The sequence below is a fragment of the Seohaeicola nanhaiensis genome, from assembly GCF_042654245.1.
Lineage (GTDB): Bacteria > Pseudomonadota > Alphaproteobacteria > Rhodobacterales > Rhodobacteraceae > Seohaeicola_A > Seohaeicola_A nanhaiensis.
On record NZ_JBHSGI010000033.1, the window covers coordinates 498249 to 554387 of the forward strand.

The 56139-nt window shown below is 65.9% G+C and carries 52 protein-coding genes and 1 riboswitch (1 of these 53 cut by a window edge); of the genes, 26 read left to right on the top strand and 26 right to left on the bottom strand.

The features are described 5' to 3' along the window. Positions 1-173: 173 nt before the first annotated feature. Genes ACFO5X_RS23625 through ACFO5X_RS23640 form a run of 4 tightly spaced genes read right to left on the bottom strand, consistent with a single transcriptional unit; the run spans position 174 to position 5934 of the window. The gene (locus ACFO5X_RS23625) at positions 174-1559 is read right to left on the bottom strand and encodes an FAD/NAD(P)-dependent oxidoreductase (protein WP_380722210.1); all 1386 of its coding nucleotides are present in this window, start codon (positions 1557-1559) and stop codon (positions 174-176) included. Continuing rightward, positions 1556-1864, bottom strand: a complete 309-nt coding sequence (locus ACFO5X_RS23630; RefSeq protein ID WP_380722212.1) for a (2Fe-2S)-binding protein — start codon at positions 1862-1864, stop codon at positions 1556-1558. Before ACFO5X_RS23630 ends, ACFO5X_RS23625 begins: the two co-directional genes overlap by 4 nt. Next, positions 1861-3849 carry a hydantoinase B/oxoprolinase family protein gene (locus tag ACFO5X_RS23635; RefSeq protein WP_380722214.1) on the bottom strand — a complete coding sequence of 663 codons (1989 nt, stop codon included), beginning with the start codon at positions 3847-3849 and terminating at the stop codon, positions 1861-1863. Before ACFO5X_RS23635 ends, ACFO5X_RS23630 begins: the two co-directional genes overlap by 4 nt. A gap of 3 nt (positions 3850-3852) precedes the next feature. Continuing rightward, a complete protein-coding gene (locus tag ACFO5X_RS23640) occupies positions 3853-5934 on the bottom strand; it encodes a hydantoinase/oxoprolinase family protein (RefSeq protein WP_380722216.1) in 2082 nt (693 codons plus the stop codon). A gap of 176 nt (positions 5935-6110) precedes the next feature. Between ACFO5X_RS23640 and ACFO5X_RS23645 the strand changes: the two genes are divergently transcribed. Next, positions 6111-7226: an NAD(P)/FAD-dependent oxidoreductase gene (locus tag ACFO5X_RS23645; protein ID WP_380722218.1), complete on the top strand. Its 1116-nt coding sequence runs from the start codon at positions 6111-6113 to the stop codon at positions 7224-7226. 24 nt (positions 7227-7250) lie between these two features. Here ACFO5X_RS23645 and ACFO5X_RS23650 read toward each other — a convergent pair whose 3' ends face one another. Genes ACFO5X_RS23650 through ACFO5X_RS23660 form a run of 3 tightly spaced genes read right to left on the bottom strand, consistent with a single transcriptional unit; the run spans position 7251 to position 9948 of the window. After that, positions 7251-8270, bottom strand: a complete 1020-nt coding sequence (locus ACFO5X_RS23650) for a ketopantoate reductase family protein (protein WP_380722220.1) — start codon at positions 8268-8270, stop codon at positions 7251-7253. Then, a complete protein-coding gene (locus ACFO5X_RS23655; RefSeq protein WP_380722222.1) occupies positions 8267-8968 on the bottom strand; it encodes a creatininase family protein in 702 nt (233 codons plus the stop codon). The genes ACFO5X_RS23650 and ACFO5X_RS23655 overlap by 4 nt, the downstream gene beginning before the upstream one ends. Further along, positions 8965-9948, bottom strand: coding sequence for a GntR family transcriptional regulator (locus ACFO5X_RS23660; RefSeq protein WP_380722224.1), 984 nt, complete (start codon positions 9946-9948; stop codon positions 8965-8967). Before ACFO5X_RS23660 ends, ACFO5X_RS23655 begins: the two co-directional genes overlap by 4 nt. Before the next feature lie 498 nt (positions 9949-10446). Between ACFO5X_RS23660 and ACFO5X_RS23665 the strand changes: the two genes are divergently transcribed. The 8 genes from ACFO5X_RS23665 to ACFO5X_RS23700 all read left to right on the top strand — a co-directional run bounded on the left by ACFO5X_RS23665 (position 10447) and on the right by ACFO5X_RS23700 (position 19293). Beyond that, on the top strand, positions 10447-11370 hold the full coding sequence (locus ACFO5X_RS23665; protein ID WP_380722225.1) for an ABC transporter permease: 924 nt from the start codon (positions 10447-10449) through the stop codon (positions 11368-11370). A gap of 13 nt (positions 11371-11383) precedes the next feature. Beyond that, positions 11384-12268 carry an ABC transporter permease gene (locus ACFO5X_RS23670; RefSeq protein WP_380722227.1) on the top strand — a complete coding sequence of 295 codons (885 nt, stop codon included), beginning with the start codon at positions 11384-11386 and terminating at the stop codon, positions 12266-12268. Positions 12269-12291: 23 nt separating this feature from the next. Beyond that, the gene (locus ACFO5X_RS23675) at positions 12292-13848 is read left to right on the top strand and encodes an ABC transporter substrate-binding protein (RefSeq protein ID WP_380722229.1); all 1557 of its coding nucleotides are present in this window, start codon (positions 12292-12294) and stop codon (positions 13846-13848) included. A gap of 73 nt (positions 13849-13921) precedes the next feature. Next, on the top strand, positions 13922-15172 hold the full coding sequence (locus ACFO5X_RS23680) for an amidohydrolase family protein (protein ID WP_380722231.1): 1251 nt from the start codon (positions 13922-13924) through the stop codon (positions 15170-15172). Between the two features lie 7 nt (positions 15173-15179). Then, entirely contained in the window at positions 15180-16163 is a 984-nt protein-coding gene (locus tag ACFO5X_RS23685; RefSeq protein WP_380722233.1) for an ABC transporter ATP-binding protein, read from the top strand. Then, positions 16160-17143 (top strand): ABC transporter ATP-binding protein, encoded by a 984-nt coding sequence (locus tag ACFO5X_RS23690; protein WP_380722235.1) that lies wholly within the window; start codon positions 16160-16162, stop codon positions 17141-17143. The genes ACFO5X_RS23685 and ACFO5X_RS23690 overlap by 4 nt, the downstream gene beginning before the upstream one ends. A gap of 21 nt (positions 17144-17164) precedes the next feature. After that, a complete protein-coding gene (locus ACFO5X_RS23695) occupies positions 17165-17914 on the top strand; it encodes an SDR family NAD(P)-dependent oxidoreductase (RefSeq protein ID WP_380722237.1) in 750 nt (249 codons plus the stop codon). Continuing rightward, positions 17911-19293 (top strand): dipeptidase, encoded by a 1383-nt coding sequence (locus tag ACFO5X_RS23700; RefSeq protein ID WP_380722239.1) that lies wholly within the window; start codon positions 17911-17913, stop codon positions 19291-19293. The genes ACFO5X_RS23695 and ACFO5X_RS23700 overlap by 4 nt, the downstream gene beginning before the upstream one ends. 1 nt (position 19294) lies before the next feature. On the opposite strand, the gene ACFO5X_RS23705 is transcribed toward ACFO5X_RS23700, so the two are convergent. The 6 genes from ACFO5X_RS23705 to ACFO5X_RS23730 form a co-directional block, all read right to left on the bottom strand. Then, positions 19295-20302 carry a Gfo/Idh/MocA family protein gene (locus tag ACFO5X_RS23705; RefSeq protein WP_380722241.1) on the bottom strand — a complete coding sequence of 336 codons (1008 nt, stop codon included), beginning with the start codon at positions 20300-20302 and terminating at the stop codon, positions 19295-19297. Further along, positions 20302-21339, bottom strand: a complete 1038-nt coding sequence (locus tag ACFO5X_RS23710; protein ID WP_380722243.1) for a Gfo/Idh/MocA family protein — start codon at positions 21337-21339, stop codon at positions 20302-20304. The genes ACFO5X_RS23705 and ACFO5X_RS23710 overlap by 1 nt, the downstream gene beginning before the upstream one ends. Positions 21340-21349: 10 nt before the next feature. Beyond that, the gene (locus tag ACFO5X_RS23715) at positions 21350-23212 is read right to left on the bottom strand and encodes a TRAP transporter large permease (RefSeq protein ID WP_380722245.1); all 1863 of its coding nucleotides are present in this window, start codon (positions 23210-23212) and stop codon (positions 21350-21352) included. A 33-nt stretch (positions 23213-23245) separates the two neighbouring features. Then, complete coding sequence (locus ACFO5X_RS23720; RefSeq protein WP_380722247.1) at positions 23246-24268, bottom strand: TRAP transporter substrate-binding protein; 1023 nt, start codon at positions 24266-24268, stop codon at positions 23246-23248. A 514-nt stretch (positions 24269-24782) separates the two neighbouring features. Next, positions 24783-26087, bottom strand: coding sequence for a mechanosensitive ion channel domain-containing protein (locus ACFO5X_RS23725; RefSeq protein ID WP_380722249.1), 1305 nt, complete (start codon positions 26085-26087; stop codon positions 24783-24785). Between the two features lie 123 nt (positions 26088-26210). Next, positions 26211-26675 (bottom strand): SH3 domain-containing protein, encoded by a 465-nt coding sequence (locus ACFO5X_RS23730; protein ID WP_380722251.1) that lies wholly within the window; start codon positions 26673-26675, stop codon positions 26211-26213. 182 nt (positions 26676-26857) lie between these two features. Here ACFO5X_RS23730 and ACFO5X_RS23735 point away from each other — a divergent pair, with 182 nt between their 5' ends. The 6 genes from ACFO5X_RS23735 (at position 26858) to ACFO5X_RS23760 (ending at position 32460) form a co-directional block, all read left to right on the top strand. Further along, complete coding sequence (locus tag ACFO5X_RS23735; protein WP_380722253.1) at positions 26858-27844, top strand: 2-hydroxyacid dehydrogenase; 987 nt, start codon at positions 26858-26860, stop codon at positions 27842-27844. Positions 27845-27885: 41 nt separating this feature from the next. After that, positions 27886-29658: a gamma-glutamyltransferase gene (gene ggt / locus ACFO5X_RS23740; protein WP_380722255.1), complete on the top strand. Its 1773-nt coding sequence runs from the start codon at positions 27886-27888 to the stop codon at positions 29656-29658. Between the two features lie 4 nt (positions 29659-29662). Then, positions 29663-31066: an FAD-binding oxidoreductase gene (locus tag ACFO5X_RS23745; RefSeq protein WP_380722257.1), complete on the top strand. Its 1404-nt coding sequence runs from the start codon at positions 29663-29665 to the stop codon at positions 31064-31066. Positions 31067-31212: 146 nt separating this feature from the next. Next, positions 31213-31380 carry a 50S ribosomal protein L33 gene (rpmG, locus tag ACFO5X_RS23750; protein ID WP_073326311.1) on the top strand — a complete coding sequence of 56 codons (168 nt, stop codon included), beginning with the start codon at positions 31213-31215 and terminating at the stop codon, positions 31378-31380. A 67-nt stretch (positions 31381-31447) separates the two neighbouring features. Continuing rightward, positions 31448-31972, top strand: coding sequence for a P-loop NTPase family protein (locus tag ACFO5X_RS23755; protein WP_380722259.1), 525 nt, complete (start codon positions 31448-31450; stop codon positions 31970-31972). Beyond that, the gene (locus tag ACFO5X_RS23760; RefSeq protein ID WP_380722360.1) at positions 31972-32460 is read left to right on the top strand and encodes a GNAT family N-acetyltransferase; all 489 of its coding nucleotides are present in this window, start codon (positions 31972-31974) and stop codon (positions 32458-32460) included. The genes ACFO5X_RS23755 and ACFO5X_RS23760 overlap by 1 nt, the downstream gene beginning before the upstream one ends. Here the strand turns inward: ACFO5X_RS23760 and ACFO5X_RS23765 are convergent, their stop codons facing one another. The 3 genes from ACFO5X_RS23765 to ACFO5X_RS23775 form a co-directional block, all read right to left on the bottom strand. Further along, positions 32461-32766, bottom strand: a complete 306-nt coding sequence (locus ACFO5X_RS23765) for a DUF1272 domain-containing protein (RefSeq protein WP_380722261.1) — start codon at positions 32764-32766, stop codon at positions 32461-32463. Between the two features lie 76 nt (positions 32767-32842). Then, positions 32843-33625: a Bax inhibitor-1/YccA family protein gene (locus ACFO5X_RS23770; protein WP_380722263.1), complete on the bottom strand. Its 783-nt coding sequence runs from the start codon at positions 33623-33625 to the stop codon at positions 32843-32845. A 162-nt stretch (positions 33626-33787) separates the two neighbouring features. Then, positions 33788-34000 carry a DUF1127 domain-containing protein gene (locus tag ACFO5X_RS23775; RefSeq protein WP_380722265.1) on the bottom strand — a complete coding sequence of 71 codons (213 nt, stop codon included), beginning with the start codon at positions 33998-34000 and terminating at the stop codon, positions 33788-33790. A 124-nt stretch (positions 34001-34124) separates the two neighbouring features. On the opposite strand from ACFO5X_RS23775, the gene ACFO5X_RS23780 reads away from it, so the two are divergent. Then, positions 34125-35000 carry a LysR family transcriptional regulator gene (locus ACFO5X_RS23780; RefSeq protein ID WP_380722267.1) on the top strand — a complete coding sequence of 292 codons (876 nt, stop codon included), beginning with the start codon at positions 34125-34127 and terminating at the stop codon, positions 34998-35000. Here ACFO5X_RS23780 and ACFO5X_RS23785 read toward each other — a convergent pair. Next, a complete protein-coding gene (locus ACFO5X_RS23785) occupies positions 34997-35965 on the bottom strand; it encodes an NADPH:quinone oxidoreductase family protein (RefSeq protein WP_380722362.1) in 969 nt (322 codons plus the stop codon). The genes ACFO5X_RS23780 and ACFO5X_RS23785 overlap by 4 nt on opposite strands. Positions 35966-36311: 346 nt before the next feature. Here ACFO5X_RS23785 and ACFO5X_RS23790 point away from each other — a divergent pair, with 346 nt between their 5' ends. The 3 genes from ACFO5X_RS23790 (at position 36312) to ACFO5X_RS23800 (ending at position 38985) form a co-directional block, all read left to right on the top strand. After that, entirely contained in the window at positions 36312-36683 is a 372-nt protein-coding gene (locus tag ACFO5X_RS23790) for a helix-turn-helix domain-containing protein (protein WP_380722269.1), read from the top strand. Between the two features lie 63 nt (positions 36684-36746). Beyond that, complete coding sequence (gene hisN / locus ACFO5X_RS23795) at positions 36747-37544, top strand: histidinol-phosphatase (RefSeq protein ID WP_380722271.1); 798 nt, start codon at positions 36747-36749, stop codon at positions 37542-37544. 106 nt (positions 37545-37650) lie between these two features. Then, entirely contained in the window at positions 37651-38985 is a 1335-nt protein-coding gene (locus ACFO5X_RS23800) for an 8-oxoguanine deaminase (protein ID WP_380722273.1), read from the top strand. 59 nt (positions 38986-39044) lie between these two features. Here the strand turns inward: ACFO5X_RS23800 and ACFO5X_RS23805 are convergent, their stop codons facing one another. The 4 genes from ACFO5X_RS23805 to mgtE all read right to left on the bottom strand — a co-directional run bounded on the left by ACFO5X_RS23805 (position 39045) and on the right by mgtE (position 43919). Next, a complete protein-coding gene (locus ACFO5X_RS23805; protein WP_380722275.1) occupies positions 39045-40829 on the bottom strand; it encodes an SLC13 family permease in 1785 nt (594 codons plus the stop codon). Positions 40830-40990: 161 nt separating this feature from the next. Continuing rightward, entirely contained in the window at positions 40991-41803 is an 813-nt protein-coding gene (locus ACFO5X_RS23810; RefSeq protein WP_380722277.1) for a TIGR00282 family metallophosphoesterase, read from the bottom strand. Positions 41804-41970: 167 nt separating this feature from the next. Further along, a complete protein-coding gene (locus ACFO5X_RS23815; protein ID WP_380722279.1) occupies positions 41971-42531 on the bottom strand; it encodes a 5-formyltetrahydrofolate cyclo-ligase in 561 nt (186 codons plus the stop codon). Next, positions 42528-43919: a magnesium transporter gene (mgtE, locus tag ACFO5X_RS23820; protein ID WP_380722281.1), complete on the bottom strand. Its 1392-nt coding sequence runs from the start codon at positions 43917-43919 to the stop codon at positions 42528-42530. The genes ACFO5X_RS23815 and mgtE overlap by 4 nt, the downstream gene beginning before the upstream one ends. A gap of 136 nt (positions 43920-44055) precedes the next feature. Between mgtE and guaD the strand changes: the two genes are divergently transcribed. Both guaD and metZ read left to right on the top strand, forming a co-directional pair. After that, complete coding sequence (guaD, locus tag ACFO5X_RS23825; protein ID WP_380722283.1) at positions 44056-45357, top strand: guanine deaminase; 1302 nt, start codon at positions 44056-44058, stop codon at positions 45355-45357. Between the two features lie 130 nt (positions 45358-45487). Further along, positions 45488-45564: riboswitch (SAM riboswitch) on the top strand. A 62-nt stretch (positions 45565-45626) separates the two neighbouring features. Next, complete coding sequence (gene metZ / locus ACFO5X_RS23830) at positions 45627-46799, top strand: O-succinylhomoserine sulfhydrylase (protein ID WP_380722284.1); 1173 nt, start codon at positions 45627-45629, stop codon at positions 46797-46799. Between the two features lie 122 nt (positions 46800-46921). Here metZ and dgcA read toward each other — a convergent pair whose 3' ends face one another. Then, the gene (gene dgcA / locus ACFO5X_RS23835; protein WP_380722286.1) at positions 46922-47887 is read right to left on the bottom strand and encodes an N-acetyl-D-Glu racemase DgcA; all 966 of its coding nucleotides are present in this window, start codon (positions 47885-47887) and stop codon (positions 46922-46924) included. Positions 47888-47934: 47 nt separating this feature from the next. After that, entirely contained in the window at positions 47935-48936 is a 1002-nt protein-coding gene (dgcN, locus tag ACFO5X_RS23840) for an N-acetyltransferase DgcN (RefSeq protein ID WP_380722288.1), read from the bottom strand. Positions 48937-49221: 285 nt separating this feature from the next. Between dgcN and ACFO5X_RS23845 the strand changes: the two genes are divergently transcribed. Both ACFO5X_RS23845 and ACFO5X_RS23850 read left to right on the top strand, forming a co-directional pair. Continuing rightward, the gene (locus ACFO5X_RS23845; protein WP_380722290.1) at positions 49222-50181 is read left to right on the top strand and encodes an L-malyl-CoA/beta-methylmalyl-CoA lyase; all 960 of its coding nucleotides are present in this window, start codon (positions 49222-49224) and stop codon (positions 50179-50181) included. A gap of 228 nt (positions 50182-50409) precedes the next feature. Beyond that, positions 50410-51372 carry an acetyl-CoA carboxylase carboxyltransferase subunit alpha gene (locus ACFO5X_RS23850; RefSeq protein WP_380722292.1) on the top strand — a complete coding sequence of 321 codons (963 nt, stop codon included), beginning with the start codon at positions 50410-50412 and terminating at the stop codon, positions 51370-51372. 57 nt (positions 51373-51429) lie between these two features. Here ACFO5X_RS23850 and ACFO5X_RS23855 read toward each other — a convergent pair whose 3' ends face one another. After that, the gene (locus ACFO5X_RS23855; RefSeq protein ID WP_380722294.1) at positions 51430-51816 is read right to left on the bottom strand and encodes a GFA family protein; all 387 of its coding nucleotides are present in this window, start codon (positions 51814-51816) and stop codon (positions 51430-51432) included. 114 nt (positions 51817-51930) lie between these two features. Then, entirely contained in the window at positions 51931-52785 is an 855-nt protein-coding gene (locus tag ACFO5X_RS23860; protein WP_380722296.1) for an SDR family oxidoreductase, read from the bottom strand. 111 nt (positions 52786-52896) lie between these two features. Here ACFO5X_RS23860 and ACFO5X_RS23865 point away from each other — a divergent pair, with 111 nt between their 5' ends. The 3 genes from ACFO5X_RS23865 to ACFO5X_RS23875 all read left to right on the top strand — a co-directional run bounded on the left by ACFO5X_RS23865 (position 52897) and on the right by ACFO5X_RS23875 (position 54635). After that, positions 52897-53304: a winged helix-turn-helix transcriptional regulator gene (locus ACFO5X_RS23865; RefSeq protein ID WP_380722298.1), complete on the top strand. Its 408-nt coding sequence runs from the start codon at positions 52897-52899 to the stop codon at positions 53302-53304. Positions 53305-53393: 89 nt separating this feature from the next. Continuing rightward, the gene (gene era, locus ACFO5X_RS23870) at positions 53394-54299 is read left to right on the top strand and encodes a GTPase Era (protein ID WP_380722300.1); all 906 of its coding nucleotides are present in this window, start codon (positions 53394-53396) and stop codon (positions 54297-54299) included. A 3-nt stretch (positions 54300-54302) separates the two neighbouring features. After that, the gene (locus tag ACFO5X_RS23875) at positions 54303-54635 is read left to right on the top strand and encodes a DUF1491 family protein (RefSeq protein ID WP_380722302.1); all 333 of its coding nucleotides are present in this window, start codon (positions 54303-54305) and stop codon (positions 54633-54635) included. A 59-nt stretch (positions 54636-54694) separates the two neighbouring features. Here ACFO5X_RS23875 and ACFO5X_RS23880 read toward each other — a convergent pair whose 3' ends face one another. Then, positions 54695-56139, bottom strand: partial view of a phosphoenolpyruvate carboxykinase gene (locus tag ACFO5X_RS23880; RefSeq protein WP_380722304.1) — the 3' portion only. 154 nt of this gene lie beyond the right edge of the window; only the last 1445 of its 1599 coding nucleotides appear in the window; its start codon lies beyond the right edge, outside the window; its stop codon occupies positions 54695-54697.

Here is a 56139-nt window from a genome sequence, read left to right on the forward strand (position 1 = left end):
GCTGATCTGTCTCGGCCGTTTTGTCGGAAAACCGCATGTCCAGAAACACCGGGGGTGATGTCGAAAATTTGGGCAGATCGCGGTGGCAGCGGAAGCGGGCGACCCGCAAAAAAAGGGCAGGCGGGCGTTCGTGCGCCACACCTGCCCAGGGGGAGAAATCGGTTCGCTCGGTTTCAATCGGATCCGGCGGTATCGGGTGGACCCTTGACCCAGGCGCCGACGGGCGCAGGGCGTATCGGGGCCTGTTCGCGCAGGCGACCGACGGCGGCGGTGGTGATCTGGGCGTGGGAGGCGATCAGATCTGCGCCGGCCAGCTGGCAATAGCGGCCCTGACAGCGGCCCATCCCGACGCGGCCCAGCGATTTGACGCGGTTGGCCTCGGGCCCGCCATAGTCGGCGGTGGCGCGCAACTCGCCCGCGGTCACGCCTTCGCAGCGGCAGACGACGGTCGCATCGGGCAGTGTGCGCAGATGGTCTGCGGGCCAGGGAAAGGCACGGGCCAGGCCAAGGGCAAAGCGTTCGAGCGTGGCCAGCCGCTTGAGATCCGCCACCGGATCGGGCGCGGGCATGTCCAGATCCTGCAGGCAGGCGGTGGCCGCAAGACGGCCGCTGACCTCGGCGCCGTCCGCTCCCAGAATGCGCAATCCGTCTCCGGCGAGATAGAGTCCTTCCCGGGCGCGGCCCAGACGGTCCGCGCGGGGCAACCATTGCGCCCAGGTCTCGTTGTAATCGAAGGCGCATCCGGCAAGGCCGGCCAGCTGGGTTTCAGCGCGCAGATGCCAGCCGAGGCCAACCATGTCGCATTCGGTGCGCCTCTCCGCCCCCGAGGCGGCGGTCCACAGGATGGCGGTCACGCCCCGCGCGTCGGCTTCGATCTTCTTCAGCGTCACGCCGGAGTGGTAGAGTCGGCCAAGTCTAGCCCGCATGGCAAGCCCGCGCAGGGCAAAGGCCGGGCGGGCCATCAGCCCCGTCAGGCCCGCCGCCTGCGCCGACATCGGCGCGGTGTCCAGAACCGCCGCGACATCGGCACCGGCCTTGACCAGTTGCAGCGCGACCAGTGTCAGCAGCGGCCCCGAGCCGGCGAGCACAAGGCGTTGACCCAATGCGATGCCCTGCGCCTTGAGCGCGATCTGGGCCGCTCCCAGGCTGTAGACGCCGGGCGACTGCCACCCGGGCACCGGGACCAGGCGGTCGGTCGCACCGGTCGCCAGGATCAGGCGGTCGCAGGGAACCACCCTGCGGCCGGTGGGCGTGAGAACGTGCAGACCCTCGGCCCGGTCGATGGCCAGAACCGAGCTTTCCGCCAGATGCTCGACCGCGCCGGTCGTCGCCAGCCGGTCGAACAGCGAGTGCAGCGCCTGAGCCTTGGGCGCTTCGGATCCATAGAGCGTTTCCGCCGGACGGGTGAAGCCGGGCGGCGGGCGGCGATAGATCTGCCCGCCCGCCCGCGCGCCTTCGTCGACGACAATGGGCCGCAGCCCGGCGGCCACCAAGGTTTCGGCGGCGCGGATCCCCGCGGGGCCTGCGCCCACGATGACAATGCGCGGCGTGTCGGTCATGGCCAGCTTTCCGGAGTCTGGGTCAGAATGTGAATGCCTTCGGATACGAGGGTCGAGCAGGCGCGCAGGCGCGGCCCGTCCTTCTGCCAGACCCAGCAGTCCTGACAGGCCCCCATCAGGCAGAAACCGGCGCGGGATTCAGGGCCGAACTCGGCCGCGCGTAACGTTGACGTATTCGCAAGGATCGCCGTCAGCAGCGTGTCGCCGGCCAGCGCCTCGGCGGGCTCACCGTCGATCACGAAGCGGACCGGCGGGCGGCCGGTTTCAGCCAGCCGCCGAATGCGACCTGGCGTGGCGGCTGTCATTCCGCGGCCTCCTGAACCGGCGGAACGGGGTCGGGCATTTCCGGGAACCGGGCGCGAACCTCGGCCAGGGCCTCGGTCACGCCTTCAGGGCCGCTGCGACCCTCCATGCGGCGGAAGATCTCGGTCTTGGCGAAGAAGCGCCAGTGAATCGGCAGGCCAGACAGGATCTCGGTCAGCAGATCATAGGTTGGCCGCGACCACTGGCTTTCATAGGCTTCGCGCTCGGGTCCGTAATGGAACGGAACGGTGGGCGCGGGAAAGTTGGATCGCAGCCGTACCGTGGCGACCTCGTCGACCGCGCCGCCCGAGATGACGACGCCGTATTCACGCGCCGCGGCCTCGATGGAGACGTAGCCGCGCTCCACGTCCTGCGCCACGCGCCAGGGTTCCCGCTCCAACGGGTTTCCGCGCCCGCCGCCGCCGGCAGAGACGATTTCGAGAACGTCGCCCGGTTGCAGAACGGCGGTGTCGATATTGCCCAGGCGTTTGGCGTCAGGGGTGCCGGGGTTCAGCCACATGTCGGACAGTCCCGCCGCGCGGCCGCCCAGCATCCCCCACGGGCGGAAGCGCGAGCGGTCGCGGTTACGCGCGGTGATCCGGCTGTCGGGCGAGAAGACGCGGAAGGCCATCCGCGTCGCCAGCCCGCCGCGCCAGCGGCCGGGGCCGCCCGTGTCCCGCGCAAGGCCGTAGCGGACGAACTCCACCGGCGTTTCCGTCTCGGTGATCTCGATCGGGGTGTTCTTGAGATAGGCCGCGTCCGCGCCGGAGCCATTTGTGCCGTCGCGATGCGGCATTCCGCCGCCGCCGCCGCAGACCGGGTTCACCGCCGTGATCATGCGCTGGCCGCTGCGTTCGTCGGTCGTCATGACGTTGACAATGCAGTTGTTGCCGGCCGGTGCAGCCGGCAGTCGGTCGGGCACGGCCTGGGCGAAGCCGCCGAAGACCAGCGAGCGCAGCCGCGCGCAGGTCAGCGAGCGCATGCCCACCGCCGCGGGGCTGATCGGGTTCAGCACCGATCCGCGCGGCGCGATGCAGGTGAAGGGCCGGGTCAGGCCGGTATTCAGCAGGATCTTGGGATTGAGGGTGTAGAGAATGTAGTAGATCGCGACCAGAAGGATCGAATGCCGGGGATCGCCGCCCGAGGGTACGTTGAGTGACGAACCGAGTTGCGGGTCGGACCCGGTGAAATCGAGAATGGCCTCGTCGCCCTTGATCGTCAGGGTCAGTTTCAGGCGGCAGGGATTGGCCTCGACCGAGTCCTCGTCGGCATAGTCGATGAACTCCCATGTGCCGTCGGGCATCGAGCGCAGGATGTCGCGCGCCTGTGCCTCGGAGTGGTCCATCAACTGTTCGACGCCTTCCAGAAAGGCCTCCTTGCCGAATTTCTCGACCATGGCGAGAATCTTGCGCTCGCCCGTATTCAGCGCGCCGACCAGCGCCTTGATGTCGCCGACGTTGAGATCTGGCTTGCGCACGTTCGCGGTCATGATCCGCATGATCTGCTCATCGTAGACGCCTTCGTTGACGATCTTCATCGGCGGAAAGCGGATGCCTTCCTGATGGATGTCCGTGAGGGCGCGCGACAGCGAAGCGGGCACAGCCCCACCCATGTCGGTGTTGTGGATATGGCCGCCGGTCCAGGCGATGATCTCGCCATCGTAGAAAACAGGTTTCCACAGCACGGTATCGGGCGTGTGGGTAGCCACATGCGCGGCATAGGTGTCGTTGGTAAAGGCCACGTCGCCGGGCTTGTAGTCCTTGATCTGCTCGATGGCGCGACCGAAGGTCAGGCCGACATACCAGGTCGCGCCCAGGTCCATCGGCACGGCAAAGGTCTCGCCCCTGCGGTTGAGCAGCATCACCGTGAAATCCTCCGTCTCCTTGACGAAGGCGGAATGGGCCGTGCGCTGCAGCGTATAGCCCATGTTCTCGGCGGCCGCGCGGGCGTGATTGGCGAGGACCTGAAGGTTCATTCGGTCGAACATGGTTTACTCCCCGAAGGTCAGGTGGATGTTCAGGTGGCGGTCCACATGGGCCGTCGCGCCTGCGGGAATGGCGAAGGTGGTGTCTTCCTGGGCGACAACGGCAGGGCCGTCGAATTCGGCGCCGGGCGTCAGGTTCCGGCGGCGATAGAGGTTGATGCCGCGCGCGTCGCCGCCGGTGAACACTGAGACCTGACGCTCTGGCACGGCCGGCGTCGCAACCTCGTCGCTTTCGGGGAAGTGCAGCTGCGGCCCGGTCCCGATGGCCGAGAGACGCAGGTTCACCAGTTCGATCCGGCCCTCGGCATCGTGGAAGTCATAAAGTTGGTCGTGCATGTCATGGAAGGCCGAGGCGATGGCCGAAAGTTCGCCGCCGGTGACCCATTCGGACATCAGCGGCACCTCGATCTCGTAGCTCTGTCCGGCATATCGCATGTCGGCCGACAGGCGCAGATCCGCCGCGCCGCGGTGGCCCTGGGCGGACAGCCAGTCGCGGCCCTCGCCGATCAGTGCCTGAAGCGCGGTTCGCAGGCCGGGCAGGGCGGTGTCTTCGAGCGGCGCAAAGATCGTGCGGATGAAATCGCCGCGCAGGTCGGCCACCAGTCCGCCAAGGGCCGAGACGACGCCGGGACGGCGCGGCGCCATGACCCGTGTCATGCCCATCTCGCGGGCCAGGAAGGCGCCGAGCATCGGGCCGCCGCCGCCGAAGGGCATCAGGGTGAAGTCGCGCAGATCGACGCCCGAACGCGAGGCGAGTTTCTCGACCTCGACGAACATCTCGGACACCGCGATGTCGATGATCGCCTGCGCGGTTTCCTCCAGCGACCGATCCAGCTGTTTCGCCAGATTGCCGACGGCCTGCCGCGCCAGGTCCACATCCATCCGGAGCTGGCCGTAGGCCATCTCGCTATGGCCAAGCCAGCCGCAGACGACCATGGCGTCCGTGACCGTCGCCTGCGTGCCGCCCCTGCCATAGCAGGCGGGGCCGGGAGTGGAGCCGGCGGATTCGGGTCCGACGCGCAGGACTCCCCGGTTGTCGACATGGGCGATCGAGCCGCCGCCGATGCCGATGGACGAGACGGAGACCGAGGGGATGTAGAGCGGGAATTCCCCGATCAGCTCGCCGGTGCCGAATTGCGCCTCGCCGTCGATGATCAGCGCGAAGTCCGCAGAGGTACCGCCGATGTCGAGTGTCAGCACGCGGCTTTCGCCGGCCTGCCGCGCCAGCCAGGCCGCGCCGATCACGCCGGATGCAGTGCCGGACAGCAGCATGTTCACGCAGGAGCGTTTGCCCTCGGCCGCGTTCATCAGCCCGCCATTCGACTTGGTCAGCAGCGGTTTGGCCGTGACACCTCGCCCGGCCAGCCGATCCTCAAGCGCGGTCAGATAGCCCGCGACGCGGGGATGGACATAACCGTTCAGGATGGCTGTGGTGGTGCGCTCGTATTCGCGGATGACCGGCCAGACCTCGGAGGAGGTAAAGGTGAACAGATCGGGCGCGAGCCGGGCGATTTCGGCCTTTACCGCGGCTTCCTGCGCGTCATTGCGCCACGAGTGCAGAAGCGAGACGATGATGCCCTTGGCCCCGCGCGCCTTTGCGGTGGCGACGGCGTCGGCCAGCGCGGTCAGGTCGGGCGCAACGCTCTCGGTCCCGTTGGCCCGCATCCGGGCCGGGATGCCGAACACCCGGTCGCGGGGAATAAGCTGATCGGGGCGCGAGCAGAACAGAGAGTAGACTTCGGGCATCCGCAGGCGTGCCAGTTCGATCACATCTTCGAACCCGGCGTTGGTGATCAGGGCAAGATCGACGCCGCGGCGCTGGATGATCGTGTTGATGCCCACCGTCGTGCCGTGCACGAACCGTGTGATGGTCTTCGGGTCCAGACCTTCGCGTTCCGAGAGCAGTGTGAGACCGGTCAGAAGCTCTGCGCCCGGATCGTCGGGCGTGGTCAGAACCTTCAGCGAGGCAACATGCCCGGTGCGGGTTTCAAGCGCGCAGAAATCAATGAAGGTGCCGCCGATATCGACGCCGATCTTCCAATCCGCCTGTGTCCGGTCTTCGAGACCGGGCGTCGTCGCGCCGTCCATGAGATGCCCTTTCGTGTTGACGGTTGAAAGCTGACACGAGCGTGGGCGAAGGGTCCAAGAGCCAAACGGCGTTGCGACATAAGCCCGGCTTATGTGCCCGCGCCGATCCTGTCTTTGACCCCGACGGTGCCCACCGGCGAGGGTGCCCGCAGATCGGTTCCGGCACGGAGATGGACATGGATGTGATCGTGATGGGCGGCGGGCTCATGGGCAGCGCCGCAACCTATTTCCTGGCGCGCCGGGGCGTGAAGGTGACCCTGCTCGAACGCAACCGTGTCGGCACCGGGGCGACGGTCGCTTCATTTGGCAATATCCGCCGCACTGGCCGTTATCTGCCGCAGCTTCCGCTCGCGCATCGTTCGCGGGCCCTGTGGGGCGAGGCAGAAAAGTTGCTGGGCCGGGATGTCGAGTTTCGCGTGACAGGCCATATCAGGCTGGTGTTCGAAGAAGACGCGCTTGGCGACATGCGCAAGTTCATCGCGGACGCCCGGCCCTGGGGGCTTGACGTTGAGGAACTGGGCGCGAACGAAGTGCGCGCGCGCTTTCCACACCTTGGCCCTGACGCCATCGGCGCGTCCTGGATGGCCGAGGACGGCTGCGGCAATCCCCGCCTGATCTGTCCGGCCTTTGCCGACGCCGCGCGCGCGCTTGGGGCGGAAATCGTCGAAGGTGCAGAGGTGCGCGACGTCGTGAGAACCGAGGAAGGATTCAGCGTCGAGACCTCGCAGGGCACCTTCTCGGCAGAGCGTTTGCTGAACACCGCCGGCGCCTGGGGCGCGCGGCTGGCGGCGCGCTTTGGCGAAGAGGTGCCGCTGACGGCGATGGGCCCCCAGATGGGCGTGACCGAGCCGCTGCCGCACCGGATTGTCCCGGTTGTCGGGGTCTGGACCCGCAATCCCTCGGACAACTATTTCCGGCAGGTCGAACGCGGCAACATCGTCTTTGGCGGGGGCGCCGGGCGGCCCGAGGTCGATCTCGAAACCGGCCATGCGAAATACGAGCCCGCCCGCCTGCCTGTTCAGCTGCGGGGTCTGCTACGGATGCTGCCGTCGCTGGCCGATGTCTCGATCATCCGCACCTGGTCGGGCTGCGAGGGCTATGTCCGCGACTCGCTTCCGGTGATGGGTGAATCCGAAACCACGCCCGGCCTGTTCCATGCCTTCGGCTTTTGTGGCCACGGTTTCCAGCTGGGTCCGGGCGTCGGCGATGTCATGGCCGAGCTGATCGCCACCGGGAAGACGGAAACGCCGCTGCACGACTTCCGCATCGGACGGTTCGCGGCCGCCGCCTGACAGGGGCGGCCGCAACCTGCGCGGTCAGGTCGTTTCGCGGTCCAGCGCGTCAAGATTCTCCGAGGCCAGCGGGCGTTTGCCGTCCTCGATTTCGTGGATCATCGCGACCAGACGCGCGGTGATCGGCGTGGGCACGCCATGGCTCGCGCCGATGCGGACGATCGGGCCGATCTGGGCGTCGGCCTCGGTCTTGCGCTTTCGCACGGCCAGATCGCGCCAGATCCCCGAATGCGACTTGGTCGAACGCCGGTTCTGGATCACCATCCGCGCGAAGGAATCGTCGATCACCTCTTCCGCGGCGCCGGGCAGGAAAGCGTCTGGTTCGAACCCGTCGAAACCCTTGAGCGTCACGCCCTCGGCCTGCGCCACGCGAACGACCTCCTGCCCAAGCCGCAGGAAGACGCTGCGCCATTTCTGGGCCTCCAGCGCGTCGGCAATGCTCTCGTTGGTCAGCGCTGTGCCGAAGAGCAGGGCGCCATAGATCAGCTTGCCCCAGAGAAAGCCCCAGATTTCCGGCGTCATCCGCGCGTTTTCGTCAAAGCGCAGCAACAGTCCGTGTAGCGCCTCGAGCCGGGGTGTGATCCTGCCATCCAGCTCGCCGATGACCAGGGTGCCACGGCCGCTGTAGTGCACCACGCCGGGTTCCAGCCAGTCGGCGCCGAAATTGACGAAACAGCCGATGGTGCGCTCGGCCCCCACCACGTCGCGGATCTCCAGCTCGTTCAGCCCGTTCTGCGCCGACAGGACATAGCCGTCGGCCGCCAGGAAGGGGGCCAGCGATTCGGCCGCGCCCCGCGTGTGCTGCGCCTTCACGCAGAGCAGGATGCGGTCGTAGGTGCCCGTGAGCGTTTCGGGCGTAAAGGCCGGGGCCCGCACCGTGTCCTGGAAGATCGGCCCGTCGATTCGCAGGCCATGGGCCTTGATCGCCTCGACATGGTCGGCAGCAGTGTCGACGAAGACCACGCTTTCGCCCGCCCGGATCAGTGCCGCCCCGAGCGTGCCGCCGATGGCGCCGGCGCCCCAGATCAGGATCGGCGCGCTCATTCCCAGGGGCCTTCCATCAACTCGCGGGTTTCTTGCACCGCGACGGACCAGATCGACAGCATTTCTTCATCCGGGCGTTCGTAATAACCGCCATAGTTGCCATCTCCCAGATAGGCACGCACGGCCTCCGGTCCCATGACCCGCAGCCGGGCGAGATCGGCCATCGGTTTCTGCTGCGAGGGCTGAACGACGCCGGGCAGGCGGGTCCAGGGGAAGTTCTCCATCCACGAGGCATGCGAGGCGACGGGGTCGATTTCCTGTACCCGCGCAAAGGTGCGCGGCGCGTTCCACCAATTGTGGAACTTGACCGCGACGTCCGGATTGTCGGCCATCCATTCGATGGCGAGGTTGGCGGCGGGCTGGTTGCCGCCGTGACCGTTGACCAGAAGGATCCGCCGGAAGCCCTGCCGTTTCATGCAGTCGAGAATGTCGCGCACCATCCGCACATAGGTTTCGACCCGCAGGCTGATGCTGCCGGGATATCCCAGGAAGTAAGGGGTCAGCCCGTAGGAGAGGACCGGAAACACCGGAATGCCCAGACCTTCGGCCGCATCCAGGGCGATCTTCTCCGACAGGATCGAATCGACCGACAGCGACAGCCCGCCGTGCTGTTCGGTCGAGCCCAGCGGCAGCACCGCGCGGTTGTCCTTCTGCAGGTAGTCCTCGACCTGCCGCCAGTTCATTTCCGAAATCTTCATCCCTCGTCCTTTCCATATCGAAGCGGCGCGCCGGTGCGGGCCAGTGGTTTCACCACCCGGTCGATATCTCCGGGATCGGGGATATGCCGGTATTCTATCGCGCGCGCGCCGTCGGGCATCCGCCCGGCCGTGGCCTCTGCGCCGGTGGCGAAGACCAGGACCTGCCTGTCGGCGAGCATCGTATCCAGCCCCTCATCGCCCTCGGACCCGGCGACGACATCCTGGCAATGCGCTGCGAAGCGCTGCACGCCGAAGCGCAGGATCGGCAGAAAAGAGGGAAAGCGCGAGATCACCGCGACCCGCGCCATCGGATCGATCGCGGCCAACGCCAGCCGAGTCGGTTCCGAGGGAATAAAGCGGATCGGCACCACGTTGGTGTTTGGAAAGAGTGCGACAACGCTGTCGCGCAGGGTGAGGAAGGTGAGGATCATGTCAGCCCCGGCCGTGCGGGCACGCAACGTCTCGTCGGCCTGCAACTGGTCCAAGGTGACCGGGCGAGCGACGATACCGCTTCCGACCTGCCGCTCGATGGCCTCGGCATAGCTGCGGGTCGCTTCGTCGAACAGACCGGCCACGGCGACCACCGCCGGCTCTCCCGCCGTGGCGCGATAATCGAGCCGGGCATTGAAGAGCAGGCCGAAGTCCGACATCCCGATGCCGCGCGCCATGGCGCTGTCGATCAGCGCATCGATCTCGCGGTGAAGCTGCGCGATGTCCGAGCGGGCCGCGACCTGGGCCCGGGCGCTGTCGGCCACGAAGGTGCCCGCTCCGGTGCGGGTTTCGACTAGACCCTCGCGTTTGAGGTCGGCGTAGACCTGGCTGACCGTCATCGGTGCCACCCCAAGCTGGTCCGCCAGATCGCGAACCGAGGGCAGGGCGCCGCCGATGCCGAGATCGCCGAAGGAGATCGCATATTCGATCATGCCGCGGATCTGACGCCGTATGGGCACATCGGACTGCCGGTTGAGAAAGAAATCCATTGCGCCTCCGAACTGTAATATTTTGATAGAACGCCGGAGTGTGATTTTGCAAGAAATTTGCAGGTTATGTTTGTTGTCTGGCACGGTTTTGGCCGCATGCCTACCATTTTTTGATCAAATTTCCGGGTGTGACCTAGAGATGCAGAACGATGTGCACGCCCTCTCGCGTGCGCCGTCTCTGGCCGGACGGCATTCGCGCGGCCATCGGGCCGATTCGCGGCTGGCACGCGATATTTGTTCTGAAAACATGGGGAAACTCTCGAAACCCGAATTGCCATAAGCGGCAAACATGGGGGCATAAGCCCGACCAATGATCTCACGCCTCGCCCGTCCGATTTTGGACCGGAATATGATCGGGGTGGTGCGAAAGCGGAAAATCGGGACGTTTCCGGTTGACAGAACCGGCCGAGAGTCAAACTGTATCACCAACTTGTAACGATACGGGTGCTCGCCGCCCCAACGCTGCCGGACAAGGCGGCTGCCTGACAGGGCTTTGACATGCTGAAATACGTCGGTGGCCGACTGGCTGCCATCATTGCGCTTGCCTTCGGCATCAGCGTTCTGGTCTTCCTCATGATCCGGCTGATCCCCGGCGATCCGGTGATCGCCCTGCTTGGCACGCAAGCGGGCAATGCCGAGATGATCGACCGGTTGCGCGGGCAACTGGGGCTGAACGAGCCCCTGCTCAAGCAGTATCTGATCTGGCTTGGCAATGTGGTGCAGGGTGATTTTGGATATTCCTATGGCCGTCAACGCCCGGTGCTGGAACTTATCAGACTCAACTTCGGTCCCACGCTGCAGTTGACAACGGCGGCGCTGATCCTGTCGGTGGCCTTCGGCCTGATGCTGGGCACATGGGCGGCGGTGCGGCGCAACCGGGCGCCCGACACCATCGGCATGGGGCTGGCGCTGGCCTTCATGTCGATGCCGAGCTTCTGGCTCGGCTTGCTGCTGATCCTGCTCTTTGCCGTCACCTGGCCGATCTTCGATGTGGTGGGGGGCACCTCGTTCAAGGGGCTGGTCCTGCCGGCGGTCACGCTGGCCCTTGGCACCATCGGGTTCAACGCGCGCTTCGTGCGGTCGTCTCTGCTCGCTGCGCAGGTGCAAAAGCATGTGCTGACCGCGCGCGCCAAGGGGCTGAGGCGGCCCGTTGTCTTTCTTCGGCACGTGCTCCGCAACGCTCTGCTGCCGATCCTGACGGTGGTGGGCCTGCAGCTGGGAAACCTGCTGTCGGGCACCGTGGTGGTCGAAACGGTGTTCTCGCGCCCCGGTCTGGGGCGGCTTCTGGTCGATGCGATCCTGTCTAAGGACTATCTGACGATCCAGGCGGTCGTCCTGATCATTGCCATCATCTATGCGCTGGTGAATTTCGTGGTCGACCTTCTCTATCCGGTGCTCGACCCCCGGATCGCGCGGCGCTGAGGGGGATCGCAGGATGACACATGCTTCCTCCTCCGACGGTGCTCAGGGTCTCGCCCCCAAGACCAGCATTTGGAATCGTTTGCGGCGCGCCTATCGCCATCGCGCGCTCGCCATCGGCACCCTGATCTGCACGGTGCTGGTGGTGCTGGTCGCCGCCGCCCCACTGCTGACCTCGGCGGATCCGAACCTGCAGCGCGCGATGATGACCTTCCAGCCGCCGGGACCCGATGCCATCATGGGCACCGACGCCTTCGGGCGCGACATGTTCGCGCGCGTTCTCTATGGTGGGCGGGTGACGATGCTGGCCAGCCTGACGGTGGTTCTGCTGGGCGCCTTCTTCGGCACCACGCTGGGTCTGATCGCCGGATATGTCGGCGGCGCCACCGGCTTTGTCATCATGCGCTTTGTCGACCTTCTGCTGGCCTTTCCCGGCATCCTGCTGGCGCTTGCGATCACCGCAATTCTCGGGCCCGGCCTGAACAACGGCATAATTGCGATCTCGATGATCCTGGTGCCGGTCTATGCCCGCCTTGTCGAAGGTGCGACCGCCGAGGTGCGCGCGCTGCCCTTCGTACAGGCCTCGGTGACGCTGGGCGCCGGACCGGTGCGGATCATGGCGACCCATATCCTGCCCAATGTCCTGTCCTCGGTCATCGTCATGACGACCTCCTGGCTGGGTGTCGCCGCGCTGTGGATCACGGCGCTCGGTTTCATCGGGCTGGGGGTGCAACCGCCGCAGCCCGAATGGGGCGCAATCCTGAACGACGGGCAGGCCTATCTGACGCTCGCCTGGTGGATCACCGTCTTTCCCGGCCTGTTCCTGTCGCTCTTCGTCATCGGGGTGAACCTGATCGGTGACGGCCTGCGCGACGAACTCGATCCGACCATCTCACGCTAACGACCCCAACAGAGGAAATATCCATGACACCGAAACTTCCCCTTGTTCTCGCCGCGCTTGGCCTGACGCTGGTTGCCCCCGCCACGATGGCGAAAGACCTTGTCGTCGGCTGGGCCGAGACCAACGACACCCTGAACCCGGTCACCACGGGCAAGCGCAACTCGGGCCCGATCCTGTCGAACATCTTCGACACGCTGGTCTGGCTCACGCCCGACTTCAAGGTCGAGCCGCTGCTGGCCAAGGAGTGGTCGGTCTCGCCCGATGGCCTCGTCTATACCTTCAAGCTGCGCGACGACGTGAAATTCCACGACGGCACGCCGTTCAACGCCGAGGCGGTGGTGAAGAATTTCGAATACATCTTCGACAAGAACACCCAGTCCAAGATCTCGCACGGCTTGCTCGGCCCCTGCAAGACGGCCCAGGCGACCGGCGAATTCGAGCTGACCGTGACTTGCGAAAAGCCCTATGGCGCTCTCCTGGCGCAGATGGGCGAACCCTATCTGGGGATCCAGTCGCCCAAGGCCATCGCGGAATACGGCGCCGATCTGGGCCAGCATCCCACCGGCACCGGCCCCTTCAAGTTCGTCGAACTGCTGGCGGACGACAGCGTCGTTCTCGAGCGCAACCCGGATTACAACTGGATGGCGCCTTCGCTGAACCACGAGGGTCCGGCCGAGATCGAGAAGATCACCTTCCAGATCGTCACCAATCCGCAGGCCCGCGTCAGCCAGTTCCAGAGCGGTCAGAGCCAGGTCATGCAGCAGGTGCCGGGCCTGCACTGGAAGACGCTGGGCGCCTCTGGCCGTTTCAACACCTACGAAGTGCCGATCAGCGGGCTGGGCATCTTCGCGCCGATCAACGCCTCGGCCTTCCCGACCGACGATCCGGCCGTGCGCAAGGCGATCATGTATGCCGTCGACCAGACCGGTGTCGTGCAGCTGGCCGAGGCCGGGGTCTATCCGCCCAGCCATACACCCCTGACCGAGGGGCTGCTGGGCTATGATCCGTCGATCGCCGAGGAATACAGCTATAACCCCGAGAAGGCTGCCGAGGTCCTGAAGGCCGCAGGCTGGACCATGGGCAGTCAGTTCTGGGAGAAGGATGGCAAGACGCTGTCGCTCAAGATCACCGCAATCGCCGACAAGGCGCATTACATGGCGCTGGCGCAGGCGATCCAGGGCTATCTGGCCGCGATCAACATCGACGCCACGCTGGAACCGCTGACCGCTCCGGCCTGGACCGCGGCGAACATCGCGGGCGAGATGAACCTGACGCCACTGCAGTATATCGCGGTTGACCCGGACGCCCTGCGTTTCTGGTTCACCGATGGCCAGTATTTCAACTGGTCGCACTGGAGCGATCCGGCCTTCACCGCGCTGCTGGACAAGGCCGTGGCCGAACAGAATCCGGCGGCGCGCGCGGACATCTACGAGGAGGCGCAGAAGATGCTCCTTGATCAGGCTGTCGTCCTGCCGATCCGGCAGAACCTCGACCTGACGATGTCGGCCAAGAATGTGACCGGCATCACCTGGTCGGGCGGCGGCTTCCAGTATTTCGGCGCGGCCAAGATCGCCGACTGAGGCAACGCCTGACATTTGGCCGCGGCCGGCCGCACCACCGGCCGCGGCTTTTTCACCAGAAAGGACCAAGCGAATGCGCAGTTTCATCCGGGCGGAACGCCTGATCGACGGCAAGGGCGGCGTGATCACGGGGCAGCCGGTCGTCGAAATCGAGGGCACCCGGATCAAGGGCGTGCACAAGGCCGCGCCAGAAGGTGCGCAGGTGCAGGATTTCGGCGATGCGACGATCCTGCCGGGTCTGATCGACACCCATGTCCATCTCAACATGCCCGGCAACGGGATGCTGCTGGAAGAGGTGATGCGCGAGGGACCGGAGGTGCTGCTGGCCACCTCGATGGGATCGTCCGCTGCCGCCCTGGGCGCGGGCATCACCACCGTGCGCGATGTAGGCTGTTTCGGCACCACGGCCTTTTCGGTGCGCCGCACGCTGGAACTGGGCTATGCCCGCGGCGCGCGGGTCATGGCGGCGGGCGCGCCCATCACGATCACCGGTGGCCATACCTGGTACATGGGCGGAGAGGCGGATGGTGAAGCGGCGTTGCGCCAGAAGGTGCGTGCGCTGATCAAGGACGGCGCCGAATTCATCAAGGTGATGGGCAGCGGCGGCGGAACAATCGGCACGGCCTCCTGGCGGCCCGCGTTCACCCAGGCCGAGATGAACGCAATCGTCGAGGAATCGCATTGGAACGAACGTCGCGTGACGGTGCATTGCCTTTGCGCCGAATCCATCGACATAGCGATCAATGCAGGTGTCGATCAGATCGAGCACGCAGGCTTCATCCGCAAGAACGCGCCCCAGCAATATAACGCGCAGGTGGCAGAGCGGCTGGCCAAGTCCGGCATCCCGGTCACGACAACGCTCGCCGTGGGGGCCACCGCGATCAATGCAATGCGCCAGATGCAACAGCGCGACGCCGAACAGGAGGCGTTCTTGGGCCGGTGGGAACGGATGCTGGCCGAGAACGTCGAACAGTTCACCAAGCTGTCGGAGGCCGGTGTGACCTTTGTGGCTGGCACCGACGCGGGCTGGCGTTTCACCTCATTTGATAGCCTGGTGCTTGAAATGCAGATGATGCAGCAGGGCGAGATGCCGGTGGCCGAGTGCATCACGGCGGCCACGGGCCGTGCGGCGGAGGTCATCGGTCTGGACGATCGGGGTCGGATAGAAGCCGGCCTGCTGGCCGACCTGATCGTCGTCAAGGGGAACCCGCTCGACGATCTGGCGGCGCTGCACGATCTGGAACTGATCCTGCAGGGCGGAGTCGCGCATCCGCCTTCACCCCGCGCCCATCGCGCGCCGCAGGCCATGATTGTCCCGGAATGAGGCGGTAATGACGCAGGCCCCCGAAACCTCCGAGGTCGTGCTTTCGGTGCGCGACCTTCAGACCTGGTTCGACACGCCGGCCGGAACTGTGCGGGCCGTGGATGGCGTGAGCTTTGACATCCGCGCGCGGCGCACCCTGGGCATCGTTGGGGAAAGCGGCTCGGGCAAGAGCGTCACCTCGCTGTCGATCATGCGCCTGCTCGATCCGCCGGGCCGCGTCGCCGGGGGCGAGATCCTGTTTCGCGGGCGCAACCTCGCCGCGCTGCCAGAGGCCGAAATGTGCCGGCTGCGCGGTCAGGCGCTGTGCCTCGTGTTCCAGGATCCGATGACCGCGCTCAATCCGGTCTATCGCGTCGGCCGTCAGGTGGCCGAGGCGATCCGCGCACATAATGACATCTCCTACCGCGCCGCGCGCGACCGGGTGATCGAACTGTTCGGCATGGTCGGTATTCCCGACGCCGAGCGCCGGTTCGACGAGTTTCCCCACAACCTGTCCGGCGGGATGCGCCAGCGCGTGACGATCGCCATGGCGATGGCGAACAAGCCCGACCTGCTGATCCTTGACGAGCCGACGACCGCGCTCGACGTGACGATCCAGGCCCAGATCCTCGATCTGGTGAAGGGGCTTACCGACACGACCGTCCTGCTGATCACCCACGACATCGGCGTGGTGCGCGAAATGTGCGACGAAGTTATCGTGATGTATGGCGGCCGCGTGATGGAACATGGGCCAGTCGCCGCTGTGACCGGCGCGCCGCGCCATCCCTATACGGCGGGCCTGCTGGCCTCCATCCCCTCGGTAGCGGTGCGCGGCCAGCGATTGAACGCCATCGGCGGCGCGGTGCCCAGCCCGCTGGCGATGCCGCCCGGCTGCCCGTTTGCGCCGCGCTGCGCTCATGCGATGCCAGCCTGCGACGTTCAGCCTGCGCTGGTCGAAGCCACGCCGGGCCACCGCGTGGCCTGCTGGCTGGAACAGGGGGCAGAGGCATGAGCAACCAAATGACCGAGCCGTCCGAAGTTCTGATGAGCGTGCGCGACCTGAAGGTCTGGTACGGCGGCAAGGGCGCGCTGTTCGGCAACCCCGACTGGGTGCGCGCGGTAGATGGCGTGACGCTCGACATCCTCAAGGGCGAGACACTGGGCCTCGTCGGGGAATCCGGCTGCGGCAAGTCGAGCCTTGGCCGCGCTCTGATCCGGCTGGAACGGCCGCATTCCGGCTCGATCCTTTTTGGCGGTGAAGACCTTGCCCAGGTCAGCCCGTCGCGGTTGCGCACGCTGCGGCGCGACATGCAAATGGTCTTTCAGGACCCGATGAGCAGCCTCGACCCGCGCATGACCATCCGCCGGATCATCGCCGAAGGGTTGGTGATCGCCGGCGTGGGCCGTGACGAACGCAATGTCCGCGTCGAGGAGCTGATCCAGATCGTCGGGCTGCGCAAGGAACATCTCGACCGCTACCCGCATGAGTTCTCGGGTGGACAGCGGCAGCGCATCGGCATCGCCCGCGCGCTGGCGCTGCGGCCGAAACTGGTGGTCGCGGACGAGCCGGTCTCGGCGCTGGACGTATCGGTGCAATCGCAGGTGCTGAACCTGATGAAGGATCTGCAGGACGAATTCGGCCTGACCTATCTCTTCATCGCGCATGACCTCGGCGTGGTCGAATATATCTCGGACCGTGTCGGCGTGATGTATCTGGGCCGGCTGGTCGAACTGGCCGATGCCGAGGATCTCTATGCCCGGCCGATGATGCCCTATACGCAGGCGCTGCTGTCGGCGATCCCCGATGGCGAGGCCGCAACCGGGCGCAGCCGGATCATCCTGAAAGGCGATGTGCCCAGTCCGCGCAACCCGCCGTCGGGCTGCCCGTTCCGCACCCGCTGCTGGCGGGCCGAGGCACGCTGCGCGGCAGAGGTGCCGCAATTACAGGAAGTGGCGCCGCGGCACTGGGCGGCCTGCCATTTTCCGGGGTAGGATTTGGAAAGAGGGACACCGATGCAGATCAGATTTGACGGCGAGAAGGTGATCGTCACCGGCGCGGGCCACGGCATCGGACGCGGCATCGCGCGCGATTTCGCGGCGCTTGGGGCCGATGTACTGGCGCTGGACGTGAACGCGGCCGGGCTGGCGGAGACCCAGAACGGCTCGGAAGGCAGCATCTCCACCGCCACGCTTGACGTGACCGACCCGGCGGCCGTGCGCGAAACCGTCGCGGGCTTCGGTCCCGCCTCGATCCTCGTCCACAGCGCCGGGGGCGTGCGCGGGCAGGTTGGCCGGCCGCTGGAAGAGATCACGCCCGAGGATTGGGACGCCATCGTCGACGTGAACATGAAGGGCGCCTTTCTCATGGCGCAGGCGGTCACGCCGGGCATGAAGTCGCTCGGACGGGGGCGCATCGTCACCATATCCTCCGGCGCGGGCATCGGCGTCAGCCTGACCGGCATCCAGGCCTATGCCGCGGCCAAGGCGGGCGAGATCGGTCTGACCCGCCAGCTGGCGCACGAACTCGGGCCCTTCGGCATCACCGTCAACAGCATCGCGCCGGGCTTTGTGCGTTCGAACCCGACCACCGAGCGCCAGTGGGAGTCCTACGGCCCCGACGGGCAGGAACGGCTGGTGCAGGGCATCTTCCTGCGCCGGACCGGCAAAGTGGAAGACATTTCAAACATGACCCTGTTTCTGGCCAGCGATCGCGCCGGGTGGATCACCGGGCAGATCATCCAGGTGAACGGAGGCCGGGCATGACCGAAGCTGCCGCCCGCGACTGGCTTGACGCAAACGAACCGGCGCTGCGCGACCGGCTTTACGATTTCGTCCGTCTGCCCAGCGTTTCGACAGATCCGGCCTATGCCGAGGGCATGGGGCAGGCGGCCGAATTCCTATCCACCTATCTGCGCGATATCGGCTTTGACCGGGTAGCGGTGAACGCCACGCCGGGCCACCCGATCCTGACCGGCGAATGGACCGGCGCACCTGGCGCGCCTACCATTCTTGTTTACGGCCACTACGATGTGCAGCCGCCCGATCCGCTCGATCAATGGCAGTCGGCCCCGTTCGAGCCGACCCTGCGCGACGGGCGCATCTATGGACGCGGCATTTCCGACGACAAGGGCCCGCTGATGGTGGCGCTGGGCGCGATGGAGGCGCTGATGGCCACGACCGGCGCCTTGCCGGTCAACGTCCGACTGCTGATCGAAGGCTCGGAAGAAATGGGCAGCGCCCATCTCGAGGATTTCGTGGTCGCCCATCAGGATCTGGTGACGGCCGATTTCCTGCTCTCGGCCGATGGCGCCATGTGGCGGGCCGATCTGCCCTCGGTGACGGTGGCCAGCCGGGGCATGGCCGCTCTGAACGTCACGGTGCGCGGGGCCGCGAAGGACCTGCACTCGGGCCGCTACGGCGGCGGCGTGCCGAATGCGGCGCAGGTGCTGGTAGAGATGCTGGCGGCGCTGCACGACCCGCGCACCGGGGCCGTAGCGGTGCCGGGCTTTTACGACGGAGTGGCCGTTCCCGACAACGAGACCCGCGCCGCGCTCGCCGATATCCCCTTTGACGAGGCAGCCTTCCTCGAAGGTCTCGGCGTAAAAAAAGGTGCGGGCGAGGCCGGATACAGTTTTCTCGAACGGAACTGGCTGCGCCCGACGCTGGAAATCAACGGCATGTCGGCAGGCTATACCGGCCCCGGTTTCAAAACGGTCATTGGCGCGACGGCCGAGGCCAAAATTTCCTGCCGTCTGGTGCCGGGACAGGATCCGATGCGCATCCTGGAACTGCTCGAAGCCGAGCTGACCCGCCTGTGCCCGGACTGCGCCACGCTCAGCATCGCCCGCAAACCCGGGGTCGCCTGGCCGTCGGCCTTGCCGCTCGACCATCCGGGCCTGCGCCTTGCGATGGACGTTCTGGAAGAACTCTACGGCCAGCCCGCCCGCGCCGTCCGCATGGGGGCGACCATCCCGATTGCCGAGATGTTCGACCGGGTGCTGGACATGGGCACGGTGTTCTTCTCGTTCTCGACCGCGGACGAGGATTACCATGCGCCCAACGAGTTCTTCCGCCTGGAACGCTGGCAGGACGGGTTGCGCGCCTGGGTCGCCTACCTGACGCGGCTGGCCAAGGCGGCCTGACTCAGGCCCTGTGCGCCAGCGCGATCCGCTGCGCCTCTATCGACAGTTCGCAGACGCGGAAGGTGCGCGCCTGCGGGCAGGCGGTTTCGGTGCGGTCACGGATGTCGGCCATCAGGTTGCCGAAATAGGGCAGCGGCGCGCCGGCGCAGTCGATATGCTCGCAGCGCGTGCCGTTCACGAGAAACAGGTGATCGGTGCCCGGCCGTCCATCGACATCGACATATTTGCGCAGTTCGATGGTGCCCTCGGTGCCGGTGATGAACAGCCGCCCGTCGCCCCAGTTGGGCAGCGCGTCGGCGGTATACCAGTCGACCCGGATATAGGCCTGCGCAGCGCCCGATCGCAGCGCAACTTGACCGAAGTCTTCGAACTGCGGCCACTGTGGATTGGCGAAATTCCCGACCGAGGCCAGGGTGATTTCGGCATCCTCTCGGCCGGTGAAGTGCAGGAACTGTTCGATCTGATGCGAGGCGATGTCGGCCAGGATCCCGCCGTAGGTGCGCGCGTCGAAGAACCAGTCCGGCCGCGTCGGCGCATTCAGCCGGTGCGGGCCCAGGCCCACGGTCTGCACGACCGTCCCGATGGCGCCCGAGCGGACCAGATCGGTTGCCACGGTGGTGGCCGGCACCTCGAAGCGTTCCGAGAAGTTCACCGACCAGATGCGGCCTGTCTCGGCCACAGTGGCGCGCAGGCGGTCGGCCTCGTCCTGGGTGATGCAGCCGGGCTTGTCGACCATCACGTCCTTGCCGGCCTGCATCGCCCGAATGGCCAGATCTGCGCGTCGATCGGGGCGGCAGGCGATCAGCACCAGCGCGATGCTGTGGTCGCCCAGGATATCCTCAAGGTCCCGCTGCGGGGCGTCGGCAAAACGTTTGACGAAGCCCTCCATCGGTTGCGGCGTGCCTTCGGTCCACCAGGCGGCCAGCGTGGCGCCGGCGTCGATCATGCCCTGTGACATGCCATAGATGTGCCGGTGGTCCATCCCCAGCGCGGCAAAGCGAAGACTCATCACACTGCCTCCACGGTGACCTGCGCACCCGACGCGCCCGAGCGCACCATCGCGTCGATCAGGGCGTGGACCCGCAATGCCTCGCGCCCCGGGATGGCCGGCGCGCCGCCGGTCGAGATCGCCCGGGCGAAATCCTCGATCAGGTCTCGGTGCCAGTCGCAGGGAAAGGCCATGGGATCCGCCCCGCCGCCCGTGCCCGCACTTTCGCCCACCGACTCGGTCCGCCCGTCGCGCCAGACCACGCTCAGCGTACCCCCCTGCAGGGTTGCGGTGCCCAGCGTGCCGTCGAGCACAATGCTTTCCTGCCCTCCGGGATAGGTCGCCGTGGTGGCCACGACCGAACCGACCGCACCATTGGCAAAGCGGATGCCGGCGGTGGCGAAATCCTCGGTCTCCATCCGGTGCATTCGTGTTGTCGCCGTCAGCGCCTGAACAGTCTGCGCCGGTCCGGTGAGGCTGAGCATCAGGTCAAGCACATGGATCGCCTGCGAGATCAGTACACCGCCCCCATCCCGCGCCAGAGTCCCGCGGCCGGGCACCTCGTAATAGTCCTGTCCGCGCCACCAGGGGATTTCGGCCCGGGCCAGCGCCAGCTCCCCCAGCGCGCCTTCGGCCAGCAGCTGGCGCAGTCGCAGCGCACCGGCCCGGAACCGGTGCTGGAACACGATGCCCAGAGTCACCCCGGCGGCCTCGCACAGCGCGACCATGTCCTGCGCGCCGGTCAGGGTGCGTTCGATGGGTTTTTCCATCAACACATGCTTGCCCGCCCGCGCCATCATGGCGACAATTTCGGCCCGCTGGTTCGGCGGTGTCGCGATAATAACGCCATCGGTGCCGGGATCGGCGGCGACTGCGTCCAGGCTGTCGAAGACCGGAAAGCCGAATCTGTCCTGTACCGCTTCGGCCTTGGCACGGGTACGGTTGAACACACCCGAGACATCGACCCGCCCGCGCAATTCGTCCAGCCCCTCAAGATGAGGTTTTGTCGCCATACCCAGCCCTATCAGGGCCAGACGCGCCATTGGTTTGTCGCTCATTCCATTGTCCTCAGGGGCCGAACCAGCGGATCGGCAGCATCGTCAGTTGCGGGATCGTCGTCACCAGCAGCAGCACCAGCAGCTGCGCGGCGATGAAGGGTAGAATGGCGCGGAAGACCGCCGTCGACGGGGCGCCGCCCACCCGGGCCGTGGTGAAGACCAGCACGCCCAGCGGCGGCGTCAGCGCGCCGATCACCAGATTCATCACCATGATGATCCCGAATTGCAGCGGATCGACCCCGGCGGCCACGACGACCGGCACCAGGATCGGCACCAGGATCACCATCGCGGCGATCATCTCGATGAACAGGCCGACGAAGATCAGGAAAAGGTTGATCAGCAAGAGCAGGACGATGGCATCGCCGGTCAGCGCGCCGAGCCAGGCCGCAATCTTCTGCGGCGCCTGTTCGAAGGTCAGGATCCAGGCGAAGGGCGACGAGGCCGCAATGATGACGGCGACGGCCACGGTGTCCTCCACCGCTTCGCGGAAGGCGTGGGTCAGATTCGAGGCGGTCAGCCCGCGGTAGATCAGCGCGCCGGTGAACAGCGCGAAGACAACCGCGATGGCCCCGGCCTCGGTCGCCGTGAAGACGCCAAACCGCACGCCGCCGACGATTGCCACAGGCAGGGCAAGCGCCGGAAGCGCCAGCAGCAAGGCCCGCCCCAGCGCGCTGCGGCCCGACCGTTCTGTCTGCCCGCCATAACCGCGCCGGGCCGAGATCAGCCAGACCACCAGCGCCAGCGCCAGGGCGACCATGAGCCCCGGCACGATGGTGCCGACGAATAACGCCCCGACCGAGACCGAGGCGAGCGCGGCATAGATGATCAGCCCCAGACCCGGGGGGATCAGGTTCGCCAGCGTCGAGGCGGCCGCCGTCAGCGCGCAGGAAAAGGCGCGGTCATAGCCGTGCTTCTCCATCTGCGGGACCAGAAGCTTGGCGGTGGCAGAGGCATCGGCGGTAGACGAGCCCGACACGCCGGCGAGCATCACGTTGGTGACGATGTTGGCTTGCCCCAGCCCGCCGCGCAGGTGGCCCACAAGGTGATAGGCCAGATCGACGATGCGCACCGTTATCCCGCCCGCGTTCATCACGGCGGCGGCCAGGATGAAGAACGGGATCGCCAGAAGGGTGAAGGAATCGAGCGCGCCAGACATGTTCTGCGTGATCGTCACCAGCATCAGGGGCGGCAACGGGGTCAGCGCGGCGAAAGAACCGACGACCAGCGCATAAACGATCGGGACCTCTGCAAAGATCAGTGCCAGGGAAACGATCATCAGGATCGTCGTGCTGCTGGCCTCGCCGAACAGCAGGCCGCCCGCCTCGCGCATGGCGAAATAGGTCGTAACGCCGGCGGCCAGCGTGGCCAGTCCCGTCCACCAGCTGCGGCCCGGCAAAGGGGCGCTCATGAAGGCCAGCCCGAGCGCACCGCCGGCGGGCACGGCCAGGAAGAGGTATTTCAGCGGGATCCGCAGGGCCGGTGTGACCTGCAGGGCCCGTTTCATGAAATCGATGCCGTGGATGACCAGCACCACGCAGGCGACCACCGCGACGACGCGCAGAAAGACCGCGTGCCAGACCTGCGTTCGCGGCGACAAATGCGGTACGAACAGCGAGATGGAGATATGTCGGTTGCGGAAGGTCAGGATGGCCAGCCCCAGAAACACCGACCAGACAAACAGGAATTGCGCCAGTTCCTCGGGCCAGGGCAGCGAGGCGTTCAGCACGTAGCGGCAGAAGACCTGAAGGATCACGATGGCGGTCGCGACCAGCATCAGGATCACCGACACGGCTTCCAGCATCCGGTCGAGCAACAGATAGGGCCGCGGCATCGCCACCGCCCGCAATTCGGTCTCGGTCATTCGGTCGTCCATCCGGGAAAGTCCCGCACGCGCGCGGGAGAGTCATCAGGCCAGCGCGCGGATCTTGGCGATCATCGCTGCCGTTTCGGGGCTGGTCGCGCCGAAGGTGTCGTACAGGCTGGCGCTCTTCTCTTCCCAGCGCGCCTTTTCCTCGGCGGGGAAGGGGTGAACGGTGCAGCCGACTGCCTTGAGGTCCTCCAGCGCCTTGTCGGCGCCCGCGCGGTTGATCGCGCGCTGTTCGGCAAAGACCTCTTTGGCGGAGGTCCGGCACAGCTCCTGCAGGTCGGCGGGCAGGGCGTCGAGCCAGGCCGCATTCATGCGGATCGCCTTGGGCAGGAACCAGTGGTAGGTCGGCAGGATGTTGGTCGCCTGCTCGTGCCACTTGAAGCCCAGGATCGAGAAGTAGTCCGAATCCAGCCCGTCGATCACCCCGGTCGAAAGGGCGGCATACTGCTCGGAATAGGGCAGCGGCGTCGGATTGGCGCCCAGCAGTTTCCAGAAGTCGACCCAGATCGTCACCTGCGGCACCCGAAGCTTGACGCCCTGCAGGCTGGCAAGATCGGTCACGGGGGCCTTGGTCAGCAGATGGCGGAAGCCGACCTCGCCATAGGCGATGAACTCGACGCCGGTCTTTTCGCGCGCGATGCGGCTGATCTCTTCCCCGATGTCGCCCTGCAGCACGGCGTCCACGTGGGCCTCGTTCTTGTAGATAAACCCGGGCGCACCGGCGGTGGCAGCGATTTCCGGCGCGATGGCCTCTTCGCTGTCGGGTCCGGCGGCGGTGACCTGAATGGTGCCGATCCGGCTCATTTCAAGCAGCTGCGCGAGACCGCCAAGCTGGCTGGCCGGGAAGTGCTGGGCCTCGATGCGGCCGTCGCTCTTCTCATTCAGGATCGCCGTCCACTTGTCGAAGGCATTGGTGAAGGGCGAGCCGATGGCCTCGGAATGCGCGATTTTGCAGACGAATTTGTCGGCCGCCCAGGCCGTTCGCATCAGCATCGGAGTGGCCAGAGCGGCCCCGCCCAGCTGCAACAGGCCGCGCCGGCCCAGTGTCAATTTCGTAGTCATGTCTTCCTCCCTTGAAGTGAACTGCGCGGCGTCTTGCCGGGCAGGAAAAGCGACTCCGCTCCGGTCATCCTCCACCGGGCAAAGTCGGAAATTTTTCGGCGCGGGCGCTGCGGGCGGTGGGCGCCGTCAAAGGTCGGACAGGCGACACCGGTCCCATGCTCATTGTCCAGCCGGACAGGCTGGTGCGGCACGCAACGCCGGCCACGCCGTTGCTGGCGCGACACAGGCTGTGACGTTGCGGAAGCTCATGACGGTTGTTCCATCCCGATGCGGTCTGCATCCCATTCTGGCATACTAGACGACAAACATATCATCGCGCAACCGGTTAACCGTGCAAACGATACTTCCGGAGCGAAGAACCGACAAAAGAGTTAATTTTTTCAGATGGGTAACGCGAAATAGCGCACCTCGCGCCGCCCGTCGCTCCGTCCACAAGCTCCGGAATTACGTCCCTTCGCGGGAATTGCCGTGCACGCCTGCCCGCAAAAGCATGTGGTCCGCCTGCGATCTGCGCCTATTCTTCCGGTGCCGCATGGCTCAACAGGTCACCGTCCTTCTGTTCCTTCCGCTCGGCGTCGATAATCTGCGAGAGTTCAGCGTCGGCCGTCGCGCTCACCTCCTGCACCTCCATCTCGGGGGCGGCTCGCCCGGACTTCGGCGGACTCGTATCCGCCTTGCCGCTGTCCGTGACGATGCGGTAGGTCGGCTCGGGCATCGGCACGCCGGCGGCGGTCAGGGCGGCCAGGCACATCCGCGCCGCCTCGCTGCGTGCCAGCTGGATGCTTGTTTCGTGCTGCGCGATCCATCCCGCAACCCGCAGCCCGACAGTGCTGTCCCCCAGAGTTTCGATCCAGACCGCAGGCGCCGGGTTGACCAGCGTGAACGGAAGGGACTGCACCGTTTCAAGCAGGATGGCCTGCGCGCGGGCCAGATCGGCATTATAGCCGACCCCGAAATCCAGCAGGAACCGCCGTTCGTCATTGCGCGAGAAGTTGACGATGCGGGACTTGAACACCGTGGAGTTGGGAATGCGGATGTGGTTGCCATCGAAACTCAGCAGGATCGTGGCGCGAGAGGTCAGGCGGATGACCTTGCCCTGATCGCCATCGATCTCGACCGTGTCATTCGGACGGAAAGGCTGGCGCACCGAGAGCAGGACCGAGGCGATGAAGTTCTCGACCGTGTCGCGGACGGCGAAACCGATGGCGAGGCCAACGATACCGGCCGCGCCGAGGATGGTCGACAGCAGCGCCGTGGCCCCCAGAAGATCGAGCGCGACGACGACACCCGAAATGGCAAAGATCAGCCGCACAGCCTGCCGGTAGATGTCCGCAATGAAGAGGTTCGGCGCGATCCGGTCCCAGGGCTGTTTCATCCGCGCCAGCAGGAATCCGGCGGCCGCGATCAGCACGAAAACCAGAAGCGCGATGGACAACAGCGGCAGGATCGCGACGAATTGCACCAGACGCGCGCGGAAACGCTGCATCGCCGGGTTCAGCCGTTCGACAACATCGGTGGTTTCGTGCACCTCGTTCTTGATCGCAACAACACCCTCGACCCGCCGGGCGATCTCGTTCAGCCGGCTCGCGGCCGAGGTGTCTACAGTGGTGCCGCGCAGGGTGACGATGCCGGAGGATACGGCGACGGTTACATCCTCATATCCATCCAGTTCAGCCAGGATGGCGCGGATGCGCACCGCGATGGCGGCGTCCTGCTGCTTGCTGTCGGTGACGGCGATGGTGCCATCGGGTTGGTCGACGGTCTGGGCAATCGCAGTCAGCGGCAGGACTGCGAGGAGCAGGGCAAGTATCAGTCGCATGAAATTATCCGTCGGGGTGAAACCGGTCGGGCGATGATGGCCCGGCCGGCTGCGGCCGGCAAGGTCAAAGCCGCCTGACTGCGGTTACCTGAGGCGAAGGTCGCAGCACACCCCGGACCGCGGTTATTCGCGGATTTCGTCCTTGTCCACGCCCCAGACGGCGGTCTTTTCGATCCAGCCCTTGTAGCCGCCGGCCGACACCTTGCACCAGTCCAGCGTGCATTCCCCCAGCCGCGCGACCACGCCCAGCTCCAGCGCGGCATCGACCGGCGAGGCGGCATCGGGTCGGTCGTGCAGCGGCGCCATGTCCTGTTCGACCAGAACCGTGCGCGCGCCCGACAGCAGCGCGTAATGCACCCACCCTCCGGCGCCGTCCCGGTCCTGAACCCGCCGCCAGTGGCCGTGTTCTGCGGTGATTTCCAGCGGCATGTCACGCCGGGTAAAGACCCAGTCGATGCGATGCGTCAGAGAAGGGCCGCGCCGCACATTGCCCTCGTTGGCCTTGAGCGAAACATAGCGCGGCAGCGGCAGGTTGGTCACCGGCCCGCGCTTCTGGTCCACCGCCATGGCGCTGTTTGCCAGCGTCATGACGCAAATCGCCGCCACAAGGCGGCACATGCCTTTCAGATATCCCGTCACGAACTGCCTGCCCGTTCTTGTCCGCATTGCCCGGCCGAGGAGATTTCGGCCCCGAGGTTCTTGTGCCTCGACTGTTCCTGCGCCACGATGACACGACAGGCAATGATTTGAGAAGCTTCGGGAGTGCCGATTTGCCAAGAGAACCCTTGAGTGTTGTCGTTACGCGACGGTTGCCCGAACAGGTCGAGGCACGGCTTGGCGAATTGTTCGACGTCCGTCTGCGCAGCGACGACGCGCCGATGAGCCGCGAAGAACTGGTTCTGGCAGCCAAGAGCGCCGACGTTCTGGTCCCGACCATCACCGATACCATCGATTCGACGCTGCTGGCGCAGGCGGGCGACCGGCTGAAGCTGATCGCCAACTATGGCGCGGGTGTCGATCACATCGATGTCGCCACCGCCCGCCAGCGCGGCATCCTGGTTTCGAACACCCCGGGCGTGCTGACCGACGATACCGCCGACATGACGATGGCGCTTTTGCTGGCGGTGATCCGCCGCATCCCCGAGGGGCTGGCCGTGATGCAGACGGGCGAATGGTCCGGCTGGGCTCCGACCGCCTTCCTCGGCGGTCGGGTCGGCGGCCGGCGTCTGGGCATCCTTGGCATGGGCCGCATCGGTCAGGCGGTGGCGCGGCGCGCCGCGGCCTTCGGAATGCAGGTCCATTACCACAACCGCAAGCGTCTGCGCCCCGAGACCGAAGAGGCACTGGGCGCAACCTATTGGGAAAGCCTTGACCAGATGGTCAGCCGGATGGACGTGATCTCGATCAATTGCCCGTCCACACCTTCGACCTTCCACCTGCTGAACGCGCGCCGCCTGAAGTTGCTGAAACCCTCGGCGGTGTTGGTCAACACCTCGCGCGGTGAGGTGATCGACGAGGCTGCCCTGACGCGCATGCTGCGCGCGGGCGAGATCGCGGGCGCGGGGCTCGACGTCTATGAACACGGCTCCGAAGGCAATCCGGCCCTGCGCGAATTGCCCAATGTCGTGCTGCTTCCGCATATGGGCTCGGCAACGGTCGAAGGCCGCGTCGAGATGGGCGAGAAGGTCATCATCAACATCAAGACTTTCGAAGACGGTCATCGTCCGCCGGACCTGGTCGTGCCGTCGATGCTGTGATGTCGCCGGTCGTGCGTTCCGCCCGTCTGGAGAGAAAACCGATGCGCAGAGTTTCCCTTCTGCTGGCCTTGCTGGCCGGTGCCGCCACGGCTCAGCAGACGACAGATGCGGTGCAGCCCGAGATCTCCACGCCGGTCGCCGCAGCGGCCGTATCGCCGGCGGTTGCGGCGGCCTATGCAGCCAAGGCGGCGGGTCAGCCGGTCGAGGCGGCGCGTTGGATGGTTGCGGCCGCCAATCCCCTGGCGGTCGAGGCCGGTGCCGCGGTTCTGGCGCGCGGCGGGTCCGCTGCGGATGCGCTGATCGCGGTGCAACTGGTGCTTGGTCTGGTCGAGCCGCAGTCCTCGGGCCTGGGCGGCGGCGCCTTTCTGGTCTGGTACGATGCCGCGACCGGCGCGCTGACGACGCTGGATGCCCGCGAAACCGCGCCGCTGGCCGCGACACCGCTGCTGTTCCTGGACGAGCAGGGGCAGCCGCTCAAGTTCTTCGATGCCGTGGTCGGCGGCCGCTCGGTCGGCACGCCCGGCACGCCGGCACTGCTGGAAGCAATGCATCGCCGCTGGGGCCGGCTGCCGTGGACCACGCTGTTCGACCCGGCCATCGCCCTGGCGCGGGAGGGGTTCGCGGTCTCCGACCGGCTGAACGCGCTGATCGCCGAAGATCGCGACCGCCTGGCCTCGGCCCCCGGTACGGCTGACTATTTCCTGACCGAGGCCGGCGAACCGCTGCCGGTCGGGCACCTGTTGCAGAACCCCGACTATGCCGACACCCTGAGGCTGATGGCCCAGGGCGGGGCAGCGGCCTTCTATACCGGCCCGGTTGCTGCCGATATCGTGCGGGTGGTGCAGGGAGCGCCGGGCAATCCCGGGGTTCTCGCCGCCACCGACCTCGCGCTCTATCAGGTGAAGGAACGTGACCCGGTCTGCACCGCCTATCGTGTCTATCAGGTCTGTGGCATGGGGCCGCCCTCGTCGGGCGGTATCGCGGTCGGGCAAATTCTCGGAGCGCTGAACGGCGCGCCGATGGGGGCGGCCGACGATCCGGAGACATGGCGGCGCATCGGCGACGCGTCGCGTCTCGCCTTCGCAGACCGCGAGCGTTTTGTCGCGGACAGCGACTTCGGCCCGGTGCCCTCGCGGGGCCTGCTGGATCCGGCCTATCTGGCCGGGCGCGCGGCCTTGCTGGAGACCGACATGGCGCTGCAAGACGCCCCGCCGGGCACCCCCGAATTCGACCATGCCGCCTTGGCCGATGGCGAGGCCATCGAACTGCCCTCGACCAGCCACGTCACCATCGTGGACCGGTATGGCAATGTCGCCGCGATGACCGCGAGCATCGAGAATGTCTTTGGCGCGCGCCTGATGGTGCGCGGCTTTCTACTGAACAACGAACTCACCGACTTCTCCTTCCGCAGCCACAAAGACGGCGTGCCCATCGCCAACCGGGTCGAGCCGGGCAAGCGCCCGCGCTCGTCGATGGCGCCGACGGTGGTGATGAAGGATGGCAAGCCGGTGCTGGCCATCGGCTCGCCCGGAGGTAGCCGGATCATCGGCTATGTGGCTCAGGCGATCATCGCTTGGGCCGACTGGGGCATGGACGTGCAGCAGGCTGTGGCGATGGGCCATGGCCTGAACCGGTTCGGCACCTTCGATCTGGAGGCCGGAACCACGGCCGCGGGGCTGAAGGACGGACTGGAAGCGGCAGGGTTCGAGGTCAAGGTGCTTGACCTGAACTCGGGCCTGCATGCAATCGAGATTGGCGCGATGCTGACGGGCGGGGCTGACCCGCGCCGCGAAGGCATCGCTTTGGGAGACTAGGACTATGGTCAAGGCCACACGTTTGCCGCGCAATGAGACCGGCATCGAAACCGCGATCGGGATATTGAAACAGCGCTTTGGCGAGAGGCTGAACACCAGCCAGGCTCTGCGCGAACAGCACGGGCACACGACGACCTGGATCGAGACCCAGGCGCCCGATGCGGTGATCTTCGCGCGCGACACGGCCGAGGTTTCCGACATCGTCAAGATCTGCGCCGACCAGAAGGTGCCGGTCATCGCCTATGGAACGGGCACCTCGCTCGAGGGGCATGTGAACGCACCGGCAGGCGGCATTTGCATCGACCTGACGGAGATGAACAAGGTTCTGGCCGTCCATGCCAGCGATCTGGACTGTGTGATCCAGCCCGGAGTTACGCGCGAGGCGCTGAACGTCCACCTGCGCGACCAGGGTCTGTTCTTCCCCATCGACCCCGGCGCCAATGCCTCGCTCGGCGGCATGGCCGCGACGCGGGCCAGCGGCACCAACGCCGTGCGATACGGCACGATGAAGGACAACGTCATCGCTCTCGAAGCGGTGATGGCCGACGGCACGGTGATCCGCACGGCGCAGCGGGCGAAGAAATCCTCGGCCGGCTATGATCTGACACGGCTGCTGGTCGGGTCGGAAGGCACGCTCGGCATCATCACCGAGATCACGCTGCGGCTGCAGGGCATCCCCGAGGCGATCCGCGCCGCGCGCTGTTCCTTCCCGACCGTCGACGCGGCCTGCCGCGCGGTGATGGCGACGATCCAGTATGGCATCCCGGTGGCGCGGATCGAGCTTCTTGACGAGATGTGCGTCAAGGCGGCCAATGCCTACTCTGGCCTGACCCTGCCCGAAACGCCTTTGCTGCTGGTCGAATTCCACGGGTCCGAAGCCGGGGTCGCGGAACAGTCCGAGACCTTCGGTTCCATCGCAGACGATTTTGGCGGCAGCGGCTTTGCCGCAACCTCCACCACCGAAGAACGCAACAAGCTGTGGAAGGCCCGGCATGACATGTATTGGGCCTGCCTTCAGCTGCGTCCGGGCGCCAAGGGAATCGCCACCGACGTCTGCGTGCCGATTTCCCGGCTGGCCGAATGCGTCAGCGCGGCGCAGGCCAAGGCCAGCGAACTGGGTCTGCTGGCCCCGATCGTCGGTCATGTCGGCGACGGCAACTTCCATTGCTCGATGCTGATCGATATGGACATCCCCGAGGAAGTCGCCATGGCGGAAACCTATATCGGCTGGCTGAACGATCTGGCGATCTCGATGGACGGAACGTGTACCGGCGAGCACGGGGTGGGGCAGGGCAAGCGGCCCTATCTGACCCGCGAACTGGGGCCGGCGACGCGCTATATGGCCGCGATCAAGCAGGCGCTGGACCCTGACAACATCCTCAATCCGGGCAAAATCCTCCCCGACTAAGGTCGGCACCTAAGGTTTGTGTCGGAGAACGCGCCGCAACGGCGCAAATCCGCACCAACCCGGTTGACTCGGGGGCCGCGATGGGTAAAAGGCGGGCTTCATGAGATTTCACGGAGGCGCGCGGCCTCCGGCGCAGGAGAACGACAATGGCCAAGCCGACCACCATCAAGATCCGCCTGAACTCGTCCGCAGGCACGGGCCACTTCTATGTCACCAAGAAGAACGCCCGGACGATGACCGAAAAGATGGCCGTGCGCAAATACGACCCCGTTGCGCGCAAGCACGTCGAATACAAGGAAGGCAAGATCAAGTAAGATCTCGCCACGTTCCGAATTCGGGGCCGCGCATTGATTGCGCGGCCTTTTGTTTTGGGGGTGTGTCATGCAGCGCGTGATGATTGTCGGGGGCTCCGGATCGGGCAAGAGCACGCTGGCGCGGGCGCTCGGCGCGCGCACCGGACTGCCGGTCTACCACATGGACCACGTGCAATGGAAAGCGGGCTGGGTCAGCCGCAGCGTCGAAGAACGTGAGCTGCTGGCCCGCGATATCGAGTCCCGCGCGCGCTGGATTTTCGAAGGCGGGTTCAGCGCGACCTACAGGAACCGCATTGCACGCTGCGACACGCTGATCTGGCTCGACTTTCCGGTGGGTCTGCGCCTGTGGCGGGTCACGCGGCGCCTGGTCCGCTATTGGGGCCGCGAACGTCCCGACATGACGCCCGGCTGCCGGGAAGGCTTTCACCGCGAAACGTTGCCCTTCTACAAATGGATCTGGGATACGCGGAAGACATCGCGCGAAGGCGTGCTGCGGCTGATCGCGACACCGCCGGCCCATGTGCGCGTTGTGCATCTGACGTCCGCGGCGCAGGTGGCAGCTTTCCTGGAGACGGTGCCGCCGTGCCCCTGATGGTGCGCCCGACAACCGGCGCCGATCTGGCCGAGGTCGACGTTCTGCTGGCGCGGGCCTATCCGAAGCTGCTCAAGGCCGCCTATCCGCCCTCGGTTCTGGTCACCGCCTTGCCACTGATTGCCCGCGCACAGCCCGCGTTGCTGGCTTCCGGCAGCTATTACGCGGTCGAACGGGACGGGCGGATCGCCGGCGTCGGCGGCTGGACCCGCGACCGTGCGGTCCCGGGCCGGGGTCATGTCCGGCATGTCGCCACGGACGACCGGGAACTGCGCCAAGGCGTCGGTCGGGCACTGCTGTCGCATATCGCCGCCGAGGCCTTTGCCGCCGGACTGCGCGAACTCGAATGCTGGGCGACCCGCAACGCCGTGCCCTTCTACGCCGCGATTGGCTTTGCCGAAGAGGGTCCGATGGAGGTGCAACTGCAGCCGGGCATCACCTTTCCTGCGGTGCGGATGCGGCTGGACTTGAAGCAGGCTGCGGGCTGATCAGCGCTGCGCCGGGGGCACGTCCTTCAGGCTCATCGAAAAGGCGAGCCGTTCCCCGGCGCTCCACCTGCTGTGGCGCCGGCGGGTTCCGGCGGGGTCGTGGGGAAGGCCCGTATTGGGGCGATGCGCCGTCGCCGGCCGGATCGGGCGCGGCTGCAGGTTGCCACCGCAGTTCGGGCAGACGTTCATCAGATCGGCGGCGCAGGTGGTGCAATAGGTGCATTCATACGTGCAGATGTGCGCCTCTTCCGACTCGGGTGGAAGATCGCGGTCGCATATCTCGCAATTCGGACGCAGCTCCAGCATGGGTGCAGGATATCCGCTGCGCACCAAAAGAAAAGGGCCGGGAAATCCCGGCCCTCTCGCAATCTGTCGTATCCGCTTATTCGCGGTTGCCCAGCAGCTGCAGCAACATCATGAACATGTTGATGAAGTCCAGGTAGAGGTTCAGCGCACCCATGATGGCAGCCTTGCCCAGCCACTCGGTGTCGCCCGAATGGGCGTGCACGAGGTAGGTATTCTTGATGTTCTGCGTGTCATAGGCGGTCAGACCGGCGAAGATCAGCACACCCAGGATCGAGATCGCGAAGGCCAGGCCCGGCATCGGCCAGAAGAGGTTCACGATCGAAGCGACGATCAGGCCGATCACGCCCATAATCAGGAACGAGCCCCAGCCCGAGATGTCCTTCTTGGTGGTATAGCCCCAGAGCGAGAGGCCGGCGAAGGAGATCGAGGTGATCAGGAACACCTGAATGATCGAGTAGCCGGTGAACACCAGGAAGATCGAGCTGATCGAAATGCCCATCACCGCGGCGAAGGCGTAGAACACCGTCTGCGCAGTGGCGGCGGACATGCGATTGATCATGGCCGAGAAGCCGAACACGAAGGCCAGCGGCGCGAACATCACGACCCACTTCAGCGGCGAGGCATAGAGCGCATAGCCAAAATCGGTCAGATATTTACCGGCGCCGATCTGCATCTCGTTCGGCACGTCGGTCACGGCCAGACCGGACAGCGCCCAGGCAGCAGCAAAGGTGATCAGCATGCCCACGGACATCGTGCCGTAGACCTTGTTCATATGGGCGCGCAGGCCCTCGTCGACTTCGACCGCGCGGGCGCCGGCCATTGTCCGGGAAGCGGCGCGGGTCGGGTTGTAGTCAGCCATGTTTGGTCTCCATCCAGACAAAGAATGCCGCCGGCCTGTGCCGGCAGTGGTATTCCCTGTCGAATATTGGGGATGCCCGCCTGTTTTTCAAGCGCGGCTGCAACGATTTAGAGGTGTTTTCACTAAAACGTTTGCTGCCGGACGGAACGCACTCCGGCGCGATCAGTTATGCCAGTTGGCGGGTGCGTCCCAGACCGGCCGGCGCGCCTCTTTCCGGGCCTGGGCTTCGCTGACGCCGATATCCTCGAGCATATGTGGTTCAAGCTCGGCCAGACGGGTGCGCTGACGCCATAGGCCGCGCAGCGATGCGAGCCGTGCCAAGAGCCCCGGACGGCGCATTTTGATGTGGGGGCGGGTGATCACGGAAACAGTCATGATCCTTGTCCTTTCGTCGGTTCGTGATGAGTTGTGTTCATGCAATCAATTTCCTTGATGTATATGGGAGAGTGTGCTTCATTTTGAAAGCGAATGTTTTTGAAGTGATTCATAAGGGATCGTGATGATACGAAATCTCGACATCACAACGCTGCGCTCTTTCGTGGCGGTGGCCGACAGCGGCGGGGTGACCCGTGCCGCCGGCTTCCTGCATCTGACGCAATCTGCGGTCTCGATGCAGCTCAAGCGGCTGGAGGAACTGCTGGGCCTTGAACTGCTCGACCGCTCGGGCCGCGGCATCGCGCTCACCGCGTCGGGCGAGCAGTTGCTGGTCTACGCTCGCCGGATGGTGTCGCTGAACGACGAGGTGATCGCCCGCCTCACCGATCAGGCCTTCGAGGGCGAGGTGGTGCTGGGCGTGCCGCACGACATCGTCTATCCCGCCGTTCCTCGCGTTCTGCAACAGCTGAACGCCGCCTATCCGCGTGTGAAGGTTCAGCTGCTGACACTGAATACGATTTCCCTCAAGCAGAAATTCGCGCGGGGGGAATGTGATGTGATCCTCACGACGGAAGTCGATCTTCCGCCGGGGGCCGAGCAGCTGACAACCAAGGAACTGCTTTGGGTCGGCGCCATCGGCGGATCGGCATGGCGCAAGCAACCCCTGGATCTGGCTCAGGGGCGCCATTGCATCTTCCGGCCCATGGTGCTCCGGGCGCTCGAGTCTGCTGGGATCGAATGGCAGACAACCGTCGACTCGGATTCCGACCGCACGCTCGAGGCGACGGTCTCCGCCGATCTGGGGGTCATGGCGTTGATGGAAGGCACCCTTCCGCCGCATCTGGAAATGATCCAGCACGGCGGCCAGCTCCCTGACCTGCCCGCGCATAACATCAACCTCTACACGGCCGAGGGGGGCGAGGTGCTCCAGACGCTGGCAACGCTGCTCCGGGCCGCCTTCCGCGAGACGGCCAAGCCCCGCCTCAAGGTCGCCGGCTAGCTGTCGTTCGAAATGCGGATCACCACCTTGCCGGTGGATTTCCGGGCGCGCAGCAAGTCCAGTCCCTCCTGGATTCGGTCGAACGGCAGGACGTGGCTGACATGCGGCTTCAGCCGCCCTTCCTCGTACCAGCCAAGAAGAGTGGCGAGACTGTCGCGCACCACATCGGCGCGGAACTTGAAATAGCCGCCGATATACAGGCCGATGGCGGTAAGATTTTTCACCATGAGATGGTTGGCCGGGATTTGCGGCACGTCGCCGCTGGCGAAACCGATGCAGATCAGCCGCGCCTCGGGGTTGCAGGCACGGAAGGCCGCGCGGAACGCTTCGCCGCCCACCGCGTCATAGACCACGTCTGCCCCGCCGAGGTACAGAACACGGGCCCGCAGATCCTCGCCATCGTCGATCAGATGGTCGGCCCCGGCCGCTCGGGCCACCTCCAGCTTGTCGGCCCCGCGGGCGTGCGCGATCACCCGCGCGCCCATCAACTTGCCGATCTCGACTGCCGTCAGGCCCACGCCGCCCGCCGCGCCGGTGACAAGCAGGGTTTCGCCCGGCTGCAGATGTGCGCGATGCGCGAGCGCCAGGTGGCTCGTGCCATAGGCGATCTGGAAGCCCGCCGCCTCCTCAAAGCTCATCCTGTCGGGAATCCGAACGGCCCTGTCCGATTCGAAAACGCCCGCTTCGGCCAAGCCGTCCTGGCCAGAGAAAACCGCCACGCGATCCCCCAGAGAAAAGTTCTGGACCGACTCACCCTTACCGGTAACAACCCCTGCGACTTCCATTCCAAGTGTGAACGGTGCGGGCGGAATATCCTGATAGGTTCCATTTTGGATCAGAATATCTGCATAGTTCAGACCCGCGCACCGTATATCCAGCCGCAGCTCGGTCGGGCCGGGATCCGGCAAAAAAATGTCGGAATATGTCGGTTTTTCAGAGGTTTGTAAAATTCTAAACGCGCGCATTGTTCGGTTTTCGGAAATCTGCCAGAGTGTTGTACACGAATTGTTTCCCTTCTTGCTACACAAGAGATGATTCAAAGTCTTGCGTCGTCAGGGGGGAGATTACTAAACAAAACAACAGGTCAAATGGGAGCCGGAGGGATCGCACAACCATCAAGTGTCTTGACGTTGACGTAACTCAACTTGCTTGTCATGCAAGTAAATCTGCGTAGAGTGTTTTGTGCGGCGCCAGGGGGGCGTTGCATCAGATACATGTGGAACCGGCGACACCGTCTGAGTCCTTTTTGTGCTTTCCCATCGCGGGTCTCGTTTGGCTCGGTTTGTTGTCAGTATCACATAGGAGAGAAGCATGACCCATCCAGTAGACGTACACGTTGGAAAACGCGTGCGGCACCGGCGCTGGCTGATCGGGATGACCCAACAGCAACTGGCGGAGAAGGTCGGCATTAAGTTTCAGCAGATTCAGAAATATGAAACCGGCGCCAACCGGGTCAGCGCGTCCCGTCTCTGGGATATCGCCGACGCGCTCGAGGTTCCGGTGGCCTTTTTCTTCGAAGGGCTGTCCGAGGACCAGAAGTCGGGCGATGCCGGTCATGCCTTTCCGTCCGATATTCTGGGCGACAAGGAGGCCCTGGATCTCGTGCGGTCGTATTATGCCATCCCCGAGCATCAGCGCCGCCGCCTGTTCGATCTTGCCCGCGTTCTCAGCGACGTCGCCTGAATGAACCGGCGACGTTGAGAGGAAGACTTGCACGACCGGCAAGTTGGTGGCACTCGGGCAACCATGACACCCGACGCCCTTTCCGATCTCGACATAGCCCATCGACTCGCCGACGCGGCGCGCGCGGCCATCCTGCCCTGGTTTCGCCGGGACGGACTCAGCGCCGAGAACAAGGCGGCGTCGGGCTTCGATCCGGTCACAGCGGCGGACCGCGCCGCGGAAGAGGCCATGCGCCGACTGCTGGCCGACCTGCGTCCCGAGGACGGCGTCCTCGGCGAAGAATTCGCCCGTGCAGAAGGCACCAGCGGACGCACCTGGGTTCTCGACCCCATCGACGGCACTCGTGGTTTTCTGTCCGGCACCCCAACCTGGGGCGTGCTGATCGCGCTGGCCGATGCCGGCGGACCGCTGCTCGGCATGATCGACCAGCCCTATATCGGCGAGCGTTTCACCGGTGGGAATGGGATCGCCGAGATGCAGGGACCACACGGCCAGCGACCCTTGCGCACCCGCGACACCGCCACGCTCTCCGAAGCGATCCTGTTCAGCACCTTTCCCGAGGTCGGTACGCCCGCCGACCGCGCGGGCTTCGAATCCGTCGCGCGCGAGGTGCGGCTGACCCGGTATGGCATGGATTGCTATGCCTATGCGCTGGTCGCCGCCGGCCAGATCGACCTGGTGATCGAAGCCGGCCTGCAACCCTACGACGTGATGGCTCCCATCGCCCTGATCGAGGCCGCCGGCGGCCGGGTCACCAACTGGCGGGGCGAGCCCGCTCACGATGGCGGCCAGGTTCTGGCCTGCGCCAATGCCGCGCTTCACGCGCAGGCCCTCGATCTGCTGCGTCCCTTCGCGGCTTGATTCCACCATCCGCGCGTGGCAGAGCCGGTCCTGGCCGGATCTTTCCGTTTTCCTTCGGCCGAATCTGCGGACTGAAACGGGGCGCTGCAACATGCGAGGCCCTGACATGCGCGAGACCCTGATCAAGAATGCCGATGTCGTCCTGACCATGGACGACGACCGCCGCGAGCTGCCGGGCGCGGACATCCTGATACGCGGCGGCGTGATCGCGGCCGTCGGTGCGGGCCTGTCCTCCGCCGGCGAGATCGTGAACGCCGCAGGCTGCGTGGTGACGCCCGGCCTGGTCAACACGCACCATCACCTGTTCCAGACCCTCACCCGCGCCGTGCCGGCGGGGCAGGACGCGCTGCTGTTCGGATGGCTGCAATCGCTCTATCCGATCTGGTCGCGCTTTGGCCCCGAAGAGATGCATGTTTCGGCCCTGACCGGCCTCGCCGAACTGGCGCTGTCGGGCTGTTCGCTGACGTCGGACCATCTTTACCTTTACCCCAACGGCGCCCGGCTGGACGACACCATCGCCGCGGCACGGGACATCGGCCTGCGCTTCCACCCGACCCGGGGCGCGATGAGCATCGGGGAAAGCGACGGCGGCCTGCCGCCCGACGCTCTGGTGGAGAACGAGCGCGCGATCCTCGACGACAGCATCCGTGTGATCGACAGGTTTCACGATGCCGCCGAAGGGTCGATGTGCCGTGTCGGTCTCGCACCCTGTTCGCCCTTCTCGGTCAGCCGCGAACTGATGCGCGACGCGGCGCTTCTAGCGCGCGACAAGGGCGTCATGCTGCATACGCATCTCGCCGAAAACGCCGAAGACATTGCCTATTCCCTTGCGCATTTCGGGTGTCGTCCGGGCCAATATGCCGAAGACCTCGGCTGGACTGGCCCCGACGTCTGGCACGCCCATTGCGTTCAGCTCGACGCTGCCGAGATTGGCCTGTTCGCCCGCACGCGCACCGGCGTGTCACATTGCCCCTGTTCGAACTGCCGCCTGGGGTCGGGCATCGCGCCGGTTCGTGCCATGCGGGACGCCGGCGTGCCGGTTGGCCTGGGCGTCGACGGATCGGCAAGTAACGATACCGGCAATCTCGTCGCCGAGGCACGGCAGGCCTTGCTGTTGCAACGGGTGGCCCGGGGCGCGGATGCGATGAGCGCCCGCGAAGCGCTCGAGATCGCCACGCGCGGCGGCGCGGACGTGCTTGGCCGCCCGGACTGCGGGCGACTCATGGTCGGCAAGCGGGCCGACATCGCGCTCTGGGACGTGTCCGGCATCGACAGCGCGGGAAGTTGGGACAAGGCCGCGCTCCTGTTGGCCGGGCCAAACCGGGTGAAGACGCTTTTCGTCGAAGGGCGCGAGGTGGTCCGCGATGGTCATCTGGCGACGCTCGACCTGCCGCGCGTGATTGAACGCCAGAACCGGCTCGCCCGGGCGCTGGCGGGCTAGCCGCCGGCTGCGGACCGACCCGCGCTTTCCAGAAACAGGAACAGGCAGCCCGCGCCCTGTTACGGATGCAGCGGCCAGATCAGCGGGATCACGGCCGAACAGATCACTGTCATCGTCAGGTTGAGCGGCACCCCGATCCGCAGGAAGTCCGAAAACCGATAGCCGCCCGGACCGTAGACCAGCGTATTGGTCTGATAGCCGATGGGCGTCGCAAAGGCGCAGGACGCCGCGATCATCACTGCCACCACCAGCGGGCGCGCGTCCAGCCCCAGAGCCTGAGCGAGGCCGATGGCCAGCGGCGTCATGATCACCGCGACCGCGTTGTTCGAAACGATTTCGGTGAGGATCGTGGTGATCAGGAAGATGACCATGACCACCAGCCAGGGCGGCAATGTCATCAGACCCGGAGCGATCCGGTCGACCACCAGCGACACCGCGCCGGTGTGCTGCAATCCGGCGCCGACGCCCAGCATCCCGAAGATCAGCGCCAGCAGGCGCCCGTCGATGAAGGAAAATGCCTCGTCCGCGTCGATGCAACGGGTAACCAGAACAATCGCCACCGCGATCACTGCGAGGAACAGGATCGGCGCGACGTCGAAGGCGGCCAGCAGAACGATCCCGGCCAGCGCGGCGATGGCGATCGGCGCATGACCGCGCCGGAAGGCCCGGGCTGAGGGATGCGAGACGTCGACCATCTCCATGTCCGCCGCCAGCCGCTGGATATCGGCCGGCGTGCCTTCCAGCAGCAGCGTATCGCCGACGCGCACCACCAGATCGTCCAGCTGCCGCCCGATGTTCTGGTTGCGCCGGTGCACGGCCAGCACATAGACGCCATAGCGCCGCCGCAGCCGCATCCCGCCCAGGGCCCGTCCCTCCATCTTGCAGCCCGGCGTGATCAGCACCTCCACCGTCGTGGTCTCGACCGCAGACACCTGATCGACGCGCTTCAGCTCCTTGTTGTTCTGAAGGCTCAGCAGTTCGGTCATGCGCGTGCGCAGGACCACCCGGTCGCCCACCTGCAAGGTCACGCCCTCGAGGTTGCGGCGCAGCGAGACATCGCCGCGCACCACGTCGATCAGCCGCACGCCATCGCGCTTGAACAGCTGTACTCCCAGCACCTCGCGCCCGATGAGGTTCGATTCCGGAGGGATCACCGCCTCGGTAAAGAACTTCATCTTGGACCGGTCCGACAGCATGTTGGCCATGCTGTCCCGGTCGGGCAGGAGGCGCGGCGCGAAGAGGCCCATGTAGATCAGGCCCCAGATGCAGACCACCAGGCCGATGGGCATGATCTCGATGATGCCGAAGGGCTCCATCCCGTGGGAACGGGCAACGCCGTCCACCAGGAGGTTGGTCGAGGTGCCGATCAGCGTCAGCGACCCGCCCATGATGGCCGCGTACGACAGTGGGATCAGCAGCTTCGAGGCTTTCTTGCCCAGCGTCTGCGACAGCTGCACGAAGACCGGGATCATCACCACGACCACGGGCGTGTTGTTCATGACGGCCGAGCCGGCCATCACCATCGCGATCACGCCGGTAACCGCCGCCCTGGGATGGGTCTTGCCATAGCGTTCGGCCAGCCGGGTCAGCACGTCCAGCGCCCCGGTACGCACGAGGGCGCCCATGATGATGAACATCGCCGCGATCGTCCAGGGCGCGGGATTGGACAGCACGGCCAGTCCGTCGTCATAGGGCAGGATGCCGGTCGCCAGCATCACCGCCACGCCGGCCAGGGCGACAACCTCGGTCGGAAAACTTTCGCGCACGAAAAGTGCGAGCATCACAACAACGATCCCCAGAGCCAGGAGAGCACTGGCGGAGTCTGACAGGGCAAGGAACTGCATTTCAGCCTATGGTAGAGAAAACGGCAGGAAGCCGTTCAGCGAAGGCCAGTTTCACCGATTGCCTCAGCGGGGGCAACTGCTTCGTTGCGCCGGGGCAGGTGCACCGGGCGGCCGGGCGATACGTGGCTCATCCGGCTGTCTGGCGGCCGGATCGCGACGCCTCAGGGCGTGGCTTCCTGCAGCCGTCCGCCCAGGCGCACCATTCGAATGGTCCGCGCCTTGCCCGTGGCGTCGTCCGTCTCGACCAGCACGCCCGACAAGGTTGCCTCGCCAAGCGCCGGGGTGAACCGCGTCTTCGCCATGCCGGTGATGAAGCGGCGCATCGGCTCGGCCTTGTCCATCCCGATGACCGAGTCGTAGTCGCCGCACATGCCCGCGTCAGTCAGATAGCCGGTGCCCCCCGGCAGAACCCGCGCGTCGCCGGTCGGCACGTGGGTATGGGTGCCGACGACAAGGCTGGCGCGGCCGTCGCAGAAATGTCCCAGCGCCATTTTTTCCGACGTCGCCTCGCAATGTATATCGACCACCACGGCCGAGGCGGTGCCGCCCAGAGGATGGGTCTTGAGCGCGGTGTCGACGGCCGAGAAGGGATCGTCGAAGGCGCGCTTCATGAAGACCTGGCCCAGCACCTGCGTGACCAGCACCTTGCGCCCGTTTCGGGCGCTGAACAGCCGCGCACCCTTTCCGGGCGCCGTCTTGGCGAAGTTCAGCGGGCGGATCACCCGCGGCTCGGTCTCGATGAACTGGAGCATGTCTTTCTGGTCGAAGGCGTGATCGCCCAGCGTGACGCAATCGGCACCTGCGTCGAGAAGCCCCTTGGCGTGCTCGCCCGTCAGCCCCATGCCGCTCGAGGCGTTCTCGCCATTGACCACGACAAAATCCAGCCGCCAGTCGTCGCGCAGCTTCGGCAGCCGTGCCGCCACCGCCGCGCGCCCCGCGCGGCCCATGACATCGCCCAAGAACAGTATTTTCATGCAGGATGCCTAGGCCCGCACGTCGCGCAAGGCAAGTCCTGCGTGCCGAAATCCTGCGAGGGTTTCGGGCTGTCGTTCTGCGCGGAAAAAAGGGTTCAAACGGTTGGGGTCAGGCGAATTGCTGCAGGACATGACCGGCTTTCCCCACCGCAAACGCGCCTGTCGGCTCAGCGAAAGCTCAGTACCCGGGTTTCGGTCACGATCATGTCCAGCGGCTGGTCGGTCACCTCCAGGGGCAGGCTCCCAGCCTCCTGCGCATCGAAGGCGAAGCCGATGGCCAGCCGCGGCCGGCGCGCGCGCAGCTCTTCCAGCGTGCGGTCGTAGAACCCGCCGCCATAACCCAGACGGTTGCCGTGCGCATCAAAGGCCACCAGCGGCACGATCAGGATCTCGGGGTCGATCAGCTCTTCCACCGCAGGGATCCGCGCGCCGAAAGGTCCGTCGATCATTGCCGTCTCGGGCTCCCACCGGCTGAAGCGCAGCGGCTGCCCGGCTGCCCGGATCACCGGCACGCCGACAGGACCGTGGGCGGCGGCCTCGGCCATCGCCGGCGTCGGGTCGATTTCGGTGCGCATCGCCATGTAGCCGGCCAGCGGAACCCCGCGATAGCCTGCCAGCACCTCGGACAGCTTGCCGGCATGCGCGCCGCCCGCGGTGGCAAAGGCCTCGGCGCGGCGGGCGAAGGCGGCCTTGCGCGCCTCGGTTTTAAGCGCGGCGAGGCCTGTCACAGCAGATACAGGGCCGCGAAGCCCAGAAAGGTGAAGAAGCCGACGATATCGGTCACTGTGGTGACAAAAGCGCCCGAGGCCAGGGCAGGATCGACCTTCAGCTTGTCCAGCAGCACCGGAACCCCGGTGCCCGCCAGACCGGCAACGATCATGTTCACGATCAGTGCGCCGCCGATCACCAGCGACAGCCCGGCCGATCCGAACCACAGGAAGGCGACCAGCCCCATCACAACGGCAAAGGCCACGCCGTTCAGCAGCCCGACCAGCACCTCGCGCCGGATCACCCGCCCGACGTTGGCGTTGGTCAGGTCGCGAGTCGCCAGCGCCCGCACCGCCACGGTCAGCGACTGGGTGCCCGCGTTTCCACCCATCGACGCAATGATCGGCATCAGCACCGCCAGCGCCACCAGCTGCGCGATCACCGCTTCGAACTGGGCGATCACCAGGGCGGCCATGTTGGCGGCAACAAGGTTGACCGCCAGCCAGGGCAGACGGGCCTTGACCGTCTCCATCACGCGGTCGGAAATCGAGCCTTCGCCGACACCGGCCAGACGCAGGATGTCTTCCTCGTGCTCTTCATCCAGCACGATCATGGCGTCGTCGATGGTGATCTGCCCGACCAGGCGGCCATCCGCGTTCACCACAGGCGCCGAGATCAGGTGATACTGGTTGAAGGCATAGGCGACGTCCTCCTCGTCCTGCGTCGCCGGGATCACCCGGAACATTTCCTCGGTCAGTTCCTTCAGCGGCACGTCGCGCCGCGCCGCCATGAGCCGGCCCAGCGTGACGTTCCCGATGGGATGCAGGCGCGGATCGACCAGGATCACGTGGTAGAAGGCATCCGGCAGCCGGTCTGATCCGCGCATGTAGTCGATGGCCTGCCCGACGTTCCAGTGTTCCGGGGCCATCACCACCTCGGACTGCATCAGACGGCCGGCGGAACCTTCGGGATAGGACAGCGCCAGCTCGACCGCGGCCCGGTCCACATCCTCGAGCGCGTCGAGAATCGCCTCCTGCTGCGGCTCGTCGAGAAACTCGACCAGATCCACCACGTCGTCCGAGTCGAGCTCGCGCACCGCCTCGGCCAGAACCTGCGGCGACAGGAAGCCGATGACTTCCTCGCGGACGCTCTCTTCCAGTTCCGACAGGATCTCGCCGTCGAACTCGCGCCCGTAAAGCTGGATCAGCTCGCGCCGCTCCTCGCCGTCGATTTGTTCGAGAAGGTCGGCGATGTCGGCCGCGTGCAGCGGCTCCATCAGCGCGATCAGCTTTTCGCGGTCGCCTGCCTCGACCGAATCGAGAATGGCCGCCACAACCTTGGTGGAGAGCGCATAGGCGTCCTCGTCGCGTTTGGCCTCGGTGTCGATCGGCTGTTCGTCTGCGTCCATCGGCCACCCCCTTTCCGCGATTGGCCGCAACCTACTGGAAGCTGCTACTGGAAAACAGCGGCAAATCCGGAATTTACCGCGCGTTTTGCGACAGCTACCCTGAGCGTCGTCAAAGCGGGCAGTCGGAGGCAGGCAGATGAGCGAAACGGTGATCCTGACGGGGCGCGTCCTCTGCTTCGACCGCTCGCCCTTCGATGGCGACCCCGCAGGCGCGGCGCGCGTGGAAGAGGCGGTGGCGATCGCCGGCGGAATGATCCAGGCCACCGGCGCGCGCGACATCCTGTGCGCGGCCCATCCTGGGGCAGAACTCGTCGATCACGGAAACCGGATCATCCTGCCCGGCTTTGTCGACGCCCACGCCCACTATCCCCAGACCGCGATCATCGCCAGCTGGGGCAAGCGGCTGATCGACTGGCTGAACACATATACCTTCCCCGAAGAAATGCGCTTTGCCGATCCGGCCTATGCCGCGGACATCGCCGCGCTCTACCTCGATCTGGTGACGGCGAACGGCACGACGACCGTCTGCTCGTACTGCACCATTCACCCCGCCAGCGCCGACGCGCTTTTTGCCGAGGCGCAGCGGCGCGGCATGCGGCTGGCGGCCGGCAAGACCTGCATGGATCGCGACACCGCGCCCGAGGGGCTGCGCGACACCGCGCAATCGGCCTATGACGACAGCCGCGCGCTGATCGGGCGCTGGCATGGGATAGACCGGCTGACCTACGCTATCACCCCACGCTTCTCGCCGACCTCAACGCCCGCCCAGCTCGACGCGCTGGGCGCGCTCTGGGCCGAACACCCCGATTGCCTGATGCAGACCCATCTGTCCGAGCAGACAGACGAAATCGACTGGGTGCTCGGCCTCTACCCCGAGGCGCGAGATTATCTCGACACGTACGAACGACACGGCCTGCTCGGCGAGCGCGGTCTTTACGGTCACGCCATCCACCTGACCGACCGCGAGCGCGCCCGCCTGCGCGAGACCGGCGCGGCGCTGGTACATTGCCCGACCTCCAACACATTCATCGGCTCTGGGCTCTTCGACATGGACGGGCTGATGGCGGCAGGCCACCGGATCGCGCTCGCCACCGATACCGGCGGAGGTTCCTCCTTCTCGATGCTGCGTACGATGGCCGCCGCTTATGAGGTGGGCCAACTCAGGGGACGCGCGCTGCACGCCGCCGAGCTGCTCTGGCTCGCCACTGCCGGCTCGGCCCAGACGCTGCACATGGGCGACCGGATCGGCACCATCGCCCCCGGAATGGAGGCCGACCTGATCGTTCTCGACCCCGACGCCACGCCCGCGCTGGCCCAGCGGACGGCGCGCGCAGAGGATATCTGGGAAACCCTCTTTGCCACCATCATGCTCGGCGACGATCGCTGCATCGCCGAGGTGCGCATCGCAGGACGTGTTGCTGGTGCCGGGGCTGGCTGAACGCACCGCAAACCGGATCTTCCTCGTGCCTGAAATATCCCGGGGAAGGCGCCGGAAGGGCGGCCGGGGAAGAGCCCCCATTCTGCGGCGCGTGCCGGGTTGACGTCATCGCCCATGCGGGAGTAAAGCCGAAGGACCACGTGGCGATTTGATACCGGATTGCGGGCCACGCTAAACAAGCTGCTAAAAGGTCAGGATGAAAGGCCCCTTTCGCTTGACCCGCGTCTGGGGCTTTTTCATTGCGCCCGCATGGGCCGGAAGGAATGGTTATGAAAGACTGGAGCAAACGCACCAAGGCGGTGCACAGCGGTACCCGCCGCAGCCAGTATGGCGAGCTGAGCGAGGCGATCTTCCTCACTCAGGGCTTCGCATACGACAGCGCCGAACAGGCCGAGGCGCGTTTCATCAAGGCGGGCGATGACGAGTTCATCTATGCTCGCTATGGCAACCCGACCGTCCGCATGTTCGAGGAACGCATCGCCGCGCTGGAGGGCACCGAAGACGCCTTCGCGACCGCCTCGGGCATGGCCGCCGTCAGCGGCGCGCTGACCGCAATGCTGCGCGCGGGCGATCACGTGGTTTCGTCGCGCGCGCTGTTCGGCTCCTGTCTCTACGTGCTGGAAGAGGTGCTGACCCGCTATGGCGTCGAGGTGACCTTTGTCGACGGCACCGATCTCGACCAGTGGCGCGCCGCGGTGCGCCCCGGGACCAAAGCGGTGTTCTTCGAATCCGTCTCGAACCCGACGCTGGAGCTGATCGACATCGCCGCCGTGGCCGAGATCGCCCATGCCGCGGGCGCGCTGGTGCTGGTCGACAACGTCTTCGCCACGCCGGTCTTCTCGGACGCCGTGGCGCAGGGCGCCGACGTGGTGATCTACTCGGCCACCAAGCACATCGACGGGCAGGGCCGCGCATTGGGCGGGGTGATCCTCGGCACCCGCGAGTTCATCCGCAAGACGGTCGAGCCCTACATGAAGCATACCGGCGGTTCCATGTCGCCCTTCACCGCCTGGATCATGCTCAAGGGTCTGGAGACCATGAGCTTGCGGGTCAACGCCCAGGCTGCCTCGGCGCTGAAGCTGGCGCAGGCTCTCGAAGGCCATGCGGCGCTGTCGCGGGTAATTTACCCGGGGCTGGCGGCGCACAAGCAGCACGATCTTTGCCAGCGCCAGATGGGGCAGGGCGGCACGGTGCTGTCATTCGACCTGAAGGGCGGCCAGGCAGCGGCGTTCAAGTTCCTGAACGCGCTCGAGATCGTGTCGATCTCGAACAACCTCGGCGACGCCAAGTCGATCATCACCCACCCGGCGACGACCACACACCAGCGCCTGCCAGCTGACCAGAAGGCGGCGCTTGGCATCACCCCGGGACTGGTGCGCTTCTCGGTCGGCATCGAGGATCCGGACGACCTGATCGCCGATGTTCTGAACGCTCTGGGATAGAGCGGCCTGCGTCGAGTAGGCGCTCCGCCCTTCGTACACGCTCCCCTCACCCCACCGGGGGGAGGGAGAGGGAGGGGGGCGCCACACCAGGGCGACGGGCGGCAGTCAGGGGCGGTTCAGGCTCAACCCCACAACGCCGCCTCCGGCGGATGCACACCCGCCGAGTCATAGACCAGCGCCGCCTCGCGATCCTCGGCCAGCAGCAGCGGCCCGTCGAGGTCGACCACCTCGGCCCCCTGCGCGACCAGAACCGCCGGGGCCATGGCCAGCGACGAGCCGACCATGCAGCCGACCATCACCTTGTATCCCTCGGCCAGCGCCGCGTCGCGCAGCGCCAGCGCCTCGGTCAGCCCGCCGGTCTTGTCAAGCTTGATGTTCACCACATCATACTTGCCCTTCAGCTTCGGCAAGGACGCGCGGTCGTGGCAGCTCTCGTCGGCGCAGACCGGCACAGGCCGCTCCATCCCCAGCAGCGCATCGTCCGCACCGGCGGGCAGCGGCTGTTCCACCAGATCGACGCCCAGCCGCACCAGATGCGGCGCAAGGTCGGCGTAGACCGGCGCGCTCCAGCCCTCGTTGGCGTCGACGATGATGCGGGCCTTCGGCGCGCCGCGCCGCACCGCCTCAAGCCGGGGCATGTCGTCGGGCGTGCCGAGCTTGATCTTGAGCAGCGGGCGATGCGCGTTCTTCTCTGCCTGCGCCTCCATCGCCTCGGGCGTGTCGAGCGACAGCGTATAGGCGGTGATCAGCGGCCCGGGCGCGGCCAGGCCGGCCAGTTGCCAGACCCGCTGGCCGGCGCGCTTCGCTTCGAGATCCCACAGTGCGCAGTCCACCGCATTGCGGGCCGCGCCGGCGGGCAGAAGCCCGGCCAGCGCGTCGCGGTCGAAGGTCGGCGGCAGGCCCTCGATTTGCGCCGCCACCGAATCAAGCGTCTCGCCATAGCGCGCGTATGGCACGCACTCGCCGCGCCCGGTCACGCCGCCGTCGGTCACCGTCACCGTCAAGACCTGCGCCTCGGTCCGCGACCCGCGCGAGATGGTGAACACCTGCGCCAGCCGGAACACGTCGCGCGTCACCTCGATCTGCATTGCCCCGGTCCTTCTTCTCTTTGAAAATACTCCCGCCGGAGGCGGCCTCAGTAGGCCTCCAGCGCCTCGGCCAGCCGGTCGGCACCCTGGCGGAACGGGTCCACGGCGGGCAGCCCCATCCGCTTTTCCACGCCTTCCAGATAGCTCAGCGCCTCGTCCTCGCTCATGTGCTGGGTGTTGATCGAAACGCCGATCACCTCGCATTTCGGATTCGCGACCCGGGCCAGCGGCAGCGCCATGTCGCGCACCATTTCCAGCGTCGGCATCTTGTAGCCGGGCAGGCCACGCATGTGCGGGCGCGAGGGCTCATGGCAGATCACCAGCGCGTCGGGCTGGCCGCCGTGGATTAGGGCCAGCGTCACGCCGGAATAGGACACGTGGTAGAGGCTGCCCTGGCCCTCGATCATGTCCCAGTGGTCGTCGTCGTTGTCCGGCGTCAGGTATTCGATCGAGCCGGCCATGAAGTCGGCGATCACAGCGTCCAGCGGCACGCCCGATCCGGTGATCAGGATGCCCGTCTGGCCCGTGGCGCGGAAGGTGCTCTTCTTGCCGCGCTTGCGCATCGCCTCGTCCAGCGCCAGCGTCGTATACATCTTGCCGACCGAACAATCGGTGCCGACGGCCAGCAGCCGCTTGCCGGACCGCTTGACCCCGCTGGCGATCGGATAACCGACCGAAGGCACCCGCACGTCGTGCAGGGTGCCGCCATGGGTTTGCGCCGCAGCGACCAGATCGCCCTCGTCGCGCAGCAGGTTGTGCAGGCCCGAGGCGATATCATAGCCCATTTCCAGGGCTTCGATCAGCACCTTCTTCCACGAGGCGCTGATGATGCCGCCGCGGTTGGCCACGCCGACGACCAGCGTCTTCGCGCCCTTTTCGCGCGCCTCGGCCAGCGTCAGGTCGGGCAGCTTCACATCGGCGCCGCAGCCGGGCAGGCGGATCTGGCCGATGGCGTTGTCGGGGCGCCAGTCGCGGATCCCCTGAGCAACCTTCGCGGCCAGTTGATCGGGTGCATCGCCCAGGAACAGAAGATAGGGGGTTTCGATCATGGCGCAGCACTCCTTTTGATTCCCGCGCACCTTATAGGCAGGCCGATGCGTTTGCCTTGCGAAAAGCACCGCGGAACTGGAGTCTTGTGCAAGATTTCAGGTGTTACGGGATAAAATGCCGAAGAATCTTGCGTCAAGATGGCCGGACTCGCTCAATGCCGCGCTGCGCGCCATGTTTCTGCGCCTGCACAATCGCCCTTGCGGGGCGACACGCAATTTTGATACGCCGGCCTGGTGATCCTGGGCAATTTCCTTGCGCACCTATGCCAAACCGGAGTTCCGCCGATGTCCTTTCGCCTCCAGCCCGTGCCACCCGCCCGCCTGAACCGCTGCCAGCTCTTCGGGCCCGGCTCGAACACCAAGCTCTTCGCCAAGATGGCTGCCAGCGCGGCGGATGTGATCAATCTGGACCTCGAGGATTCGGTTGCCCCAACCGACAAGGACGCCGCCCGCGCCAATGTGATCGAGGCCATCGGGGCGGTCGACTGGGGCCGCAAGACGCTCTCCGTCCGCATCAACGGTCTCGATACCCCGTTCTGGTACCGCGACGTGGTCGACCTGCTCGAGCAAGCCGGCGACCGGCTTGACGCGATCATGATCCCCAAGGTCGGCTGCGCGGCTGACGTCTATGCCGTTGACGCGCTGGTCACCTCCATCGAACGCGCCAAGGGCCGCAGCAAGCCGTTGAAATTCGAGGTTATTATCGAATCCGCCGCCGGCATCGCCCATGTCGAGGAGATCGCGGCCTCTTCCCCCCGCCTGGAAGCGATGAGTCTCGGCGCCGCGGACTTCGCCGCCTCGATGGGAATGCAGACCACCGGCATCGGCGGAACGCAGGAGGACTATTACATGCTGCGCGAAGGCCAGAAATACTGGTCCGACCCCTGGCATTGGGCGCAGACGGCCATCGTCGCCGCCTGCCGCACCCATGGCGTGCTGCCGGTCGACGGCCCGTTCGGCGATTTCTCCGACGATGACGGCTTCCGCGCCCAGTCCCTGCGCTCGGCGACGCTCGGCATGGTCGGCAAATGGGCGATCCACCCCAAGCAGATCGCCCTCGCCAACGAGGTCTTCACCCCGCCCGAGGCCAAGGTCGCCGAGGCGCGCGAGATCCTCGCCGCCATGGAAGAGGCCAAGCGCACCGGCGCGGGCGCAACCGTCTACAAGGGCCGGCTGGTCGACATCGCTTCGATCAAGCAGGCCGAGGTGATCGTGAAACAGTCCGAACTGATCGCCGCCGGCTGACAAATTGGCCGTTTTCCGCCGCGGAAAACGGCCGAAGCCCTGTGAGGAATGCGCCCGCACGGGTGTCGCCGCCGGCGCATCCTGCGCTCCTCACGGGAAACAGGCGAAACCCCCGCACGAGTTCGCGGCCCTCAGGCCAGCTCTGGCACGGCCGCGGGCGCGCGTGCCGAGTTGCATAAGCCCCGCGGCCCGTCCATATAAGGCCAAACGGCAAGAGCAGGGCACCCTATGACCCAGTATCTGGATTTCGAAAAACCGCTGGCCGAGATCGAAGGCAAGGCGGAAGAGCTGCGCGCACTGGCTCGGGGCGACAGCAAAGTGGATTTCGCCGACGAGGCGCGCGCGCTCGACGCCAAGGCGGCGACGATGCTGGACGAACTCTACAAGACCCTCACGCCCTGGCGCAAATGTCAGGTGGCACGCCACCCCGACCGGCCGCATTGCCGCGAGTATATCGACCAGCTCTTCACCGAATACACGCCGCTCGCCGGCGATCGGAACTTTGCAGACGATCACGCCATCATGGGCGGCCTCGCGCGGTTCGACGACAAGCCGGTGATGGTGATTGGCCACGAAAAGGGCCACGACACCAAATCGCGGATCGAGCGCAACTTCGGCATGGCCCGCCCCGAGGGCTATCGCAAGGCGATCCGCCTGATGGAGCTTGCCGGCCGCTTCGGCCTCCCGGTCATCACGCTGGTCGACACCCCCGGCGCCTATCCCGGCAAGGGCGCGGAAGAGCGCGGCCAGTCCGAAGCCATCGCGCGCTCGACCGAGGCCTGCCTGCAGATCCCCGTGCCGCTGGTGTCGGTTATCATCGGTGAAGGAGGCTCGGGCGGCGCGGTCGCCTTTGCCACCGCGAACCGCGTGGCGATGCTCGAGCATTCGGTCTACTCAGTGATCAGCCCGGAAGGCTGCGCCTCGATCCTGTGGAAGGATTCCGAGAAGATGGTCGAGGCGGCAGAACAGCTGCGCCTCACCGCGCAGGATCTGCAGACCCTCGGCGTGATCGACCGCATCATCCCCGAACCTCGGGGCGGCGCGCACCGCGACAAGGCCACGGCGATCAAGGCGGTCGGCAAGGCGATCGGCGCGATGCTGGGCGAGATGAAAAAGAAGGACGGCGCCGCTTTGGTCAAGGACCGCCGCCAGAAATACCTGGAAATGGGCTCCAAGGGACTGGCGGCTTAGCCCTGGTCGGTCAGGCTCTGCCGCAAGCGTCCGGATGGCCGTGTTGCGGATGGTGTTTCACCCTTCCTTCTTCGGCAAGCCATCCGCCATTTCCACCCAATCCACCCTCTCGTCCCAATGCACATGCGACTCGGGCAACAAATCGCTCGTGTCATCCAGCAGTGCGACATAGAAATGTGTCTCTCCCGGATAGCGCTCGGCGGCATAGGCCACCGGCGCACCGCAGGTGCCGCAGAACATCCGCCGAACCCCGGGGCTCGAGACAAAGACCTTCGGCTCTTCCCCGGTCCACTTCCACGCCCCGTCCGGCACCCCTAGGAAGGTGGTAAAGGCCGAGGCTGTCTGCCTCCGGCAGCTCTCGCAGTGGCAGTGCGAGCACCAGTTCGCCTCCCCCTCGAAGGCAAAGGAGACCGCTCCGCACAGGCAATGTCCGGTTCTCGTCATGACGCGACTCCCCTCGTGGCCGCACCAGCCTAGACGCCAACCGCAAATCCGGGCAAGGGGGCGCGCCCGTGCGGTCCGGCAGACGACGCGGCCAGCCGGACCCGGTTCAGGGGCCTAGACCACGGCTTCCAGCGTCTTGCGCATTGGCGTTGTCGGGTGGCCGATCAGCCGGGACAGGTCACGGTTCTGCGTCATCAGCGCGCCATGCGCGGCCTTGGCGTCGCTGTCGGCCAGAATCGCCGCGAAGCCCGCCGGCAGACCCGCCCCGACCAGCGCGTCCTTGTAGGCGGCCTCGGGCAGATCGACATAGACGACCGGCTTGCCCGAAACCTCTGCCAGCAGCGCGGCATATTCGCCCAGCGTGAAGGCCGTATCGCCCCCCAGCTCGTAGACCTTGCCTTCGTGCCCGCTGCCCGCCAGCACCTGCGCGGCGGCCTCGGCATAATCCTCGCGCGCGGCCGTCGCCAGCCGCCCCGCGCCGGCAGCGCCGAAGTGCTGGCCCATCGCCAGCGCCTGCGCGGCGCTCCCGGCAATGTTCTCGGAATACCAGCCGTTGCGCAGGAAGGTGAAGGGAATACCGCTGGCCCGGATCGCCGCCTCGGTCGCCACATGCTCTTCACCCAGCGCCATTCCACGGGTATCGGCGTTCAGCAGCGAGGTATAGGCGATGAACCCCACCCCGGCGGCCTTGGCTGCGTCGATCACATTGGCATGCTGCACCGCCCGCTGCCCGACCTCCGACGAGGAGATCAGCAGCAGCCGGTCAACCCCCGTCAGCGCGGCCTTCAGGCTGTCGGCATCGGTATAATCCCCCTGGCGTGTCGCAATCCCTTCCGCCGCATAAGCCGCGCGGGCGGCATCCGAACGCACCAGGGCGATGATGTTCTCTGCCGGTACCAGTTTTCGAAGGTGCGCGATCACCAGCTTGCCCAGTTGTCCCGAGGCGCCGGTTACAAGGTAGGTTGTCATCGTCTGTTCCTTTCAGGTCTCGAATCGAATACAAGTCTCATTTAGAGACCATTGCTTCTCCTGAGAAGGAGGCAGTAATTCATTACAAGGTAACAGGAAGGGACCCGCCCCATGCCGACCGCTCCTCAAAACCGGCTCGACGCCTGGAAGGCGCTGGGCTTCGATCCGTCCAACTGCCCGGTGCGCCAGGTGCTTGACCACGTCTCGGCCAAATGGCCGACGCTGGTGATGCTGGAACTGCGCCAGGGGCCGCAGCGGTTCAACGCGCTGTTCCGCATCCTGCCCGACATCTCGAAGCGGATGCTGGCCCAGTCGCTGCGCGATCTCGAGCGCGACGGGCTGGTGCGGCGCGAGGTCTTCGACACCAAGCCGCCCGGCGTCAGCTACAGCCTGACCGACATGGGCCGGTCATTTCTGGCGCGCTTCCTTACCCTCGTGGAGTGGGCGGACGAGAATATGCCCGCGATCCTCGCGGCCCGAACCGAGTTCGAAACCACCGCCCCCGGACAGGCCGTCTGAGCCATGCAGCGGCGGTCCAGCGCGAACCACCCTAGCAGATCGGGGCGAAATCGGCTAAGCCCGCGCCTTCTGAACGAGGGATCGCCCAAATGACCACACGCGCCGGATTCGTAGCCCTGATCGGCGAGCCCAACGCGGGCAAGTCGACCTTGCTGAACCGCATGGTGGGGGCCAAGGTCTCGATCGTCACCCACAAGGTTCAGACCACGCGCGCACGGATCCGCGGCGTCGCCATGGCCGGGGACAGCCAGATCGTGTTTGTCGACACCCCGGGCTTGTTTCAGCCCCGCCGCCGGCTCGACCGCGCGATGGTCGCCGCCGCCTGGAGCGGCGCGGCCGATGCCGATGTCGTCGTGCTGCTGATCGAGGCGCATCGCGGCATCACCGAGGGCGTCGAGCGCATTCTTGAACGCCTGACCGAGATCGGTCAGGGCCGCAAGGTGGCGCTGGCCATCAACAAGATCGACCGGGTTCAGGCCGAGTCGCTGCTGGCGCTGACCAAGGACATGAACGAGCGCTTTCCCTTCGTCGAAACCTTCCTGATCTCCGCTGAAAAGGGCCATGGCGTCGAACATCTGCGCGACTGGCTGGCGGGCGAGGTGCCCGAAGGCCCCTGGCTCTATCCCGAAGACCAGATCGCCGATCTGCCGATGCGCATGATCGCTGCCGAGATGACGCGCGAAAAGCTGACGCTGCGGCTGCACCAGGAACTGCCGTACCAGCTCACCGTCGAGACCGAGAACTGGGAAGAGCGCAAGGACGGCTCGGCCCGGATTGACCAGATCGTCTATGTCATCCGCGACGGCCACAAGGGCATCGTACTGGGGCACAAGGGCGAAACGATCAAGGCGGTCGGCAAGGCCGCGCGGGAAGAACTGGAAGAGTTCCTCGGCCGCAAGGTCCACCTCTTCCTGCAGGTCAAGGTGCGCCCGAACTGGCTGGAGGAATCCGAGCGCTATTCGGAAATGGGCCTCGATTTCAAGGACGGCAACTGAGCGTTGGCCCGGCTCGCGACCGAATTCTGGGTCAAGGCCTATCTCGCTAGGCTGCGGCTGCAGGGCATTGCCGGCTATGTTATGGCGCACGGCGACGATGTGGCTGGCGCCGTGCTGGTCAAGCTGAACACGCTCGACGGCCAGGCCCGGGCCTTCCAGCGCAGCTTTGACATGGCCGCGGATGCGCGGGTCTGGGTCGAACTTGCGAGTGGCCCCGAGTCCGATGTCGATGCTGCTTTGTCCCGTCAGCGCGACTTCGACTCCGACGCATGGATCATCGAGGTCGAGGACCGCGCAGGCCGCCACCTGCTGAACGAGGCGGGACTTTCCGACTGAGACAAATAAAGAACCGCCCCCGGACGTCCGGAGGCGGCTCTTTTGTCGGGGCAGGGGCCTCAGCCGATGGCGGCGGCCTTCACGTCCTCGTCGATATAGGGGACGTATTTGGCGAAGTTGTCCGCGAACATCTGCACCAGCTTGGCCGCCTGCTTGTCATAGGCCGCCTTGTCGTCCCAGGTGCGGCGCGGGTCGAGCAGCATCTGCGGCACACCCGGCACATCGACCGGCACGTCGAAGCCGAAGTTCGGATCCTTGCGGAAGGTCACTTCGGCCAGGGTGCCGTCCAGCGCCGCGGTCAGCAGGCCACGGGTCGCCTTGATCGGCATCCGGTTGCCGGTGCCATAGGCACCACCGGTCCAGCCGGTGTTCACCAGCCAGCAGGTCGCGCCGTGCTGGGCGATCTTCTCGCGCAGCAGGTTGCCATAGACTTCCGGACGGCGCGGCATGAAGGGCGCGCCGAAACAGGTCGAGAAAGTCGGCTCGGGCTCGGTCACGCCGCGCTCGGTGCCGGCAACTTTCGAGGTGAAGCCGCTCAGGAAGTGATACATCGCCTGTGCCGGCGTCAGCCGCGCGATCGGGGGCAGGACCCCGAAGGCGTCGCAGGTCAGCATGATGATGTTCTTGGGATGCCCGCCCAGAGCCGAGGCCGAGGCGTTCGAGATATAGTCCAGCGGATAGGCCGCGCGCATGTTCGCGGTCAGGCTGTCATCCTCGAAATCCAGCTCGAAGGTCTCCTCGTCGAAGACCATGTTCTCGATCACGGTGCCGAACTTGGAGGTGGTCGCATAGATCTCCGGCTCGGCCTCGGGGCTCAGCGAGATGGTCTTGGCATAGCAGCCGCCTTCGAAGTTGAAGGTGCCGCGATCCGACCAGCCGTGCTCGTCGTCGCCGATCAGTACACGGGCCGGATCCGCCGAAAGCGTGGTCTTGCCGGTGCCCGACAGGCCGAAGAAGACGGCGGTGTCGACGGGGTTGCCCTTGGCGTGGTTGGCCGAGCAGTGCATCGGCATGATGCCCTTCTCGGGCAGCAGGTAGTTCAGCAGCGTGAACACCGATTTCTTGTTCTCGCCCGCATACTCCGTGCCGCCGATCAGGATCATCTTGCGATCGAAGTTCATCGCGATGACGGTTTCCGTGCGGCAGTTGTGCTTTTTCGGGTCTGCCTGGAAGCTCGGGCAGTTGATCACCGTCCAGTCGGCGGTAAAGTCATCGAGATCCGCGCGATCCGGGCGGCGCAGCATGTGGCGGATGAACAGACCGTGCCAGGCCAGTTCCGTGACCATCCGCACGTCGATCGAATGCGCGGGATCCGCGCCGCCAATCAGGTCCTGAACGAAATAATCGCGGCCCTTCATGTGCTCCAGCATGTCGGCATAGAGCGCATCAAAGCCCTCGGGCGACATGGCCGCGTTGTTTTCCCACCAGATTTTGTCGGCGACGCTGTCGGTCTTGACGATGTGCTTGTCCTTGGGCGAGCGGCCGGTGAATTTGCCCGTGGTCA

Coding starts and splice junctions, on each gene's coding strand:
- ACFO5X_RS23625 (WP_380722210.1), bottom strand. CDS start 1,559: ATGACCGACACGCCGCGCATTGTCATCGTGGGCGCAGGCCCCGCGGGG.
- ACFO5X_RS23630 (WP_380722212.1), bottom strand. CDS start 1,864: ATGACAGCCGCCACGCCAGGTCGCATTCGGCGGCTGGCTGAAACCGGC.
- ACFO5X_RS23635 (WP_380722214.1), bottom strand. CDS start 3,849: ATGTTCGACCGAATGAACCTTCAGGTCCTCGCCAATCACGCCCGCGCG.
- ACFO5X_RS23640 (WP_380722216.1), bottom strand. CDS start 5,934: ATGGACGGCGCGACGACGCCCGGTCTCGAAGACCGGACACAGGCGGAT.
- ACFO5X_RS23645 (WP_380722218.1), top strand. CDS start 6,111: ATGGATGTGATCGTGATGGGCGGCGGGCTCATGGGCAGCGCCGCAACC.
- ACFO5X_RS23650 (WP_380722220.1), bottom strand. CDS start 8,270: ATGAGCGCGCCGATCCTGATCTGGGGCGCCGGCGCCATCGGCGGCACG.
- ACFO5X_RS23655 (WP_380722222.1), bottom strand. CDS start 8,968: ATGAAGATTTCGGAAATGAACTGGCGGCAGGTCGAGGACTACCTGCAG.
- ACFO5X_RS23660 (WP_380722224.1), bottom strand. CDS start 9,948: ATGGATTTCTTTCTCAACCGGCAGTCCGATGTGCCCATACGGCGTCAG.
- ACFO5X_RS23665 (WP_380722225.1), top strand. CDS start 10,447: ATGCTGAAATACGTCGGTGGCCGACTGGCTGCCATCATTGCGCTTGCC.
- ACFO5X_RS23670 (WP_380722227.1), top strand. CDS start 11,384: ATGACACATGCTTCCTCCTCCGACGGTGCTCAGGGTCTCGCCCCCAAG.
- ACFO5X_RS23675 (WP_380722229.1), top strand. CDS start 12,292: ATGACACCGAAACTTCCCCTTGTTCTCGCCGCGCTTGGCCTGACGCTG.
- ACFO5X_RS23680 (WP_380722231.1), top strand. CDS start 13,922: ATGCGCAGTTTCATCCGGGCGGAACGCCTGATCGACGGCAAGGGCGGC.
- ACFO5X_RS23685 (WP_380722233.1), top strand. CDS start 15,180: ATGACGCAGGCCCCCGAAACCTCCGAGGTCGTGCTTTCGGTGCGCGAC.
- ACFO5X_RS23690 (WP_380722235.1), top strand. CDS start 16,160: ATGAGCAACCAAATGACCGAGCCGTCCGAAGTTCTGATGAGCGTGCGC.
- ACFO5X_RS23695 (WP_380722237.1), top strand. CDS start 17,165: ATGCAGATCAGATTTGACGGCGAGAAGGTGATCGTCACCGGCGCGGGC.
- ACFO5X_RS23700 (WP_380722239.1), top strand. CDS start 17,911: ATGACCGAAGCTGCCGCCCGCGACTGGCTTGACGCAAACGAACCGGCG.
- ACFO5X_RS23705 (WP_380722241.1), bottom strand. CDS start 20,302: ATGAGTCTTCGCTTTGCCGCGCTGGGGATGGACCACCGGCACATCTAT.
- ACFO5X_RS23710 (WP_380722243.1), bottom strand. CDS start 21,339: ATGAGCGACAAACCAATGGCGCGTCTGGCCCTGATAGGGCTGGGTATG.
- ACFO5X_RS23715 (WP_380722245.1), bottom strand. CDS start 23,212: ATGGACGACCGAATGACCGAGACCGAATTGCGGGCGGTGGCGATGCCG.
- ACFO5X_RS23720 (WP_380722247.1), bottom strand. CDS start 24,268: ATGACTACGAAATTGACACTGGGCCGGCGCGGCCTGTTGCAGCTGGGC.
- ACFO5X_RS23725 (WP_380722249.1), bottom strand. CDS start 26,087: ATGCGACTGATACTTGCCCTGCTCCTCGCAGTCCTGCCGCTGACTGCG.
- ACFO5X_RS23730 (WP_380722251.1), bottom strand. CDS start 26,675: ATGACGCTGGCAAACAGCGCCATGGCGGTGGACCAGAAGCGCGGGCCG.
- ggt (WP_380722255.1), top strand. CDS start 27,886: ATGCGCAGAGTTTCCCTTCTGCTGGCCTTGCTGGCCGGTGCCGCCACG.
- ACFO5X_RS23745 (WP_380722257.1), top strand. CDS start 29,663: ATGGTCAAGGCCACACGTTTGCCGCGCAATGAGACCGGCATCGAAACC.
- rpmG (WP_073326311.1), top strand. CDS start 31,213: ATGGCCAAGCCGACCACCATCAAGATCCGCCTGAACTCGTCCGCAGGC.
- ACFO5X_RS23755 (WP_380722259.1), top strand. CDS start 31,448: ATGCAGCGCGTGATGATTGTCGGGGGCTCCGGATCGGGCAAGAGCACG.
- ACFO5X_RS23760 (WP_380722360.1), top strand. CDS start 31,972: ATGGTGCGCCCGACAACCGGCGCCGATCTGGCCGAGGTCGACGTTCTG.
- ACFO5X_RS23765 (WP_380722261.1), bottom strand. CDS start 32,766: ATGCTGGAGCTGCGTCCGAATTGCGAGATATGCGACCGCGATCTTCCA.
- ACFO5X_RS23770 (WP_380722263.1), bottom strand. CDS start 33,625: ATGGCTGACTACAACCCGACCCGCGCCGCTTCCCGGACAATGGCCGGC.
- ACFO5X_RS23775 (WP_380722265.1), bottom strand. CDS start 34,000: ATGACTGTTTCCGTGATCACCCGCCCCCACATCAAAATGCGCCGTCCG.
- ACFO5X_RS23780 (WP_380722267.1), top strand. CDS start 34,125: ATGATACGAAATCTCGACATCACAACGCTGCGCTCTTTCGTGGCGGTG.
- ACFO5X_RS23785 (WP_380722362.1), bottom strand. CDS start 35,965: ATGCGCGCGTTTAGAATTTTACAAACCTCTGAAAAACCGACATATTCC.
- ACFO5X_RS23790 (WP_380722269.1), top strand. CDS start 36,312: ATGACCCATCCAGTAGACGTACACGTTGGAAAACGCGTGCGGCACCGG.
- hisN (WP_380722271.1), top strand. CDS start 36,747: ATGACACCCGACGCCCTTTCCGATCTCGACATAGCCCATCGACTCGCC.
- ACFO5X_RS23800 (WP_380722273.1), top strand. CDS start 37,651: ATGCGCGAGACCCTGATCAAGAATGCCGATGTCGTCCTGACCATGGAC.
- ACFO5X_RS23805 (WP_380722275.1), bottom strand. CDS start 40,829: ATGCAGTTCCTTGCCCTGTCAGACTCCGCCAGTGCTCTCCTGGCTCTG.
- ACFO5X_RS23810 (WP_380722277.1), bottom strand. CDS start 41,803: ATGAAAATACTGTTCTTGGGCGATGTCATGGGCCGCGCGGGGCGCGCG.
- mgtE (WP_380722281.1), bottom strand. CDS start 43,919: ATGGACGCAGACGAACAGCCGATCGACACCGAGGCCAAACGCGACGAG.
- guaD (WP_380722283.1), top strand. CDS start 44,056: ATGAGCGAAACGGTGATCCTGACGGGGCGCGTCCTCTGCTTCGACCGC.
- metZ (WP_380722284.1), top strand. CDS start 45,627: ATGAAAGACTGGAGCAAACGCACCAAGGCGGTGCACAGCGGTACCCGC.
- dgcA (WP_380722286.1), bottom strand. CDS start 47,887: ATGCAGATCGAGGTGACGCGCGACGTGTTCCGGCTGGCGCAGGTGTTC.
- dgcN (WP_380722288.1), bottom strand. CDS start 48,936: ATGATCGAAACCCCCTATCTTCTGTTCCTGGGCGATGCACCCGATCAA.
- ACFO5X_RS23845 (WP_380722290.1), top strand. CDS start 49,222: ATGTCCTTTCGCCTCCAGCCCGTGCCACCCGCCCGCCTGAACCGCTGC.
- ACFO5X_RS23850 (WP_380722292.1), top strand. CDS start 50,410: ATGACCCAGTATCTGGATTTCGAAAAACCGCTGGCCGAGATCGAAGGC.
- ACFO5X_RS23855 (WP_380722294.1), bottom strand. CDS start 51,816: ATGACGAGAACCGGACATTGCCTGTGCGGAGCGGTCTCCTTTGCCTTC.
- ACFO5X_RS23860 (WP_380722296.1), bottom strand. CDS start 52,785: ATGACAACCTACCTTGTAACCGGCGCCTCGGGACAACTGGGCAAGCTG.
- ACFO5X_RS23865 (WP_380722298.1), top strand. CDS start 52,897: ATGCCGACCGCTCCTCAAAACCGGCTCGACGCCTGGAAGGCGCTGGGC.
- era (WP_380722300.1), top strand. CDS start 53,394: ATGACCACACGCGCCGGATTCGTAGCCCTGATCGGCGAGCCCAACGCG.